At 68.6% G+C, this 55,767-nt stretch carries 53 protein-coding genes (2 of these 53 running past the window's edge); 17 read left to right on the forward strand and 36 right to left on the reverse strand.

What is annotated here, in order from left to right; translation table 11 throughout:
* Together ACSQ3D_RS10120 and ACSQ3D_RS10125 are read right to left on the reverse strand one after the other, a co-directional pair.
* Positions 1-123 carry the beginning of a response regulator transcription factor gene (locus ACSQ3D_RS10120; RefSeq protein ID WP_436126799.1) on the reverse strand. The gene continues 552 nt to the left of window position 1, outside the view, so 123 of the gene's 675 nt are visible here — the first part of the coding sequence; the start codon lies at positions 121-123; its stop codon lies off the left edge, out of view.
* Complete coding sequence (locus ACSQ3D_RS10125; protein ID WP_436126800.1) at positions 123-857, reverse strand: PepSY domain-containing protein; 735 nt, start codon at positions 855-857, stop codon at positions 123-125. Before ACSQ3D_RS10125 ends, ACSQ3D_RS10120 begins: the two co-directional genes overlap by 1 nt.
* Positions 858-980: 123 nt before the next feature.
* Between ACSQ3D_RS10125 and ACSQ3D_RS10130 the strand changes: the two genes are divergently transcribed.
* Positions 981-1,628, forward strand: a complete 648-nt coding sequence (locus ACSQ3D_RS10130; protein ID WP_056423052.1) for a PepSY domain-containing protein — start codon at positions 981-983, stop codon at positions 1,626-1,628.
* Positions 1,629-1,811: 183 nt separating this feature from the next.
* Here the strand turns inward: ACSQ3D_RS10130 and ACSQ3D_RS10135 are convergent, their stop codons facing one another.
* The 26 genes from ACSQ3D_RS10135 to apbC all read right to left on the reverse strand — a co-directional run bounded on the left by ACSQ3D_RS10135 (position 1,812) and on the right by apbC (position 31,925).
* Positions 1,812-3,887, reverse strand: a complete 2,076-nt coding sequence (locus ACSQ3D_RS10135; protein ID WP_436126801.1) for a bifunctional 2',3'-cyclic-nucleotide 2'-phosphodiesterase/3'-nucleotidase — start codon at positions 3,885-3,887, stop codon at positions 1,812-1,814.
* Positions 3,888-3,982: 95 nt separating this feature from the next.
* Positions 3,983-4,210, reverse strand: coding sequence for a DUF7661 family protein (locus tag ACSQ3D_RS10140; RefSeq protein WP_056418182.1), 228 nt, complete (start codon positions 4,208-4,210; stop codon positions 3,983-3,985).
* 13 nt (positions 4,211-4,223) lie between these two features.
* Positions 4,224-4,712: a RidA family protein gene (locus ACSQ3D_RS10145; RefSeq protein ID WP_396503769.1), complete on the reverse strand. Its 489-nt coding sequence runs from the start codon at positions 4,710-4,712 to the stop codon at positions 4,224-4,226.
* Positions 4,713-4,888: 176 nt separating this feature from the next.
* Positions 4,889-5,980, reverse strand: a complete 1,092-nt coding sequence (locus ACSQ3D_RS10150) for a M48 family metalloprotease (RefSeq protein ID WP_056423043.1) — start codon at positions 5,978-5,980, stop codon at positions 4,889-4,891.
* 150 nt (positions 5,981-6,130) lie between these two features.
* Positions 6,131-6,727 carry a LemA family protein gene (locus ACSQ3D_RS10155; protein WP_436126802.1) on the reverse strand — a complete coding sequence of 199 codons (597 nt, stop codon included), beginning with the start codon at positions 6,725-6,727 and terminating at the stop codon, positions 6,131-6,133.
* Positions 6,728-7,064: 337 nt separating this feature from the next.
* On the reverse strand, positions 7,065-7,526 hold the full coding sequence (locus tag ACSQ3D_RS10160) for a group II truncated hemoglobin (protein ID WP_436126803.1): 462 nt from the start codon (positions 7,524-7,526) through the stop codon (positions 7,065-7,067).
* A gap of 109 nt (positions 7,527-7,635) precedes the next feature.
* Entirely contained in the window at positions 7,636-10,155 is a 2,520-nt protein-coding gene (locus ACSQ3D_RS10165) for an ABC transporter permease (protein ID WP_436126804.1), read from the reverse strand.
* A 96-nt stretch (positions 10,156-10,251) separates the two neighbouring features.
* Positions 10,252-11,856, reverse strand: a complete 1,605-nt coding sequence (locus ACSQ3D_RS10170; protein WP_436126805.1) for a C13 family peptidase — start codon at positions 11,854-11,856, stop codon at positions 10,252-10,254.
* A gap of 138 nt (positions 11,857-11,994) precedes the next feature.
* Positions 11,995-12,951, reverse strand: coding sequence for a formate dehydrogenase accessory sulfurtransferase FdhD (locus ACSQ3D_RS10175; protein ID WP_436126806.1), 957 nt, complete (start codon positions 12,949-12,951; stop codon positions 11,995-11,997).
* Between the two features lie 168 nt (positions 12,952-13,119).
* The gene (locus ACSQ3D_RS10180) at positions 13,120-13,512 is read right to left on the reverse strand and encodes a hypothetical protein (protein ID WP_436126807.1); all 393 of its coding nucleotides are present in this window, start codon (positions 13,510-13,512) and stop codon (positions 13,120-13,122) included.
* 20 nt (positions 13,513-13,532) lie between these two features.
* Positions 13,533-14,750 carry a formate dehydrogenase subunit gamma gene (locus ACSQ3D_RS10185; RefSeq protein WP_436126808.1) on the reverse strand — a complete coding sequence of 406 codons (1,218 nt, stop codon included), beginning with the start codon at positions 14,748-14,750 and terminating at the stop codon, positions 13,533-13,535.
* Between the two features lie 8 nt (positions 14,751-14,758).
* Positions 14,759-15,004 carry a hypothetical protein gene (locus ACSQ3D_RS10190; protein ID WP_369817096.1) on the reverse strand — a complete coding sequence of 82 codons (246 nt, stop codon included), beginning with the start codon at positions 15,002-15,004 and terminating at the stop codon, positions 14,759-14,761.
* Positions 15,001-15,618, reverse strand: coding sequence for a formate dehydrogenase FDH3 subunit beta (fdh3B, locus tag ACSQ3D_RS10195; protein ID WP_056161698.1), 618 nt, complete (start codon positions 15,616-15,618; stop codon positions 15,001-15,003). The genes ACSQ3D_RS10190 and fdh3B overlap by 4 nt, the downstream gene beginning before the upstream one ends.
* A gap of 25 nt (positions 15,619-15,643) precedes the next feature.
* Positions 15,644-18,610, reverse strand: coding sequence for a formate dehydrogenase subunit alpha (locus tag ACSQ3D_RS10200; RefSeq protein WP_436126809.1), 2,967 nt, complete (start codon positions 18,608-18,610; stop codon positions 15,644-15,646).
* A 12-nt stretch (positions 18,611-18,622) separates the two neighbouring features.
* Positions 18,623-18,835, reverse strand: a complete 213-nt coding sequence (locus ACSQ3D_RS10205; protein ID WP_056161694.1) for a hypothetical protein — start codon at positions 18,833-18,835, stop codon at positions 18,623-18,625.
* Between the two features lie 148 nt (positions 18,836-18,983).
* Positions 18,984-19,598 carry a TorD/DmsD family molecular chaperone gene (locus tag ACSQ3D_RS10210; protein ID WP_056418152.1) on the reverse strand — a complete coding sequence of 205 codons (615 nt, stop codon included), beginning with the start codon at positions 19,596-19,598 and terminating at the stop codon, positions 18,984-18,986.
* A 14-nt stretch (positions 19,599-19,612) separates the two neighbouring features.
* Positions 19,613-21,688 carry a 4Fe-4S binding protein gene (locus tag ACSQ3D_RS10215; protein ID WP_436127198.1) on the reverse strand — a complete coding sequence of 692 codons (2,076 nt, stop codon included), beginning with the start codon at positions 21,686-21,688 and terminating at the stop codon, positions 19,613-19,615.
* Positions 21,648-22,352, reverse strand: a complete 705-nt coding sequence (locus ACSQ3D_RS10220) for a DUF3306 domain-containing protein (RefSeq protein WP_436127199.1) — start codon at positions 22,350-22,352, stop codon at positions 21,648-21,650. The genes ACSQ3D_RS10215 and ACSQ3D_RS10220 overlap by 41 nt, the downstream gene beginning before the upstream one ends.
* Complete coding sequence (locus tag ACSQ3D_RS10225) at positions 22,345-22,893, reverse strand: DUF3305 domain-containing protein (RefSeq protein ID WP_436126810.1); 549 nt, start codon at positions 22,891-22,893, stop codon at positions 22,345-22,347. Before ACSQ3D_RS10225 ends, ACSQ3D_RS10220 begins: the two co-directional genes overlap by 8 nt.
* Before the next feature lie 51 nt (positions 22,894-22,944).
* Entirely contained in the window at positions 22,945-23,874 is a 930-nt protein-coding gene (gene fdhD, locus ACSQ3D_RS10230) for a formate dehydrogenase accessory sulfurtransferase FdhD (RefSeq protein WP_436127200.1), read from the reverse strand.
* An 11-nt stretch (positions 23,875-23,885) separates the two neighbouring features.
* On the reverse strand, positions 23,886-24,182 hold the full coding sequence (locus tag ACSQ3D_RS10235) for a hypothetical protein (RefSeq protein ID WP_056418140.1): 297 nt from the start codon (positions 24,180-24,182) through the stop codon (positions 23,886-23,888).
* A gap of 16 nt (positions 24,183-24,198) precedes the next feature.
* The gene (locus ACSQ3D_RS10240; RefSeq protein ID WP_436126811.1) at positions 24,199-26,535 is read right to left on the reverse strand and encodes an FdhF/YdeP family oxidoreductase; all 2,337 of its coding nucleotides are present in this window, start codon (positions 26,533-26,535) and stop codon (positions 24,199-24,201) included.
* Between the two features lie 142 nt (positions 26,536-26,677).
* A complete protein-coding gene (locus ACSQ3D_RS10245) occupies positions 26,678-28,354 on the reverse strand; it encodes an OFA family MFS transporter (protein WP_056418137.1) in 1,677 nt (558 codons plus the stop codon).
* Positions 28,355-28,661: 307 nt separating this feature from the next.
* Complete coding sequence (locus ACSQ3D_RS10250; RefSeq protein WP_056423033.1) at positions 28,662-29,612, reverse strand: LysR family transcriptional regulator; 951 nt, start codon at positions 29,610-29,612, stop codon at positions 28,662-28,664.
* 76 nt (positions 29,613-29,688) lie between these two features.
* Positions 29,689-30,747 (reverse strand): PDDEXK nuclease domain-containing protein, encoded by a 1,059-nt coding sequence (locus ACSQ3D_RS10255; protein ID WP_436126812.1) that lies wholly within the window; start codon positions 30,745-30,747, stop codon positions 29,689-29,691.
* Positions 30,748-30,833: 86 nt separating this feature from the next.
* Entirely contained in the window at positions 30,834-31,925 is a 1,092-nt protein-coding gene (apbC, locus tag ACSQ3D_RS10260; RefSeq protein ID WP_396503790.1) for an iron-sulfur cluster carrier protein ApbC, read from the reverse strand.
* 125 nt (positions 31,926-32,050) lie between these two features.
* Between apbC and ACSQ3D_RS10265 the strand changes: the two genes are divergently transcribed.
* The gene (locus tag ACSQ3D_RS10265) at positions 32,051-32,629 is read left to right on the forward strand and encodes a restriction endonuclease (protein ID WP_436126813.1); all 579 of its coding nucleotides are present in this window, start codon (positions 32,051-32,053) and stop codon (positions 32,627-32,629) included.
* 154 nt (positions 32,630-32,783) lie between these two features.
* Positions 32,784-34,064 (forward strand): patatin-like phospholipase family protein, encoded by a 1,281-nt coding sequence (locus ACSQ3D_RS10270; protein WP_436126814.1) that lies wholly within the window; start codon positions 32,784-32,786, stop codon positions 34,062-34,064.
* A 205-nt stretch (positions 34,065-34,269) separates the two neighbouring features.
* On the opposite strand, the gene ACSQ3D_RS10275 is transcribed toward ACSQ3D_RS10270, so the two are convergent.
* Positions 34,270-35,439 (reverse strand): SMP-30/gluconolactonase/LRE family protein, encoded by a 1,170-nt coding sequence (locus ACSQ3D_RS10275; protein ID WP_436126815.1) that lies wholly within the window; start codon positions 35,437-35,439, stop codon positions 34,270-34,272.
* 121 nt (positions 35,440-35,560) lie between these two features.
* On the opposite strand from ACSQ3D_RS10275, the gene metG reads away from it, so the two are divergent.
* Together metG and ACSQ3D_RS10285 are read left to right on the forward strand one after the other, a co-directional pair.
* The gene (gene metG, locus ACSQ3D_RS10280; RefSeq protein WP_436126816.1) at positions 35,561-37,654 is read left to right on the forward strand and encodes a methionine--tRNA ligase; all 2,094 of its coding nucleotides are present in this window, start codon (positions 35,561-35,563) and stop codon (positions 37,652-37,654) included.
* A gap of 104 nt (positions 37,655-37,758) precedes the next feature.
* A complete protein-coding gene (locus tag ACSQ3D_RS10285) occupies positions 37,759-38,184 on the forward strand; it encodes a hypothetical protein (RefSeq protein ID WP_436126817.1) in 426 nt (141 codons plus the stop codon).
* Between the two features lie 48 nt (positions 38,185-38,232).
* Here the strand turns inward: ACSQ3D_RS10285 and ACSQ3D_RS10290 are convergent, their stop codons facing one another.
* Both ACSQ3D_RS10290 and ACSQ3D_RS10295 read right to left on the reverse strand, forming a co-directional pair.
* Positions 38,233-38,898, reverse strand: a complete 666-nt coding sequence (locus ACSQ3D_RS10290; protein WP_056418113.1) for a YitT family protein — start codon at positions 38,896-38,898, stop codon at positions 38,233-38,235.
* Positions 38,899-39,010: 112 nt separating this feature from the next.
* On the reverse strand, positions 39,011-39,523 hold the full coding sequence (locus tag ACSQ3D_RS10295; protein ID WP_436126818.1) for an outer membrane protein assembly factor BamE: 513 nt from the start codon (positions 39,521-39,523) through the stop codon (positions 39,011-39,013).
* 92 nt (positions 39,524-39,615) lie between these two features.
* Here ACSQ3D_RS10295 and ACSQ3D_RS10300 point away from each other — a divergent pair, with 92 nt between their 5' ends.
* From ACSQ3D_RS10300 to bioF, 9 genes are all read left to right on the forward strand, one after another.
* Complete coding sequence (locus ACSQ3D_RS10300; protein WP_056418107.1) at positions 39,616-39,822, forward strand: DUF3460 family protein; 207 nt, start codon at positions 39,616-39,618, stop codon at positions 39,820-39,822.
* Positions 39,823-39,908: 86 nt separating this feature from the next.
* Positions 39,909-40,751: a segregation and condensation protein A gene (locus tag ACSQ3D_RS10305; protein ID WP_056418102.1), complete on the forward strand. Its 843-nt coding sequence runs from the start codon at positions 39,909-39,911 to the stop codon at positions 40,749-40,751.
* 137 nt (positions 40,752-40,888) lie between these two features.
* The gene (gene nadB, locus ACSQ3D_RS10310) at positions 40,889-42,499 is read left to right on the forward strand and encodes an L-aspartate oxidase (protein WP_436126819.1); all 1,611 of its coding nucleotides are present in this window, start codon (positions 40,889-40,891) and stop codon (positions 42,497-42,499) included.
* Positions 42,496-43,131: a 7-carboxy-7-deazaguanine synthase gene (gene queE / locus ACSQ3D_RS10315; RefSeq protein ID WP_436126820.1), complete on the forward strand. Its 636-nt coding sequence runs from the start codon at positions 42,496-42,498 to the stop codon at positions 43,129-43,131. Before nadB ends, queE begins: the two co-directional genes overlap by 4 nt.
* 22 nt (positions 43,132-43,153) lie before the next feature.
* Positions 43,154-43,528 carry a 6-carboxytetrahydropterin synthase gene (locus ACSQ3D_RS10320; protein WP_056418092.1) on the forward strand — a complete coding sequence of 125 codons (375 nt, stop codon included), beginning with the start codon at positions 43,154-43,156 and terminating at the stop codon, positions 43,526-43,528.
* A gap of 51 nt (positions 43,529-43,579) precedes the next feature.
* Positions 43,580-43,960 carry an aspartate 1-decarboxylase gene (gene panD / locus ACSQ3D_RS10325; RefSeq protein WP_436126821.1) on the forward strand — a complete coding sequence of 127 codons (381 nt, stop codon included), beginning with the start codon at positions 43,580-43,582 and terminating at the stop codon, positions 43,958-43,960.
* 120 nt (positions 43,961-44,080) lie between these two features.
* Entirely contained in the window at positions 44,081-45,418 is a 1,338-nt protein-coding gene (bioA, locus tag ACSQ3D_RS10330) for an adenosylmethionine--8-amino-7-oxononanoate transaminase (RefSeq protein ID WP_436126822.1), read from the forward strand.
* Positions 45,419-46,090, forward strand: coding sequence for a dethiobiotin synthase (gene bioD / locus ACSQ3D_RS10335; RefSeq protein ID WP_396503797.1), 672 nt, complete (start codon positions 45,419-45,421; stop codon positions 46,088-46,090). It begins immediately after the preceding gene.
* Positions 46,081-47,313: an 8-amino-7-oxononanoate synthase gene (gene bioF / locus ACSQ3D_RS10340; protein ID WP_436126823.1), complete on the forward strand. Its 1,233-nt coding sequence runs from the start codon at positions 46,081-46,083 to the stop codon at positions 47,311-47,313. The genes bioD and bioF overlap by 10 nt, the downstream gene beginning before the upstream one ends.
* A gap of 43 nt (positions 47,314-47,356) precedes the next feature.
* On the opposite strand, the gene ACSQ3D_RS10345 is transcribed toward bioF, so the two are convergent.
* Entirely contained in the window at positions 47,357-48,115 is a 759-nt protein-coding gene (locus tag ACSQ3D_RS10345) for a carbonic anhydrase (RefSeq protein ID WP_056418084.1), read from the reverse strand.
* A gap of 380 nt (positions 48,116-48,495) precedes the next feature.
* Here ACSQ3D_RS10345 and ACSQ3D_RS10350 point away from each other — a divergent pair, with 380 nt between their 5' ends.
* Positions 48,496-48,855: a 5-carboxymethyl-2-hydroxymuconate Delta-isomerase gene (locus ACSQ3D_RS10350; RefSeq protein ID WP_056418377.1), complete on the forward strand. Its 360-nt coding sequence runs from the start codon at positions 48,496-48,498 to the stop codon at positions 48,853-48,855.
* Between the two features lie 46 nt (positions 48,856-48,901).
* Here ACSQ3D_RS10350 and ACSQ3D_RS10355 read toward each other — a convergent pair whose 3' ends face one another.
* From ACSQ3D_RS10355 to nadC, 3 genes are all read right to left on the reverse strand, one after another.
* Complete coding sequence (locus ACSQ3D_RS10355) at positions 48,902-50,773, reverse strand: chorismate-binding protein (protein WP_436126824.1); 1,872 nt, start codon at positions 50,771-50,773, stop codon at positions 48,902-48,904.
* A gap of 72 nt (positions 50,774-50,845) precedes the next feature.
* Positions 50,846-51,970, reverse strand: coding sequence for a quinolinate synthase NadA (gene nadA, locus ACSQ3D_RS10360; protein WP_436126825.1), 1,125 nt, complete (start codon positions 51,968-51,970; stop codon positions 50,846-50,848).
* A gap of 121 nt (positions 51,971-52,091) precedes the next feature.
* On the reverse strand, positions 52,092-52,952 hold the full coding sequence (gene nadC / locus ACSQ3D_RS10365) for a carboxylating nicotinate-nucleotide diphosphorylase (RefSeq protein ID WP_436126826.1): 861 nt from the start codon (positions 52,950-52,952) through the stop codon (positions 52,092-52,094).
* Positions 52,953-53,116: 164 nt separating this feature from the next.
* Here nadC and panB point away from each other — a divergent pair, with 164 nt between their 5' ends.
* Both panB and panC read left to right on the forward strand, forming a co-directional pair.
* Positions 53,117-53,998, forward strand: coding sequence for a 3-methyl-2-oxobutanoate hydroxymethyltransferase (gene panB, locus ACSQ3D_RS10370; protein WP_396503805.1), 882 nt, complete (start codon positions 53,117-53,119; stop codon positions 53,996-53,998).
* A gap of 115 nt (positions 53,999-54,113) precedes the next feature.
* Positions 54,114-54,968, forward strand: coding sequence for a pantoate--beta-alanine ligase (gene panC, locus ACSQ3D_RS10375; RefSeq protein WP_436126827.1), 855 nt, complete (start codon positions 54,114-54,116; stop codon positions 54,966-54,968).
* 65 nt (positions 54,969-55,033) lie between these two features.
* Here the strand turns inward: panC and ACSQ3D_RS10380 are convergent, their stop codons facing one another.
* On the reverse strand, positions 55,034-55,767 hold the 3' portion of the coding sequence (locus ACSQ3D_RS10380; protein WP_436126828.1) for an alpha/beta fold hydrolase. 13 nt of this gene lie beyond the right edge of the window; 734 of the gene's 747 nt are visible here — the last part of the coding sequence; its start codon lies beyond the right edge, outside the window — the gene reads right to left on this strand; the stop codon is at positions 55,034-55,036.

Here is a 55,767-nt window from a genome sequence, read left to right on the forward strand (position 1 = left end):
ACTGCCGGCAAAGGACGCGGCCTCGCCGTCGTGTTCCACATCCACCGCAAAGCCCGCTGCCTCCAGCGCCACGCGCAGTTGCTGCGCCAGCGCCACATCGTCTTCCACCACCAGGATGCGCATCAGTCGTCCACCTTCTGCCGCGTGACTTCCAGGCTCACGGCGTCCACTTCGAGCTCCAGCTTGAAGCCGTTGGGTTGCTGCAGCTCCACGCTGTAGTAGGGGCGGCGGCGGTGGTCCGTCTCCAGCTCCACCTCCAGCACCAGGCCCGAAAAGCGCGGCCGCAAGGATTCGAGCATCACGGCCATGGACTTGGGCGCCGCGGGCGTGCCCGCCGTTTGCGGCGGGGTCAGCACCTCGCCCGTGTTCACGTCCACCAGCAGCTTCATCTCCCCGGCGGGCCGGTCCGAGAGCTTGACCTCGTACACCGCCTTGCCCTGCGCGTCGCGCTCGAACTCGGCATTCACCACGCGCGAGCCGTAGCGCTGCTCCAGCTGCTTGATGTAGCGGGCCATCTGCGCCAGGCCCACAGGCTGCGTGGGCCAGTCGCTCTCCTGCGCGACGACGGTGCCCGTGGCCGCATCCACCAGCACCTCGTGCTTGGTGCCGCGGGCGTCGATGATCTTGACCTCGTAGCGCAGCTCGCCCTTGCGGCCGTGCTTGGTCTCCACGTCGATGACGCGCCCGCCGTACTGGCGGCTCATGTCCGCAATGATGCTGTTGAGCGGCTTGAGCTGCCCGCTCTGCACGCCCCGCCGCGCCACATCCTGCTCGGCGGCAGGGGCCTGCGCACAGGCCAGCGCTACCGTGGCAAAAGCGGCGGCCTGCACGATGGTTCGCAAGCTGATATTTGTCATCGCGCGATTATTGCGGAGGCCATTAAACGGTCCATGAACGGACGCTTCACGGTGGGTTTAGGAACGGTTGCGCACACTGCCTCCCAGTTCTTCACAACCACTGCCACACCGAAAGGAAGCACCATGAAAAAGACCGTTCTGACCCTGGCCTTCGCAGCCGCCGCCGCGGCCTCCGCCCTGCCCTCCATGGCCTGGGCCATGGGCGCCCAGGAGGCCGTCAACGTGATGGCCAAGAACCACTACGTGGCGCCGCACGACCTGCAAAAGCAATACGGCTACTGGACCGCCGAGGCGGTCTCCAACGACGGGGTGCGTGCCACCGTGCTGGTCAACGATGCCAACGGCAGCTTCACCGCCGTGCGCAAGGGCGACATCGGCACCGCCCTGCCCAGCGTGGAGCGGGTGGCGCAGCAGGTGCGCGCCGCCGGCTACAGCTTCGTGTACGACGTGGAGTTGGACGACGGCTTCTGGCAGGCCAAGGCCCGCCAGTCCGTGACCAACCGGGAGAAGGTCGAATTCGTGCTGCACCCGGTGACGCTGGAGGTGTTGAGCCAGGTGGGCCGCAGCGGCGGCACCGTGAACGGCCAGCCCGTGCTCAGCGCCGACCAGATCGTGGCGGCCCTGCAGCAGGCGGGCTACACCCGCGTGCGCGGTGTCGAGTATGAAGACGGCTACTGGGAGGCCGAGGCCACCAACACGGCCAACCTGGCGGTGGAGCTGCGGGTGGACGCCGTGACCGGGGCCGTGCTGCGCGAACAGCTGGACGATTGAGCGGCCCGCGCCTGCGGTGGAGGCAGGTGCGGCAACCAGCGCACGCAAAAAATAACACCTGGCCCGGCATGCCAACGCAGCCGGGCCAGGTGTTGGAGTGACTGTTGTAGCGGGTCGGGGCAGGCACGCCGAACGTGCCCGTCGCCCGCGCTACACGCCTGCATGCCTACATGCCCTACATACCTACTTGGACAGATCGACCGCGTACTTCGACGTGCCCTTGCCCGAGCCGTCGTCCGCCGCCAGCAGCGACACGTTGGCCAGGCCCGCGGCCTGCGCCACGGCCAGCGCGTTGGCGCCCGAGCTGAACACCACCGGCCCCGCCACGGTGGCCTTGGCAAAGCGCCAGCTCTTGGCCGCACCGTTGGCACTGCGCGTCACCGCGGGGTTCTTGCGGATGTAGTCGATCACGACGTCCCGGTTGGCATCGGGCGATGCCCAGATGGTGCCCGAGCCGTCGAGCTTGTCGATGAAGCTCTTGCCGCTGGTGGCGCGGTAGTTGTTGGTGGCGATCACGAACTCCTGCGCCACGTCGATGGGCTTGCCCAGGTAAGTCAGGTTCTTGATGCGGCTGCCCACGGGCTGGGTCACGTCGATCTGGTACTGCACGTCGGCGGTGGTGAACATGTCGAAGTTGTAGCCCGGGAAGGTGCTGATGAGCTGTTGCTCGCCGGTCTTGGAAGGGTCGATCTGGTTGAAGCGCTTGGCAGCGGCCTCCAGCCAGTTCTTGATGTCGCCGCCGTTGACCTTCACCGCATACACCGTGTTGGGGTACAGGTACAGGTCGGCCGCGTTGTTGATGGCCAGCGGGCCCACGGCGACGTCGGTGTAGTCGGCTCCACCCTGGAAGCCGCTCTTGAACGGCGCGCTCACCGACAGCACCGGCAGCTGCGCATACTGCGGCAGGCTGGCCTTGATGTAGGCGGCCACATAGGCCTGCTGCGCCTGGTTCACGATCTGGATCGCGCCGGGGTCGCCCACGTCGGCAAACAGCGTGCTCATGCGGAAGTCGGTCTGGCCGATGGGCGTCTTCACGTACTGGATGGCGGCCTGGTGCTGCGTCTCGACGAGCGGGGCCACGCTGGCGTCCGCATCCACGGTCACCGTGGCGCCGGCGGCGTTCTTGTTCTGGATGTTGCGCAGCTCGGACTTGCTGGCCGACTTGTTGACCACCCACTTGGCGCCGTCCCACTGCAGCGCGAGCTGCACCACGCCCAGGGCCTTGCCCCACGAGCTGGCCATCACGGCGGGCACGCCGTTCACGGTGCCGGCCTTGTGGTCGACACCGGCCATGGTGAAGCCGGGCGTGGCCGCGGTATCGGGGAACACGCCGTGCTGGTGGCCCATCACCATCGCGTCGATGCCGGCCACCTTGGAGAGGTACAGGCCCGGGTTCTCCATGGTGGGCGAATACGCCGCGCTGTCCATGCCGCCGTGCAGCAGCGCGATCACGATGTCGGCGCCCTTGGCGCGCAGCTCGGGCACATACTTGGTCGCAGACTCGACCGCGCCTTGCGTGCTGACCTTGCCTTCGAGGTAGCGCTTGTCCCAGTTCATGATGCCCGGCGTGGTGAAGCCGATCACGCCCACCTTGATGGGCAGCTTCACCTCCTTGCCGTCCGCGCCCTTGGCCACCAGCGTGCGCTCGAGCACGGTGTAGGGCTGCACCAGCGGCTTCTGGGTCTTGTTGCTGGTCACGTTGGCCAGCACCATCGGAAAGCCCGCGCCCGCGCATTTCTTGGCGGCGTCCACGCCATCCACCTCCAGCCCGCCGCCCAGCACCTGGTTCAGGAACGGCAGGCCGTAGTTGAACTCGTGGTTGCCCAGCGTGCCGGCGTCAAAGCCTAACGCGCCCATGGCCTTGTACATGGACAGCTGCTGCGTGCAAGGGATGGGGTTGATGGTGGCTTCGTAGTCGGCCAGCGCCGTGCCCTGGATGGTGTCGCCGTTGTCCACCAGCAGCGTGTTGGCAAACTCCTTGCGCGCCGCGCGCACCAGCGTGGCGGTGCGCTCGAAGCCGTAGCTCTTGTCCTCGGCCAGCTTGAAGTAGTCGTAGCTGCGCACATTGAAGTGCAGGTCGGTGGTCTCCAGCACGGCCAGCGTGGCGGTGGCGCCAGCGTTGTTGTTGACGCTGCCGCCATCACCGCCGCCGCAGGCGGACAGCGACGCGGCCAGCGCCAGCACGCTCAGCGTGGCGGTGCGGCGTGAGCCATGAAACGACGAAAGCAAAAGAAGTCGGCTGCGAGTGCGTTCAGACATGAACAAGGCCCTTGTTGGAACAAGGGTCCGAGTGTCTGGCCGGGGTTTGACAGCGGTGTGACGTGGTGCAAAAGCACACGCCTGCCCGCCCCCCATCAGGCGATGCGGTGCACGTCGCCGTTGTGCGGCGAAGCGCTTTCGTGGAACAGGTCCTCCAGGAATTGCGCCAGCTCGTGCTCTTGCACGAAGTCGGGAATCACGAAACCCGAGGGAGTCCGCTTGCCATCGGACCCCACGCGGTAGGCCTGCCACAGCGCGCCCTCGCGCCGCACCTCGACGATGCGGCCGAAGACGTTGAAACGGGGGTGCGTGGGCGCTGCCATACGAAGCTCTCCTTCAGGCGGATGCGTGCGGATCTGCGGTCGTGGCGATCAGATCCACCTCGACCGTCGCGTTCTTGGGCAACTGCAGCACGCCCACCGACGTGCGCGTGTGGGCGCCCGCGTCTCCCAGCACGGCGAACAAAAGGTCCGACGCCCCATCGGCCACCTCGCTTTGCTGCGTGAACGTCGGCGCCGACTGCACGTACACGGTGATCCGCAGGATGGCCTGCACTGCATCGAGTGAGCCGAGTGCACGCTGCAGCAGTGCCAGCGATCGCATCACGCACACCTTGGCGGCCTTCTGCGCATCGGCCAGCGACGCACCGGCACCGGCTGCGCCCGTGACCACCACGGTGTCGCCCACGCGCGGTATCTGGCCGCTCAGGTAGATGTGGTGACCGTCGCGCACCAGCGGCACGTAGTTGCCACCGATCTTGATCTCGCCATCGAAGCTGTAGCCCAGGGCCTGGGCCTGTTCCTGGAAACGCGTGTCACGGGACATAAGAAATCTCGGCATTTAAGAGGGCCACCACTATGCCATTGAGCGCGGCATGGAGCGCGCAGGCAGCCATTGGCTCGGCCCACGCCAGTGCACCCGCGGAACTGGCTCGGCCAGACCACCGGATGCGTCCCCCTGGGGCGGGAAGGCGCCGAAGACGAAACAAGGGGGGGAGGGGTTCAAAGATACCGCGCGAACGGATCCACCAGCGACGCCAGCGTCACGCCGGCGGGCTGCCCTGCATTCTCGGGGCGCCAGGCTGGCTCCGGCCCTGCGGCCACCGGCATGACCTTGATCGGCTGCATTTTGCGGCCATAGAGACGCTGCACGCGCTCATCGAGCGTGGGGTGCGAGTCGAGCCAGCGCTCCATGCGGCCACCGCCGCCCAGGTCCACCAGGAGCATGTGCTGTACCGAGGGGTGGTTCAGTCCCTTGTGGCTGTGCTCTTCATAGCCGCGCGGCAGGTCGCGGCGCTGGGCCATGACCTTGCGCAGCACGCCGCCCAGGCCGTCGCGGCTGCGCGTCCATTGCACGGCGCGGGCGTCGGCCAGGTACTCGCGCTGGCGCGACACCGCGGCCTTGAGCATGCGTCCGGTCAACCAGCCTGCAAGGCCCGCCAGCATGATGGCCGAGCCGAACCACCACGACAGGCCCCGGCGCTCGCGCAGCGTGTCGCCGAAGTTGTAGACCAGCTCCAGCCCGAACACCATGCCCGCCAGCTGCATCTTCAGACGGGTGTCGCCTTCGTGCAGGTGCGAGAGCTCGTGGGCGACCATGCCCTGCATCTCCTCGCGGTTCAGGTAGTCGAGCGCGCCCTGCGTCACGGCGATCACGGCATCGCTCTGGTCCCAGCCGGCGGCAAAGGCATTGATCGCGTCGGTGCGCGGCATCACCATGATCTCGGGCCGGGGCATGTGGGCCGCGATGCACAGCTCGTCCACGATGTTGGAAAGCCGCTGCTCGGCATGCGAGAGCGACGGCCTCAGCTCGCGCGCGCCTACCCGCCGGGCCAGCTTGACGCCGCCCGCGCGCAGGTTCGAGGTTTCCACCCACCAGCCGCCCAGCACCAGCATCAGCGACACGCCCACGTTGGCCGCCAGAAAGCCCTGCGGAAACGGCAACCGCCCCGGCAGCACCGCAGCCATCAATACCCAGGCCAGCGCCAGGGCCGCGTGCACCGCGACGACCAGCACGGCCACAGCGAGTGCAAAGCCCAGCAGCAGGCGCCGCGTCTCGCTGCGCGCGCTGTCCTGATGGTCCCAGAACTTCATGGCACCCTCTCCAGTCGGTGAGATATCCACTGCGGGCAGAACTGGCCGCAGCCCTGCCGGCGCATGCGTGGATGCGGACGGGCCGTGCCGCCACGTGCGTCCCGCGGAGGGAACAGCGCCGCCAGCGGCCCAGAGGCCCATCGATATGGCTTACGAGAACCGCACCTGCGGCGCGGCGCGCTCTTCGTCGCTGCGTGTGGATTCGAGCATCGGCACGGTGGGAAAGCCCAGCAGGCGCGCCACGACCAGGTCAGGAAACTGCGCTGCCGCGTCGTTGAATTCCAGCGCCTGGTCGTTGTACGCCTGGCGCGCGAAGCCCAGGCGGTTTTCGGTGCTGGTCAGCTCTTCGGACAGCGACTGCATGGTGGCGTCGGCCTTGAGTTCGGGATACGCCTCGGCCACCACCATCAGGCGGCCCAGGCTGCTGCCCAGCACGCCCTCGGCGGCAGCCAGCGCGCCCATGGCGTTGGCGCTGCCAGGCTCTGCCCGTACAGCGGCGGCAGCGCCCTGGGCCTGGCCGCGGGCCTGGATGACGGCTTCGAGCGTGGCGGCCTCGTGGCTGAGGTAGCCCTTGGCGACTTCGACCAGGTTGGGCACCAGGTCGTGGCGGCGCTTGAGCTGCACGTCGATCTGGCCGAACGCGTTGGCAATGCGGTTGCGCAGCTGCACCAGCCGGTTGTAGACACTAACGGCCCACACCGCCAGCACGGCGACCAGGCCCAGAACGATCCAAGCAGTAGCTGACATGTCCCACCCTCCTTGTTGTGAATTGAATGAATGGATGCTGGGCGCATCTTAGTGGCGCTCCTTTCCCAAAGGGGCCATACATTTCAGCGGGTAGGGATTTAAGCACCAAAACAGCCTGCAGCGCCTCACCAATAAGCGCTAGCAGCTATCAAAAGCAGAGCAATCGATACTATGAGCACACACCGGGCCCATCCACAGGCTGCGAGGGCAGCGGCCCAGCCGCTCTGGGTTGACACCCCGCACCCTCCACCGACCGCAGCCCCGCCAGTGCACCCGTGGAACCGGCTTTGCCGGGCCACCGGGTGCGTCCCCCTTCAGGGGGAAGCGGCGCAGCCGCTCAGGGGGTGCCCTTATTCCGCATCCAGTCCGCCGTGCCCATGAAGCTTTCCTTCAAGCGGGCGCGCAAAGCGTCGGGCACGCCCGTCTCGCCCATGGCCTGGTCCATGCAGGCGACCCACTGGTCGCGCTCCTTGATGCCGATGGAAAAAGGCATGTGCCGCATGCGCAGGCGCGGGTGGCCGAAGCGGCTTTGGTAGTGGTCGGGGCCGCCCAGCCAGCCGCACAAGAACCAGAAGAGCTTTTGCCGCGCCTGCACCAGGTCGCTGCCGTGGGCCGCACGCAACTCGGCATACGCGGGCTCCAGGTCCATCAGGTCGTAGAAGCGCTCGGTGAGTGCCAGCACGCGCGCTTCGCCGCCGATCCATTCGAAGGGTGTGACAGCCGCCGCCGCAGCCTCCTGGCCGGGTTCGGTGTCTGCGTCGGGGTCTGCGTCGGGGTCTTTGGAAACGTCTGAATTCATGTCAAAAATGGCGCTACCGCTTGACCATCAAGCGGCAACAGCTATCGAATATATAGCAACCGGCTGATGCAGCACTGGTGGTACCCCACAGAGGGCACACGCCAGCCGCTCACTCCGCCGCGCGGCGCAGCGTGTCCACCACCGGCCGCAGCAGCACCTCGCGCAGGCCCCACCAGCCAGCGGCCAAGGCCAGCACGGCGCCCGCCACCGCACCCGCCAGCGGCACCCAGGGCGACGCGGTCCAGGCGAAGTCGAACACGAAGCGCGCCAGCGCCCAGCCCACGCCCACGGCCACGGTGCTGGCCAAAAAGCCCGCGAGCAGGCCCACGCCCACCAGCTCGGCGCGCTGCACCTGCCGCAGCAGGCTGGCGCGCGCCCCCACGGCGCGCATGATGGCGTATTCGCGCGCACGCTCTTCGCGCGTGGCGGTGACGGCCGCGAACAGCACCACCAGGCCGGCGGCCAGCGTGAAGGCGAACAAGAACTCCACCGCGCGGATCACCTGGTCCAGCACGCGCTGCACCTGGTTGATGGTGGCGGCCATGTCCACATTGGTGATGTTGGGGAATTGGCGCACCAGCGCGTTGTCGAAGCCGTGCACCTCGGGCGCGCGGTAGGCGGCAAGGTACGTGACGGGCACGTCCTTCACGCTCGCCACCGGGTACATCACGAAGAAGTTGGCGCGCATCGAGCCCCAATCCACCTTGCGCAGGCTGGTGATGCGGGCTTCGTTCAGCACGCCGCCCATGTCGAACTGCAGGCGGTCGCCCATCTTCAGGCCCAGGGTCTCGGCAATGCCTTCTTCGACGCTGATCGCGCCCTCCTCGCCCGCCGTCCACCGGCCGGCCACGATCTGGTTGTGGGCCGGTGCCTCGGTGGCGTTGGAGAGGTTGAACTCGCGGTCCACCAGGCGCTTGGCGCGGTCGTCGGTGTAGTCGGCCGGGCCCACGGCCTTGCCGTTCACCGCCACCAGCCGCCCGCGGATCATGGGGTACCAGTCGTACTTGGCGACGTTGTTGTCCTTGAGCGCCTGCTGAAACGCATCGGCCTGGTCGGGCATGACGTTGATCACGAAGCGGTTGGGCGCATCCGGCGGCGTGGCCTTGCGCCAGCTGTCCACCAGGTCGGTGCGCAGCAGCACCAGCAGCACCAGGGCCAGCAGGCCCACGGCCAGGCTGCTGACCTGCACCACGGCGTAGGCCGGGCGTGCCGATATCTGCCGCGTGGCCAGCACCAGCCAGCGCGGGGCGGTGGCCTCGTTCACGCTCCTGCGCAGCAGCTTGACCGCCACCCAGGCCAGGCCCGCGAACAGGAGCACCGCGCCCGCAAAACCGCCCACGGCGATCAGGCCCAGCTTGATGTCGCTGCTCACCGTCAGCAGCAGCGCCGCAAAGCCCGCGATGCCGATGCCCAGCACCGCCATGGATGCCGGCTTGAGCCCGCCCACGTCGCGCCGGATCACCCGCAGCGGTGGCACCTGGGCCAGCTGCAGCACCGGCGGCAGGCCGAAGGCGAACAGCAGCGTGAGCCCCATGCCCAGGCCGAAGGCCACGGGCCACAGGCTGGGCGCGGGCAAGGCGGATTCCACCAGCCCCGCCAGCAGCAGCACGAAGGCGTGGTGCACCGCATACCCCAGCAGCACGCCCAGGGCGCTGGCAAACAGGCCCACCAGCGCGAACTCGGTGGTGTAGGCGCCCGCAATGGTGCGCTGGCTTTGCCCCAGCACGCGCAGCATGGCCGATGCGTCCAGGTGCTCCGCGGCAAAGCCGCGGGCCGCCAGGGCCACGGCCACGGCCGACAGCAGCGCGGCCAGCAGGGCCACCAGGCTCAGGAATTTCTGGGCGCGGTCCAGCGTCTGGCGCATTTCGGGGCGGCCGCTCTCCAGCGACTCCACACGCACGCCGTGCACCTCGGGCTTTTTGAGCTCTGCGGCAGACCATTCGTTGAAGGCCTTGACCGCAGGCGCCGGGCCGGTGACGGCAAACCGGTAGGTCAGGCGGCTGGCGGGCTGCACCAGGCCGGTAGCGGCCAGGTCGGCTTCGTTGACCATCACGCGCGGCGCAAAGCTCATGAAGCCCGCGCCCCGGTCCGGCTCGATGACGATGATGCGGGCGATGCGCAACTGCGCATCACCCAGCAGCAGGAAGTCGCCCATGGCCAGGTTCAGCGATTCGAGCAAAGGAGCATCGACCCACACCTCGCCCTTGGCCGGGATGTCCCGCGTGGGCTGGTCGATGGCGCCGGGCGCGTCGGCCACCCGCAGGCTGCCGCGCAGCGGGTAGCCCGGCTGCACGCTCTTCAAGGCCACAAGCTTGCTGGCGCCGCCCTGGGCGTCGCTGGCGCGGCCCATGGTGGGAAAGCCGAGCGTGGTGACCGACTGGAGGCCCAGCGCCTTGGCCTGGTCCACAAAGGCCTGGGGGGTGGGGTTGTCGCTGGCCACCACCGCGTCGCCGCCCAGTAGCTGCAGGGCATCGCGCTGCAGGCCGCCCTGCAATCGGTCGGCAAAGAAGCCCACCGAAGTGAGCGCGGCCACCGCCAGGGTGACGGCAACGATCAACAGGCGCAGCTCGCCCGCGCGCAGGTCGCGGGCCAGGGTGCGCCAGCCCAGGCGCAGAAAAGACAGGTTCATGGCGCGGACCTTAGCGCAAAGCGAACGGGCCGTCAGCCCGTGGGGTGTTTGGGGCGGTGCCGGGCGCTGCGCGGGCAGCGGGCCCGCCCCTCGCGGTCAGGGCCGCACCGTTGCGGTGGCCTCGCTGCCTTCGCCCGCGCCCAGCCGCTGCTCCAGCGCCTTGAGCACCGGGGCAATGTCCGCCCCCACCCTTATCTGCGGGTTGGAGAAGCCGTCGGCCTTGCCGGCCTCGACCTCGCGCTGCTGGATCAGCGGCACGGCCTTGGCGAAGGCGTCGGTGAACGAATGGGTCTGGCGCAGTTGCTCGTTGAACACCGCACGGCCGAAGAACGTGAGCTCGGACAGCCTGCCGCAGCCGTACGAGGTGTGCGTGGCATCGGCCGCGGTCATGATGAGCGTGCCGTCAGTGGCCAGCGGGTCGATCCAGCCGCCCGAAAAGCAGGCCGACACGGCGATCACGCGGTGGCGGATGCCGGCGTCGTCCAGCGCGGCGCGCAGCATCTCGGGCGTGACGGGCGGCACCTCCAGAGGCCAGTGCGACGCGGCCAGCTCGTGGTTGCGCGCGCCGTGGGATGTCATGTAGACCATGAGCACGTCGTTGTCGCGGTCCATGCGGTCGGCCAGCGCCTCGATGGCACGCTGCAGGTTCTGCGGCGTGGCCCACAGGTGGGTGCCTGCGGTTTCCGCATGGTTGAGCAGGTGCAGCACGCGGCCGTCGGCGTCGAAGCGCTCCTTCAGCAGCGTGCTGACCATGGTGCTTTCTCGGCGGAAGACTTCCTCGCTGGCGTAGGGGGCGAACACCAGGCCGTAGACATCCACCACGCCGGGGCGCTCGGGCGCCAGCGCCTGTACCTGCTGCGGCCACAGTGCCTGCTGGGCTTCGAAGACCGTTTGCGACAGGTGCAGGCGTGCCGGCTCCGGGGCAGCCTCCTGGGCTGCGGCAACGGCTTCGGTGTCCAGCTCCCAGGGCCGGTCGGGAAACTGCCACGTGGCCAGGGCCGCCAGGCCCACCAACCCGGCGGCAAAGACCGCCGTGCGCAGGCGCGAGCGGATGAAACGCGCACTGACCACGACCACCGCCGCCAGCAGCCACACGAACAGCGGGATGTACAGCGCCCACATCACCCATCCGGCGATCTGCCCCTGCCAGGTCTGCGGCCTTTGCGCCGCCCAGCCCAACAGCCCGTACGTGAGCAGCGTGGGAACCATGGGCGCCCAGGTGGAGAGTGCGAACCACGCCGCCAGCCCGCCCGAAGGCTCGGGGCTGGCGGCCCCTGGTGCCGCGGCCTGTTGCCGCAGCGCCGGGGCCATGGCCCACCACGCAAACCACAGCAGCGCCAGCGTCGTCCAGTACGGAATCAGCCAGCCGCGCAGGTTGAACTGCGCGGGGCCCACGATCTCCAGGCGCGCGACGGCCGCCAGCAGCGCACCGCTGGCGAGCGCCAGCACCACCAGTTGCCAGGGCGTGGGCGCCGCCGCGCCGGTACGGGGCGCCAGGAAAAATCCGGCGCGCAAGCCTTCGCGGACCCAGTCCCAGAGCGACAGTCGGGCAGCGCCCGCAGGCCCGCCATTTGTGTTGCCAACAAGCGCCCCCGGCGCGGTGGGCGTTCCGCTCAACGGGACTTCGATCTCTCCGGGCACAGGGCCCCATTGGCTGGGCAGGGTGTTGTCCCAGGTGCCATGGATGTGACGGTCTTTCATGCGCGCATCATGCCATCTGCGCATGACGTGCCTGCACGGCGGGCGGCCCCTCGACGGTGGCCGCTGCGTGCTCTTGGGGGCTCCCGGTGGCCGCCGCAGCCGCAGCCGTTGCCGTCGCGGTGGCCCGGCATCCGACCGCTATCGCCGTGTCTGCGGCACAGCCGCTGCCCCAGGCAGCACCGCGGGCGCCTGCGCCAACTCCGGCTGCAGCACCAGCCGGTCCGCCCCGCTGTAGCAGACAAAACGCCGGTTGGTCGCCCGTCCGATGGCGCACAGGCCCAGCTGTTGCGCCACCGCATGGCCCATCTGCGTCATGCCGCTGCGCGACACCACGATGGGCACACCCATCTGGGCCGACTTGATGACCATCTCGCTGGTAAGGCGCCCGGTGGTGTAGAAGACCTTGTCGGCGCCCGACATGGGCTCGGGCGCGGGCCCTCCTCCCCCCGTGGCTGCATCCGTCGGCCTTGGCGGCTGCGCGTTCATCCACATCCAGCCCGCAATCGTGTCGATGGCGTTGTGGCGCCCCACGTCTTCCACGAAAGTGAGCAGTTCCTCACCCCGAAACAGCGCGCAGCCGTGGACCGAACCGGCAGACTTGTACGTGGTCTCCTTCAGGCGGATCGCGTTGACGATGCCGTACAGCTGGGCTTGCGTGAGGCGCGCCTCGGGCAGCACGATACGGTCCACCTCGTCCATCAAGCCACCGAACACGCTGCCCTGCCCGCAGCCGGTGGTCACCACCTTGCTGGCCGTGCGCTCTTCGATGCGCTCGATGCCGTGGCGCGTGCGCACGGCGGCGGCGTGCACGTCCCAGTCGACGGTGATGGACTCGATGTCGAACACCGACTCGACCAGGCGCTGGTTGCGCAGGTAACCGAGCACCAGCAGCTCAGGGTGCGCGCCCAGGGTCATCAGCGTGACCAGCTCGCGCCTGTCCACATACACGGTGAGCGGCCGCTCCGCGGGGATGGAGACCTGCTCGCGCTCGCCCAGTTCGTTGACCACATCGACACTGTGTGTGAGCGGGGCCGTGGCCTGCGTCAGGCGCGGCAAGGGCTGGGCGGTGGAATCCGTTGCGGTGCGGGAGGTCATGGAGGGACTATACGCAGGCGTGCTGGATGCAGACGTCTGCTCAGCCTGGCCCTGCGCCGGGCGGGGCCAAGGGCGAAAAGGAGGTGCGCCGAGAGATTCGCAGGGGTGCGGTCTCTGTGCGGCCCATCGCAGAAGTGGCACGCACCCCGCGCACCCGGCCGGTGGCGGTCAGGGCTTGGGTGCCGATGCCGCGGCGGCGGGCGTGGCCGTGTTGGGCGGGCTGCTGGCCGTGCCCGGTGGCGAATGCGCACCTGCGGCCTCCAGGGGCTTGGCCTCTGGCGGCGTGTAGGCGAACGGGCCGGGGTCAGCGCACGCGGTGCCGGTGGCCACCGCAGGCTTGGCATCCGGCGTGGTCTTGCGGTAGTGGGCCGCCACCTTGTCCTGCGACAGGCACAGCTTGTAGTTGTCGACCTTGCCGGCCCAGGCGGCCTTGGCAGCGGCTTCTGCAGCCTTGGCGGCGGCCTCGGGCGACGGCGGGGGCAGCTTGGCCACGGCCAGGCTGCACGCACCAGCGGCACACAAAGCCAGCGCCAGGGTACGGAGGGGGTGTGGAGTCTTCATGGTGGGGTGTGCCTCACATGTCATACCTGGACGGGCTTGCCTGCGGCGGCGGCCGCCTCGACAGGTCCGTCCACGGCGCTGCGCTGGCGGGGAATCTTGCCGGCCTCGATGTCGTCGTACCAGAGCTCGTGGTGCTCCCTGGCCCAGGTGTCGTCCACATAGCCGGTCTTCATGGCCTTGTAGGCGCCCTGCATGCCGATGGTGCCCATGTAGATGTGGCCCATGAACATCATCATCATCACCACCGTGGCCACGGCATGCACCATGTGCGCGATCTGCATGGTGCCGCGCTCGTAGATGAGCCCGGGGATCAGCTTGTCCAGCACCAGGCCCGAGGCCACCACGATCACGCCCAGGCCCAGCACGCCGGCCCAGAACACGATCTTCTCGCCCGCGTTGAAGCGGTGCGAAGGCACCTCTTGCCCCGAGAGCATGCCGCCGCCCTTGGCGATCCAGGTGATGTCCTCGCGGCGCGGCAGGTTGTCCTTGAGGAACGTGAAGAACACGATGACCAGCGACACCGCGAACAGCGGGCCGGCGAAGTTGTGGATGTTCTTCAATGCATACGCCAGCCAGCCGAACAGCGTGGCGCCCATGATGGGCAGCAGGAAGAACTTGCCGAACGCCATCACGATGCCCGACACCGCCAGGGCGACGAAGGCAATCGCGTTGGCCCAGTGGGCCGAGCGCTCGAACGGGGTGAAGCGCTCGATCTTGCGGCCGGTCTCGGCGCCGTGCAGCGTGATCGCGCCCTTGCCCCAGTAGAACAGCGCAATCGCACCGGCTACGATGAGCAGCAGCGAGCCGCCGTACGGGATGATCCACTGGTTGCGCACCTGCCGCCAGGCCTCGCCGGCGTTGGTCACGCGCGAGCCGGGGTACTGCACGAAGGGCTGGATCAGGTTGCCGGCCTCGGGCGCCTGGCTCTTGGGCAGGCTGCTGGTGCCGGTCACGCCCTGCCCCACCTGGCGCCACATGGGCGCGTTGTTGCCGGGCTGCACCTTGGCGCGTTCGCCGTTGGTCTGCTCCAGGTATTTGGGGTCGGCGCTCGCGTCCGGCTTGACCTCGAAGATGTTCTGGCTCTGGATGCCGCCCGCGGCCGGGGCCGCGGTGGCAGGCGCAGGCGCTACTGCTGCCGCAGGCGCAGAGGCTGCATCGCCAGCGGCCGGGGCCTGCGCCAGCGCGGGGCCGCAGACCACACCAACCACCAACGCCAATGACCACAGGATGTGTTGCATGGCGGGCCTCACTTCGCGGTGATGCGCGTGTACTCGTTCTGGCCGTACTGCTGGCGCGTCTTCAGTTGCGCCTCCCAGCTGGCCTTGTCACCGGCCGTCCAGCCCGGCTGCGTGAAGGCGCTGCCGGTGCCGGCGTAGGGTGTGGCATCGCTGCGGATGCCGGCGCCGGTCTGCGGCTTCTCGCCGCACGCGCTCAGGGCCGCCAGGGCCAGGGCTGCGGAGGCGACCAGCAAGGTGCGTTGCATCGTGATCATGACTTGCCCCCTGCAGGCTGGCCGGCCTGCTGCGAGCCGTAGGCCGTGCCCCAGCCCCACACTTCGGCGCCCTTGCCGCGCTGCACCACGCGGTTGCGGAAGATGTCCGCCACCACGTCGCCATCGCCAGCCAGCAGGGCCTTGGTGGAGCACATTTCGGCGCAGGCGGGCAGCTTGCCCTCGGCCAGGCGGTTGCGGCCGTACTTGTCGAACTCGGCCTGGCTGCCATGCTCTTCAGGGCCGCCGGCGCAGAAGGTGCACTTGTCCATCTTGCCGCGCACGCCGAAGGTGCCGGTCGAAGGGAACTGCGGTGCGCCAAAGGGGCAGGCATAGCTGCAGTAGCCGCAGCCGATGCACACGTCCTTGTCATGCAGCACCACGCCTTCGTCCGTGCGGTAGAAGCAGTTGACGGGGCACACGGCCATGCAGGGCGCATCGCTGCAGTGCATGCAGGCCACCGAGATGGATTTCTCGCCGGGCACGCCGTCATTGAGCGTGACCACGCGGCGGCGGTTCACGCCCCACGGCACCTCGTGCTCGTTCTTGCAGGCCGTGACGCAGCCGTTGCATTCGATGCAGCGCTCTGAGTCGCAGATGAATTTCATTCGTGCCATGGGTAGGTCTCCTTGCGCGGCGCGATCAGGCGCGTTCCACGTTGCAGATCGTGGTCTTGGTTTCTTGCATCATGGTCACGCTGTCGTAGCCATAGGTGGTGGCGGTGTTCACCGCTTCGCCGCGCACGATGGGCGCTGCGCCCTTGGGGTAGTACGCCAGCATGTCCGTGCCTTGCCAGCGCCCCGAGAAGTGGAACGGCATCCACACCGTGTCGGGTGCCACGCGCTCGGTGACAAGCGCCTGCACGTTCAGGCGTGCGCCGGTGGGCGAGCTCAGCCACACGCGCTCGCCGTTGCGGATGCCGCGGTCGGCCGCCGTCTTCGGGTTGATCTCGACGAACGACTCCTGCTGCAGCTCGGCCAGCCAGGGGTTGGAGCGGGTTTCCTCGCCGCCGCCTTCGTACTCGACCAGGCGGCCCGAGCTCAGGATGAGCGGGAACTTCTCGTGCACCTTGTCGGCGATGTTCTTGTCCTGCACGCTCTTGTACAGCGTGGGCATGCGCCAGAAGGCCTTCTTGTCGTCGTGCGTGGGGTACTTGGCCATCAGCTCCGGCTTGGTGCCGTACAGCGGCTCGCGGTGCTGCGGTATCGCATCCGGGAAGTTCCACACCACGGCACGCGCCTTGGCGTTGCCGAACGGGTGGCAGCCGTGCTTCATGGCCACGCGGATGATCGCGCCGGTGGGATCGGTCTTCCAGTTCTTGCCTTCGGCCTTGGCCTTTTCGGCGTCCGACAGGTCGTCCCACCAGCCGAGCTTCTTGAGCAGCACGTGGTCGAACTCGGGGTAGCCGGTGGTGATCTCGCTGCCCAGCGAGAACGATCCGTCCTCGGCCAGCAGGTTCACGCCGTCCTTCTCGACACCGAAGTTGGCGCGGAAGTTGCCGCCGCCGTCCATCACGTGCTTGGAGGTGTCGTACAGGTTGGACGAGCCGGGGTGCTTGAGCTCGGGTGTGCCGTAGCAGGGCCAGGGCAGGCCGAAGTAGTCGCCGGTGAAGTCGTAGCCCGTGTCCTTGTCCTTGCCGCCCTTGGCCTTGAGGGTCTTCACGTCGAACAGGTGCATGTTCTTCATGTGGGCCTTCAGCCGCTCGGGGCTCTGGCCGGTGTAGCCGATGGTCCACACGCTGCGATTGATCTCGCGCAGGATGTCCTCGGGCACGGGCTCGTCCATGCCCTTGACCTTCTGCATCTTGTAGTTCTTGGACAGCTCGGCGGCAAAGCCCAGCTTCTCGGCGAACTGGTGCATGATCATGTGGTCCGAGCGGCTCTCCCACAGGGGCTCGATGACCTTCTCGCGCCACTGCAGCGACCGGTTGGACGCGGTGCACGAGCCGCTGGTCTCGAACTGCGTGGCCGCAGGCAGCAGGTACACCGCGCGGTTGGCGTTCAAATCTTCGGCCTTGCCGGGCATGGCGGCCATCGCGGCGGTGGCGGAGGGGTAAGGGTCCACCACCACCAGCAAATCCAGCTTGTCCATCGCGCGCTTCATTTCCAGACCGCGCGTCTGCGAGTTGGGCGCATGGCCCCAGAAGAACACGCCGCGCAGGTTGGAGTCCTGGTCGATGAGCTCGTTCTTCTCCAGCACGCCGTCGATCCAGCGCGAGACGGTGATGCCGCTCTTGGTCATCATCGCGGGCGATGCGTACTTGGCCTTGATCCACTCGTAGTCCACGCCCCACACGGCCGCGAAGTGCTTCCAGGAGCCTTCGGCCAGGCCGTAGTAGCCGGGCAGCGAGTCGGGGTTGGGGCCCACGTCGGTGGCGCCCTGCACGTTGTCGTGGCCGCGGAAGATGTTGGTGCCGCCGCCCGTCTTGCCCACGTTGCCCAGCGCCAGCTGCAGGATGCACGATGCCCGCACGATGGCGTTGCCGATGGTGTGCTGCGTCTGGCCCATGCACCACACCACGGTGCCGGGGCGGTGGGCGTTGAGCATGCTCGCCACCTTGAAGACCTGCGCCTCCTTCACGCCGCAGGCCTCTTCCACCTTGTCGGGCGTCCACTTGGCGAGGATCTCCTCGCGCACCTTGTCCATGCCGTAGACGCGGTCGTTGATGTACTGCTTGTCTTCCCAGCCGTTCTTGAAGATGTGGTACAGCAGGCCGAAGAGGAAGGGAATGTCGGTGCCGGAGCGGATGCGCACGTATTCGTCGGCCTTGGCCGCCGTGCGGGTGAAGCGCGGGTCCACCACGATCATCTTGCAGCCGGTTTCCTTGGCGTGCAGCATGTGCAGCATGCTCACCGGGTGGGCCTCTGCCGCGTTGGAGCCGATGTACATCGCGACCTTGCTGTTTTGCATGTCGTTGTACGAATTGGTCATGGCCCCATAACCCCAGGTGTTGGCCACGCCGGCCACCGTGGTGGAGTGGCAGATGCGCGCCTGGTGGTCGCAGTTGTTGGTGCCCCAGAAGCTCACGAACTTGCGCAGCAGGTAAGCCTGCTCGTTGTTGTGCTTGGACGAGCCGACGAAATACACGCTGTCAGGGCCGCTGGCCTTGCGCAGCTCCTGCATCTTGGCGGTGATCTCGTTGAGCGCCGTGTCCCAGCTGATGCGCTCGTACTTGCCGTTCACGAGCTTCATGGGGTAGCGCAGGCGGTACTCGCCGTGGCCGTGCTCGCGCAGCGCAGCGCCCTTGGCACAGTGCGCGCCCAGGTTGATGGGCGAGTCGAACACCGGCTCCTGGCGCACCCACACGCCGTTCTCGACCACGGCATCGACCGCACAGCCCACCGAACAGTGGGTGCACACGGTGCGGCGCACTTCGATCTTGCTGTCGCCCAGGCCCACCTTGGCGCCTTCGGCGGCGTGGGACTTCTTGACCAGCGTGAGCTGCGACGCGGCAATGCCGACGCCGACACCCAGGCCCGAGCGACGCAGGAACGAGCGCCGGTCCATGGTGGGCAGGGCCTGCGACAAACCGCGGCGCAGGCTGTGAACAAAAGGAGAGGCAGGCGCGGCGCCCGGCGCGGCGTGCGGCGACTTCTTGGTGAGCAACATGGGGCGCCCCGGTCAGAGTTGGGTGGTCTTGTAGTACTGCTTCACATGGGCGGACAGGTGGTACCCGCCGCCCTTCTCCGGCGCCACGCGGGGGGGCTCGGACACGGCCGCTTCGGGAGACGTCGCCAGCTGCGGAAGGGCCACCACGGCAGCCGCTGCGGCGCCGACGGTGGCGGCGCCGGCAAAGAAGCTGCGGCGCGAAGGTGGGGTTTGGCTGTTCTGCATGCTTGTCTCCAGAATGGCTGCAGCTATGAAATGCTGTTCATACAGTCTATGTCACTGAGTGCAACACTGCAATTGAGGCGAATACCACCCACCAACTTACTCATCTTTTGTAGCGCCCCGCGCAGATGGTGTCAGCGGCGGCGCCAGTTCAATCGAGCATGTCGAAGCCCTGCGCCTCCACGCTGACGAAGGCGCGGGTGAAATGTGCTGTTGCAGCATAGAACCGTGCTTGCGGATGCGCCGCCAGCGCATCGCACAGCGCCCCCACCCAGGGCTGCAGGTGCGTGGCAAAAAAGTCGCGCTGCGACGCCAGGTTGCACACCGCCACATCGTCGCCGGCGATCAGGTAGCGCATGACCTCGCACAGGTAGGCGATGTGGTCTTCGGTCTCGGGCATGGCCGCCTCGTCACGCGCCAGGCCCAGGCGGGCCAGGTCGGTGCGCAGGCGGGCCAGGGGCTTCTCGTTCAAGAAGCCGCTCACGTAGTGCGATGCGTACAGGTAGACCTCGGGCTTGCCCACACCGCCGAACAGGCGGTCGAACTCCAGCGCAATGGCCGCATCGTCCAGCGCACGCGCCGCGCCCACCAGTTGCTGCCAGGGCTCTTGCAAAAAACCACCCGCGGCCGGTGCCTCGGTCACCGCCACGCGCAATGCCGACAGCAGCTCTGGGCCGGGCGCTGCGTAGTACAGCTGCGACAGCAGGCCATACAGCTCGGCGCGCGCGGTTTCTTCGTCCAGCGCCGAGCTGCCGGCAGGGGTCATTGAAGGTTGGGCGCTCACAGGTCCGTCACTTTCGCTTCGCTTTGGGAGGAATACAGGTCGATCACGCGGCAGTCGCTGCACATCTTCAGGCGCTCCAGCGCCTCGCCCTGGAACATGGGGTGGCCCGAGAGCTTGCCCAGCATGGCCTCGATGGCCTTGACCGTGCCAAACGGCTTGCTGCAGCGCACACAGGCCCAGGGCTTGGCTTCGTTGAGCACGCGCAGTTGCGCACGCTCGGGCGTGAGCAGCAGGCGCGGCTGCAGGGTGATCGCGTCTTCGGGGCAGGTGGTGGCGCACAGGCCGCACTGCACGCAGTTCTTCTCGATGAAGCGCAGTTGCGGCATCTGCGGGTTGTCCTGCAGGGCGCTGGCGGGGCAGGCGCTCACGCAGCTCAGGCAGAGCGTGCAGCGGTCCTTGACCACGTTGATGCTGCCCAGCGGCGAGCCCGCGGCCGGCAACGCAATGGCGTCGGGCCGCACCGCGGCCGGGGCTGGCGCGTATTCGATGAGATGGTCCAGCGCCATTTCCAGCGTGCTGCGCTTTTCCTGCGCCACCGCAAACCGTGCGGGCACGGCGGGCGTGGCCTGGCGGGTCTGCCCCAGGGCCTGCAGCGCGGCATCGAGCGCCGTGGGGTGCGTGGCACGCACCAACTGCAGGTGGCTGCCCGTGTAGCCCAGCCCGAGCAGGATGGCCTGCGCCACGTCCATCTGCGCCTGCAGGCCTTCCAGGTACTGCGGGGCTTCTTCATCAGTCACCAGCACCGCCACCTGCGATGCGCCGTAAGCCACGGCGCTCAGCCACAGGTCCACGCCCACGCTGGCCGTGTGCCACACCGCCACCGGAATCACCCGCGCCGGCACGCCGTGCGCCACCTTGAGTTGCGCCGCGCGGCCCAATTCCTCCACCAGCGCCTGCCCGCGCTCCTGGCTGTGCAGCAGCAGCACGGCGTCCTTGCCACCCGCTGCGGCGTAGGTGGACAGCAGCGTCTTGAGCTTCAGGCCCTGGTCCGTGGCGCTGGGGTAGGCATAGGTCAGCGCCCCCGTGGGGCACACCGTGGTGCAGGCACCGCAGCCCACGCACAGATGCGGGTTCACCTTGATTTGCTGGCGGCTCTTGTCGCTGGCAATGGCCTCGGCCGAGCAGATGTCCACGCAGGCATTGCAGCCCACGGTTTCATTGCGGCTGTGGGCGCACAGCTTTTGTTTGTAGGCAAAGAACTTGGGCTTTTCAAACTCGCCCACGAGCTCGCGCAGGCGCAGCAGCGTGGCGATGTCGCGGCCGTCCCAGCGAAAGTACCCCTGCGGCAGCGCGTGCTGCACAAAGGTGGGCGTGGCCGTGGCGGCGCGCAGGTCGAGCACCATGTCGAAGCGCTCGGTGTGCGGGGCCGCCTCGCGGCTGAAGTCGATGGCGCCCGCCACCTGGCAGACCTTCACGCAGGCGCGGTGCGACTGGCAGGCGGTCAGGTCGACTTGGTAGTCGAGGCCGATGGCATCTTCGGGGCATGCGGCCACGCAGGCATTGCAGCGGGTGCACAGGTCCAGGTCGATGGGGTTGTCGGCCGCCCATTGCAGATCGAACGCGCCCAGCCAGCCCGTGAGACCCGTGATGCGCCCGCCCAGCACCGGAAAGCGCCGGGCCTGCGCGCCACCTGCGGTGCCCGGGCCCTGGGTGAAGATCGTCACCTCCAGCACGTCGGACACCATGGCCGCAGCGCGTTCGGCCACATCGAGCGCGCCGATGATCAACAGCCGACCGGTGCTCTTGAACGTGACCGTGGGCACCGGGGCGGGCTCGGGCAACTGCGCGGCGGCCAGCAGCGCCGCGATCTTGGGGGTGGCGCGGTCCGCATCGCGGCTCCAGCCGCCGGTCTCGCGGATGTTGACGAAGCGGATGGGGGAGATGGCGCCCTCGGTCTGCTGGCCCAGCTCGGCGAACAGGCGCTGCTCTTGCGTGCAGGCCACCACCACGTCCTGGCCGGTCTTGATGGCCTGCTGGAATGCGCCGGCTTCGCGCCGGCACAGCGTGGAGTGAAGGGTCAGGCCCTGGTCTTCATGCAATGCCGCGCCCAACGCTTTCGCGTCGAGGGGCATCGTCTGGTTGCAGTCGCAGATGAGCGTCGTGGTCATGGTCGGGTTGGCTGGCTGGCGCGTCGGCTGTCCCGGTGGGGGACAGCGCGGGCACGCCCGGCTCGCTGGTGGACTCGCTAGGAACAGCGGTGCATACCCCCGACTGTGCCACGTCTGACGGCATTTCCTGCTCCGCATCATCCCGAGGCTGAGCGTGCGCCGGGGGCTTTGCCGCCACGCCCTCCCCGTCCGCGGCCTGTGTTTCATGGTCGAAGAAGCCCATGGCATGGGCGCTGGCCATCTGCCGCAACATGCCCTCGGGCAAGGGGTCGGGCTGCGTGTAGTCGCCGACGTAGATGTCGAGGCCGTCCATCACGTTGAAGTGCGGGTCGGCAAACAGCTTCTTCATCGCCAGGTTGCGCACCTCGGGCGAGACCGCGCGCTGCACGAAGGGCTTGAAGTCGGACTCGGGCGTGAGCGCCTGCGCATCGGCCAGCGTGGGCGCGGGGGGCTGCTGCGGGGTCGCTGGTTCGGTCGGTGCCTGGGGTACGCCAGCCGGTGCCTTCGCGCCAGGCTCGGCCTGCGCCGCAGCCGGCGTCGGCGCCTGCGGTGCGGGCTCCTCCACGGGCTTGCCCGCCGCCACATCCTGCTTGCGGCGCGACCAGCGCGTGAGGAAGCCGTCAGCCACCGTGACCCCCACCGCCACGGCGCTTGTCGGTGGACACGGAGGCAGGCTTGCCGAAGCGGTCGGTCAGCGGCTGGAAGCTGTCGGGCCTGCGTCGGCGCTTGGGCTCGGGCACGTAGTGCTCGTCCACGAAGGCCTGCAGCGCCTGCAGCACGGCGGGCGGTGCGGGCACCTGCTCGACCGCCTCCTGTGCATCGAGCCAGCGGCCGGCGTCGTGGTAGCTCAGGCTCACCGCCACCGGGCGTGCCAGCCGGCCTTCCTCGGCGCCGCTTTCGTCCATGCGCCACAGCACGAACCAGCACGGTGCCGGGCTGGTAAGGTTCAGGTGGTAGCCCTCGCCGTCGTCCTTGAAAAGTTCGACGGCAAAGCCCGGGAACAGCCAGCGGGTCTCGTCGGCATCCTCGCGCAGCAGGCGCGGCACATCGCCAAAGGCCGCTTCGCCGGGCACCACGTCGTCCAGCGTCCAGCGCCAGGGCTGCCAGCGGTTGTCCAGGCGCTCACGGCGCATGATGACGGCGACTTCGAGGGTGGGGCGCAAAGACATGGCCCGACTGTACTGCCAGCCCGCAGACACGGCGAGCAATGCCCCTGCGTTTCAGCCCCCGGGGGAGGCGTGCGAGGCCTGCGCTCCCGGTGCATACAGCACCGCGCGCGGCGCGCGGCACAGCCCCCACAGGCGCAGCCCGGCCAGCTCGGCCACCTGCACGCCGGTCGCGGTGGGGGCCGAGATGGTGGCCAGCGCCGCCAGTCCCACGCGCGCGCACTTGCGCACCAGTTCGTGGCTGCCCCGGCTGCTGAGCACCACGAAGCCCGGCTCCGCAAGCCGCCCGCTGCGCGCCATCCAGCCGATGAGCTTGTCCAGCGCGTTGTGCCGGCCCACGTCTTCGCAGACACGGGCCAGCTGCCCGTCCAGCGTGGCCCAGCCGGCAGCATGCAGCGAGCCCGAATGCGCGTTGTGCGGCTGCTGCGCCTTCAACCCGGCAAAGGCCGTGAGCACCGTGTGCAGATCCACGCGCTCCACCCAGTCGCGGGCGGGCAGCCGTGCGGGCTCCAGGTCCAGGGCGGCAAAGCTTTCCACGCCGCAGACGCCGCAGCCCGTGCGCCCCGCCATGCTGCGGCGCCGCTGCTTGAGGCGCTCGAAACTGCGCGCAGAAATTTCCATGTGCACCTCGACCCCTGGCACGCCCGCCGGCAGGTGCGCGGCGCTCTGGTCGGCCAGGCGCAGCGCGGTGCTGCGGCCGTCGTGCGCGTGGTCGACGATGCCTTCGCTGAGCGCAAAGCCCAGTGCGAAGTCGTCGAGCTGCTCGGGCGTGGCCATCATGACCGCGTGCGATACGCCGTTGAACACCAGCGCCACCGGAATCTCCTCGGCCAGCGTGTCCAGGCGCAGCGTGCCTTCGCCGGGCGCACCCGCCTCGCCATACACCCGCACCGGGCGCGAGGCCAGGGCATGCAGGCCCCGGGCCAGGGCCTCCTCGTCGGCGTCCTCTTCGTTGTTGTCGCCGTGCACCGCAAGCCCCTGCATCGCCTGTCCGTTCATGGTGCATCTCCAGCCGCCGCCAGCTCACGGGCCACGGCCCGGCCCTCGTCGGTCAGGAAGGCCACCCAGCGCTCGCCGACCCGGTCCACGCGCACCCACCCGGGGCCGCGCTGCCCGCCCACGGGCGCATCGCTCATGAGGCTCAGCTCGCGCAGCAGCACGCTCGCGCCCTGGCCCAGGCGCTTGCCCAGGCGGGGCAGCGACATGCCCGAGGGTGCGTCGGCACCGCCGTGCGAATCCTCCTGCAGCGCCCGCAGGATGGAGGCTGCCAGGGTATCGTGTGCGGCCGTCATGGCAGGGCCGGCGCGCTCATGGGGCAACGGCCTGCGCACCGGCCTCGTCCACCGCCACGGCACCACCGGCGGGCTTGTGCGGCACCAGCAGCACGGGGATGGACTTGGAGGTGGGCGTGCCCGCCGCGTCCGCCACTGCGGACAGCGGCACCAGGGGGTTGGTCTCGGGGTAGTAGGCCGCGAGGTTGCCGCGCGGGATGTCGTAGGCCACCAACTTGAAGCGGTCGGCCCGGCGCTCCTGGCCGTCGCTCCACACGGTCTGGATGTCGACCCAGTCGCCGTCCTGCATGCCCAGCGCGCGGATGTCCTTGTCGTTGATGAACACCACGCGGCGCTGGCCGTAGACGCCGCGGTAGCGGTCGTCCATGCCGTAGATGGTGGTGTTGTACTGGTCGTGCGAGCGCGTGGTCAGCAGCGTGAAGACCACCGCATCCTTGTAGCGTTCGCGCGCGATGTGCGTGGGCGTATCGCGCGGCACGGCATGGGCATGGAAGCTGGCCTTGCCCGAGGCCGTGGCCCACACGCGCTCGCTGGCCGTGTTGCGCAGGCGGAACCCGCCGGGCACGGCCACGCGCTGGTTGAAGTCCTTGAAGTCGGGGAACACCTTCTCGATCTGGTCGCGGATGCGTGCATAGTCCTCCACCAGCCACAGCCAGGGCACGTTGCTGCGCGCGCCCAGCGTGGCGGCGGCAAGCCGCGCGACGATGGCCGGCTCTGACAGCAGGTGCTCGGACGCGGGCGGGTTGATGCCCACCGAGATGTGCACCATGCTCATCGAGTCTTCCACCGTCACGCCCTGCGGGCCGGTGGCCTGCATGTCGATCTCGGTGCGGCCCAGGCATGGCAGGATCAGCGCCTCCTTGCCATGCACGATGTGGCTGCGGTTGAGCTTGGTGGTCACGTGCACCGTGAGGTCGCAGCGCTGCAGGGCCTTCCAGGTCTCGTAGGTGTCCGGCGTGGCGGATGCGAAGTTGCCGCCCAGGGCGAAGAACACCTTGCCCTTGCCGTCCAGCATGTGGCGGATGGCCTCCACCGTGTCCACGCCGTTTTCGCGTGGCGGCTCGAAGCCGAACACGTCGCGCAGCTTGTCGAGCAAGGCGGCCGGGGGCTTTTCCCAGATGCCCATGGTGCGGTCGCCCTGCACGTTGCTGTGGCCGCGCACCGGGCACGGGCCCGCGCCCTCGCGGCCGATGTTGCCGCGCATCATGAGCAGGCTGACGATGGCCTGGATGGTGGCCACCGCGTACTTGTGCTGCGTGATGCCCATGCCCCAGCAGGCGATCACGCTCTTGGCGCCGATGTAGATGTCGGCCGCGGAGCGCATCTGCGCCTCGGTCAGGCCCGACTCCTGCTCCAGCAGCTCCCAGGATTCGGTGCGCAGGTCGTCCGCCATGGCCGCAAAGCCGGTGGTGTGTTCGGCGATGAAGGCGTGGTCGAGCACGCCGCCGCGTGCGTCCTCCTGCTCCAGCACATGCTTCATCATGCCCTTGACCGCCGGCAGGTCGCCGCCCACGCGCAGCTGGAAGTAGTGGGTGCTGATGGGCGTGGAGCCCATCGTGGCCATCTCCAGCTTGTCCTGAGGGTCGGCAAAGCGCTCCAGCCCGCGCTCGCGCAGGGGGTTGAAGCTCACGATGCGTGCGCCGCGCTTGTGCGCCTCGCGCAACTCGCCGAGCATGCGCGGGTGGTTGGTGCCGGGGTTCTGGCCGAAGATGAAGATCGCCTCGGCGCACTCGAAGTCGTGCAGGGTCACCGTGCCCTTGCCCACGCCGATCTGCGGGCGCATGCCGCTGCCGCTGGGCTCGTGGCACATGTTCGAGCAGTCGGGAAAGTTGTTGGTGCCGAACTGGCGCACGAACAGCTGGTACAGGAAGGCGGCCTCGTTGCTGGCCCGGCCCGAGGTATAGAAGATGGCCTGGTTGGGGTCGGGCAGCGCGTTCAGGTGGCGCGCGATCAGCGCGAACGCATCGTCCCACGCGATGGGGCGGTACTGGTCGCTGGGCGCGTGGTAGGCCATGGGCTGCGTGAGCCGGCCCTGGTCTTCGAGCCAGAAATCGCTCTGCTCGGCCAGCTCGGCCACGGTGTACTGGGCGAACAGGCCGGGGCCGGCGCGGCGGGCGGTGGCCTCGGCCGCGACGGCCTTGACGCCGTTCTCGCAGAACTCGAAGGTGGAGGCATGGTTGCGGTCGGGCCAGGCGCAGCCCGGGCAGTCGAAGCCGTCGGGCTGGTTGGCCGAGAGCAGCGTCTTGGCGCCCTTCAAGGGAATGTCCTGGCGCAGCAGCGCGTTCTTGACGCTGTTGAGCGCGCCCCATCCGCCGGCGGGGCCTTTGTAGAACTCGATTTTTTCTTGCTTCATCATGGTCTCCTGGACGGTGCGCCACGGCTTGGACTGTGCCACGCCCGCGGCGTTCCCGGCCCCTGCCCCGCAAGGGGCGCGCACAGGGCGGCTGCGGCCCCGTGCATCGGCGAAGGCGCCATGGCGGCGGCCTGCGCCTTCGTCACTGGAAGAACTTGGCGGCGCTCACCAGCGTCTTGTAGATGCCCCAGACGAGCGGCACACCCACTGCCAGCCACGCGAAGGCCACCAGCGCAGGACTGGTCGTGCCGCCGCTGCCGGGGCCGCCGCCCACTTCGGCCGCCACGCTCTTTTCGTGGGCCAGCTTCTTCTCGTGCGCCAGTTCCTCGTCGCTCATGAACCACTTGTCGGCCAGCGGGCGCACCATCAGGTTGGCGATGAGGCCGATGACCAGCATGCCCACCAGGATGTACATGGTCTGGTTGTACACCTGTTCGCGCGGCAGGCCCAGGCCTAGTTGGTATTCGCGCATGTAGTTGACCACCACGGGGCCGAGAATGCCGGCCGTGGCCCAGGCCGTGAGCAGGCGGCCGTGGATGGCGCCCACGAACTGCGTGCCGAACAGGTCGGCCAGGTAGGCCGGCACCGTGGCGAAGCCGCCGCCGTACATCGACAGGATCACGCAGAATGCGCCCACGAACAGGAGCTTGCTGCCCGCGCCCGCAGAGCTGGGGATGCTCGCGTACATCAGGCCGCCGAGCACGAAGAAGATCACGTAGGTCATCTTGCGGCCGAACTTGTCGGACAGGCTGGCCCAGAAGAAGCGGCCGCCGATGTTGAACAGCGACAGCAAGGCGGTGAAGCCGCCGGCCACGGCCGCGATGGCGGCCAGCTGGGCCTTGTCGAGTTCGCCGAACTTCTGCTGCACACCGATCAGGCCGCCGCCGAAGACTTCCTGCAGCATGGGCGAGGCCATGCCGATCACGCCGATGCCGGCGCTCACGTTCATGCACAGCACGACCCAGATGAGCCAGAACTGCGGGATGCCCCAGACGCGCTTCACGTGCACGTGGCGCTGGGTGATCATGGCGTTGGCCGAGGGGGGTGGCGGGGTCCAGCCGGCGGGCTTCCAGCCCGTGGGCGGCACGCGGTAGCCCAGGGCACCGGCCATCATGAACACGAAGTACACCAGCGCCATGACCACAAAGGTCTGCATCACGCCCACGTCGGTGGGGCTCGAGAAGTGCTTCATCAGGTCCACGGCCAGGGGCGAGCCGATCATCGCGCCGCCGCCAAAGCCCATGATGGCCATGCCGGTGGCCATGCCGCGCCGGTCAGGGAACCACTTGATCAGGGTGGACACGGGGGAGATGTAGCCAAGCCCCAGCCCGATACCCCCGATCACGCCCGAGCCCAGGATCATGAGCCAGAACTGGTGCAGGTGAATGCCCAGCGCCGACAGCAGCATGCCGCCGCACCAGCACACGGCCGAGACCACGCCGGCCTTGCGCGGGCCGGCACGTTCCAGCCATCCGCCCCAGATGGCGGCAGAGCAGCCCAGGAAGACGAAGAACAGGGTGTACATCCACCCCAGCGTGGCCACGCGCCAGTCGCAGCCCGACGCGAACAGCTCGGCGAAGAAGCTCATGTCCTTGGCGCAGGCCGCGCCCGTACCGGCCGTGGAGAGGGCCTTGGACAGCGGCAGCCAGAACACCGAGAAGCCATAGGCCATGCCGATGCACAGGTGGATCGCAAGCGCTGCCGGCGGCACCAGCCACCGGTTGAAGCCGGGCGCGGCGATGATGCGCTCCTTGTCCAGGAAGCCGGGAGACGCGTGGGCCCCGGGCAAGGCGGCCGAGCCCGCTGTGGATGCGTTCATAGGTGCTCTCTCCTGTGATGTCGTGCAGGCGCTGCAGGGCGTGCACCAGTTTTTCTTGACGCAAGTCAATTGCGCGGGGCGGAGTGTCCGGACAGGAGCGCCCTAGCGTCAAATTGAATCGGCACATGCTGCGATTCAACAATTGAATGACGCGAATGGAAATTGATTGCAGATGGCTTGCAATCAGCCAAAGTCAGTCACGCTAAAGCCGACGAAACTGGCGCGCTGCCAAGCCAGTGCACCCGTGGAACTGGCTTTGCCAGGCCACGGGGTGCGTCCCCCCTTGGTGGAAGGCGCCGAAGGCGACTCAGGGGGAGTCCCTCAGCTCTCCGCAGTGCAGCGCCACATGGTCCCGCCAGGCAGGCTGGTCCAGCAGCTCGAGCGCGGCTTCGAGGGCCCGGGAAACGCGGGGCCCGCGCTGGGTCATGAAGCCGATGGGCGTGCGCACATCGGGCGCCACCAGGGGCAGGGCCTCCAGGCCGCGTTCGCTGCGCGCGGCGGCCACCATGGCGCCCGGCAGCACGCTGCAGACCTCGCCCGACAGCACGGACAGCACCAGGGTCAGCACCGAGTTGGTCTCGATGGCCGGCGGCACGGGCTCGCCCGCCTCGCGGAACGCCTCGTCGATGATGAAGCGGTTGTGCATGTCGGGGGTGAGCAGGCACAGCGGAAGCCGCGCCGCGTCCTTCCAGCGCATGGGCGCGCCGATGCACAGGCGGTCCGGGCCGGGCGTGCGGGCACGGCGCAGCAGGTAGTAGTGTTCGTTGCACTGCGGCCACGAGCGCAGGTTCACGCGCTTGGCCTGCATGCGCTCGCTGTAGCCCACGGCCAGGTCCAGCGACAGGTCTTCGAGCCGCTGTTCGAGCTCCTGCGAACTCATCGACAGCACCACGGGCAGTATGCCCGGGTGCCGCGCCTGCAGCATGGCCGCAAAGCGCGAGAGGATGGGCACCGCCGTGGGCGTGGACGCCATGCGCAGGCGGCCCTGCGGCTCGGCCTCCGTGCTGCGCAGTTCCTGGCGCAGCACCTCGTTGTCGCGCAGCATGCGCTGCGCCGTGGCCAGCACGGCCTCGCCCTCGTGGGTCAGGCCCACATAGGTGCGCGCGCGCTGCACGATGACGACCCCGAACTCCTCCTCCAGCGAGCGCAGCGCGTTCGACAGCGCCGGTTGCGTGATGTGGCAGGCCTGCGCCGCCCGGCCGAAGTGCCGGTGCTCGTGCAGGGCAACCAGGTAGCGCAGGGAGGCGAGCAGGTTCATGGGCGGTGGTTTGCAGGCATTTTTTTGGCTGTAGCGCTTATGTAGAAAGCGCTAGAAGCTCACATTTCAGGAGCAATCAAGTATCTCCGGCATCGGGCATCGGGCTGTCCGCCAGTTCACGCTCGATCTGCTCGATGCTGGGAAGGCTGGTCTGCAATTCTGCGGGCAGGGACTCCAGCAACTTGTACTCGGCAATGCCCATCGGTTGCGACTTGTCTCCGAGAGCGTACTCAGCCACCACCTTGTTCTTGGTTTTGCACAGCAGCAGTCCAATCGTGGGGTTGTCGTACTCGCCCTTGACCTGGCGGTCCACTGCCGTGAGGTAGAAGCCCAATTGGCCGAGATGCTCGGGTTTGAATTTGCCCGCCTTCAATTCGATCACCACATAGCAGCGCAGTTTGAGGTGATAGAACAACAGGTCGATGAAAAACTCGTCGCCACCCACATCCAGCAGCACCTGCCTGCCCACGAAGGCAAACCCTGCGCCGAGTTCCAGCAGGAATTCAGTCACATGCTTGACCAGGGCACCTTCGATTTCGCGCTCTTGAGCCTCGTCGGACAAGCCCAGGAAGTCAAAACGGTAGGGGTCTTTCAGAGATTCTCGGGCCAAGTCCGACTGCGGCTTGGGCAAGCAGCCCTCGAAATTCGTCACCGCCTGGCCGCTGCGTTCCAGGCGACGGGTTTCGATATGGATGTTCAGGATATTGCGCGACCATCCATGCGCAATGGCACTTTGTGCATAGGCCAGCCGTTGCGCGGGATCTTTCAACTGCGACAGAAGCACCAGGTTGTGGCCCCAAGGCAATTGTCCAACAGCCTGTTGGACAATTGCCGCATCAGGCCACGCCTGCGCAAACGCGCGCATGTACATGAGGTTAGCCCGAGAAAAGCCCTTCATCTCAGGAAAGGCTGCGCGCAAGTCCTGCGCCAGCCGATCGATCACCTTCGAGCCCCAACCCTGCGCCGCCTGGCGCTGCAGGATGTCCCGGCCGATCTGCCAGTACAGCAGGACCAACTCACGGTTCACAGCGAGCGTGGCGCGCTGCTGGGAGCCGTGGATGCGCCCCTTCAACTCGGCCAGCCAATCGGCGTAGCCTGCGGGCGGGTCGATCAGGCCGACGGGCTTTTCGCTCATGGGGTTAGTCCTCTGCGCAGCCTTTTGGTGCGCTACCGCTTGTCCATCAAGCGCCAACAGCTATCCATTCAATAGCAAACCCGACCTCAGGTGTTCTTGCTGATCGAAATCGTCGGAAACTTGTTCGAGAAGTCCTTGGCCTGCTGCGCGATCTTCACCGCCACGTCGCGCGCCACCTTCTTGTAGATCTGGGCGATCTCGCCATCGGGGTCGGCCACCACCGTGGGCTTGCCGCTGTCGGCCTGCAGGCGGATGCTCATGTCCAGGGGCAGCGCACCCAGGTAGTCCATGTGGTAGTCGGCCGCCATCTTCTTGCCGCCGTCGGCGCCGAAGATGTGCTCCACATGGCCGCAGTTGCTGCACACGTGGGCGGCCATGTTCTCGACGATGCCCAGGATGGGCACGCCCACCTTCTCGAACATCTTGATGCCCTTCTTGGCGTCCAGCAGGGCGATGTCCTGCGGGGTGGTGACGATCACCGCGCCGGTCATGGGCACGCGCTGGGACAGCGTGAGCTGGATGTCGCCGGTGCCCGGCGGCATGTCGATGATGAGGTAGTCCAGGTCCTTCCAGTTGGTCTGGCGCAATAACTGCTCCAGCGCCTGGGTGGCCATGGGGCCGCGCCAGATCATGGCTTCGTCCTGGTCCACCAGGAAGCCGATGGACATGACCTGCACGCCGTAGTTCTCCAGCGGCTCCATGGTCTTGCCGTCGTCGCTTTCGGGGCGGCGGTTGATGCCCAGCATCATGGGCTGGCTGGGGCCGTAGATGTCGGCGTCCAGCACGCCCACGCTGGCGCCCTCGGCGGCCAGGGCCAGGGCCAGGTTGGCAGCCGTGGTGCTCTTGCCCACGCCGCCCTTGCCCGACGCCACGGCGATGATGTTCTTGACCTGGGGCAGCAGTTGCACGCCGCGCTGCACCGCATGGGCGATGACCTTGGTGGTGATGTTGACCGAGACGTTCTCGACGCCCGCCACGCCCTTGGCAGCGGCCACCAGGCTGCGGCGCAGCTCGGGCACCAGGCTCTTGGCGGGGTAGCCCAGTTCCACGTCGAACGCGATGTCGCCACCGGTGATCTGCACGTTGCGCACGGCGCGGGAGCTGACGAAATCCTTGCCCGTGTGGGGGTCCAGAACGCTGGAAAGAGCGGCCAAGAGGCCCTGTTCGGTGACTGCCATTCAATTAACTCCTGTGGGTCCGCTAGTCTATTCCGAAGGACGGTGCCCCTTCGGCTGAAGGACAATGCGCGCCTGTCGCGTCCCTGGCGCATCCGAACCCACCGAGAAGAAGAGAAGGTTTCCCCGTGAAATTCAAGATGGCCGAAAAGTCCCTGTTTGCCATGCTGCTGCGCTCACCCTGGTGGGTCAGCTTCCTGGTGGTCGGCCTCATCGTGATGGCGGCGGGCGCGCTGCTGCCCAAGGAATACTTCGTAGTCGGTGCGCTGGCCGGCTTCCCCATCCTGGTGGTGGGCTGCATCGCGGCCTGGAAGCAGTTGCGCGCCCCCAACCCCGCCCGGGTGGCCGAGATGCTGGACGCGGTGGCCAGCATGCCCTGGCGCAGTTTTGCCGACACGCTGGCCGCCGCCTGGACGCGCGCGGGCTACGCGGTCGAGCGCCTGCCCGCCAACGGCGCGGCCGACCTGTGCCTGACCCAGGACGGGCGCACGACGCTGGTCAGCGCCCGCCGCTGGAAGGCCGCCACCCACGGCGTGGAGCCGCTGCGCGAGCTGCACGCCGCGATTCAGGCCCGGGGGTCGTCGGGCGGCATCTACGTGGCCACGCACGGGCAGTTGAGCGACAACGCACGCCTGTTTGCGCGCGACCACGGCATTGCCGTGCTGCAGGGCGATGCCGTGGCGGTGCTGCTGCTGAGCCAGCGCTGACCCGGCCTGCCGCTGCGGCCCGGCCCGCGGCATCTCGGTGATGCAGCCACCGCCAGGCACGCCGCCCGCCGCCCGCCGCCCGCCATTCGGGTTTTCCCAGATGAGGCCGGCCGTGGCGCACCCCACACTCGGGGCACACCCCGCCCTACAGCCGATGCCATCGACCCGCCCCCACACTGCGCCCGCCGCCACCGCCTCCACCGCGTCCACGCCCCCCACCCGCCCCACGGGCCTGCTGCTGACCGGCGGCGGCGCCCGCGCGGCCTACCAGGTGGGCGTGCTCGAAGCCATCGCCGACATCCGCAACGCCTGCGGCGCGGGCGACGAGCCCAACCCGTTTCCGATCATCACGGGCACCTCGGCGGGCGCCATCAATGCCGCCGCGCTGGCCTGCGGCGCGGACCACTTCGACCGCGCAGTGCGCCGCATTGCGCGGGTGTGGAGCCAGTTCCACGCCAGCCAGGTGTACGGGGCCGACTCGCTGTCGGTGATGCGCAGCGGGGCACGCTGGCTCACGCTGCTGTCCATGGGCTGGGCTCTGGCGCGCTGGCGGCGCATGCGGCCCCGGTCGCTGCTCGACAACTCGCCGCTGGAAAAACTGCTGGTCAAGATGGTGCCGCTGGTGCGCCTGCCCCGGCTCATCCGCAAGGGCCACCTCACGGCGCTGGCGGTGACGGCATCGAGCTACAGCTCGGGCGAGCACGTGACCTTCTTCGAATCCAATGCGCCGGTGCAGCCCTGGGTGCGCTCGCAGCGCAAGGCGGCCCGCGACCGCATCACGCACGAGCACCTGCTCGCGTCCTCGGCCATTCCGTTCATCTTTCCGGCCAAGGGCATCACCATCGGCGACCACACCGAGTTCTTCGGCGACGGCTCGATGCGGCAGTCGGCCCCCATCGCCCCGGCCATCCACCTGGGGGCCGAGCGCATCCTCGTGATCGGCGCGGGCCGCATGCACGAGCCCAAGGGCGACACCGCCGCCAACCCCACGGCCAACTACCCCTCGCTTGCGCAGATCGCGGGGCATGCGCTGTCCAACATCTTTCTCGATGCCCTGGCGGTGGACGTGGAGCGCGTGCAGCGCGTGAACCAGACGCTGTCGCTCATCCCCGAAGACGTGCGCAACAAAAGCGCGCTGCGCCCCATCGAGCTCCTGGTCATCGCGCCGTCGCAGCGGCTGGACGCCGTGGCCGCGCGCCATGTGGGCGAGCTGCCCGGCCCGGTGCGCACCATGCTGGCGGCGCTGGGTGTCACGTCCAACATGGCGGATGTGCGCGGCGCGGCGCTGGCCAGCTACCTGCTGTTCGAGTCCGGCTACACGCAGGAGCTGATGGCCCTGGGCCGCGCCGACACGCTGGCGATGCGCGGCGAGGTGTGCCGGTTCTTCGAGTGGACGGACACTGGCGCCGAAGTGCAGACCAAGCACCACGCCTGACGCTGGGTTGCCGTCAGAAACACACCACCACAACACCGTTCACGCCGAGCCCTTTGACGAGCACAGGACAGGCCTGCCGAAGCGCCGCGCAAGGCGTGGGCAGGCTCAGACCGAACGGTTTCGGGTATTGAGTGATTGAACGCGAACCCGAAGGAGGCGCACGGGGTGCTCGCCTTCCTGCCGCCTGCCTTCCTGCCCTTTCCCTCTACTTTTGCTGCAGCACATCCTTGGGCAACCAGCCCAGGCCGTGGGCGTGCAGGCTTTGCACATACAGCCGGTCGGCCGTCTCGGTGATGGCCGTGGTCTCGGGGTAGGCGCCCGTCGGGTCCTGCAGGTCGGCCACCACCTTGCCGTCGTCGGTGAACGCGATCACATGGCCGTAGGGCTTGGGGATGGGCCACAGCGCGCGCGGCAGTCGCAGCGTCAGGCTGCGCAGCCAGGGCTTGCCGGCCATGTTGTCGATGGCGGCGCCGCGCGGCTTGGCAAAGCCCAGCCAGATGCGGCCGTCCATGCCGCGCATGAGGTTGTCGGGGTAGCCGGGCAGGTTGTCCAGCAGCACGCGGGCCTGGGGCGCCGGCTGGCTGCCGGCGGGGGCCTTGACCTTCGCATCGGCCTCGCTGATGTCCAGGTCGTTCGCGTCCACCGCGATCTTCCACACCCGGTACTTGCCGGTCTCGTTGACGAACAGGCTTTGCCCGTCCTGGCTGAGCGCCAGGCCGTTGGCAAAGCTGATGCCGCGCGCCACCACGCGCGTGGCGCGGGTGGCGGGGTCGTATTCGAGCACGCGGCCGGTGCTGGCCTGTTCCAGGATGTCGAGCACGCTGGCCTCGAAGGTGCCGCCCCAGTCCTTGGGCGCAAAGCGGGTGGAGGCGTCGCTCAGGTACATCTTGCCGCTTTTCGCCACCACCACGCCGTCGGCGTAGCGGATGGGGTCGTTGCCGACCTTGTCGGCCAGCACGGTGACCTTGCCGTCGGGCGCGATCGACAACAGCCCCTTGACCGCGTCGGCCGCAATCAGGTTTCCCGCTGCGTCGAAGTCAAAACCCAGCACCCGCCCGCCGGTGTTGGCAAACACCTCCTGGCCCGATCCGTCGGGGTTCATGCGCAGGATGTTGCCGCTCAGTACCGTGGTGTAGAGCTTGCCGTCCTTGCCCAGCGCGATGTGCTCGGGGCCGACTTCGCCTTTCAGGTCGATCATCCGCAGCCCTGCCAGCCGCTGGTTGGGCGCGTGCACGCCCTGGTAGCCCGGCGCGGCCGGGGCCGTCCACGCCACCGGCCGGATGGGCACGGGCCACCACGCCAGGTAGGCCGCACCCGCCAGCAAGATGCCGCCCACACCCCACCCCAGAGTCTTTGCCAAGGTCCTCTTCGCCATCGATTTGTCCTGTGGTTGTCGATGCCGCGCATTGTGATCCAGCGCCGGGCCGGCCCCGCCGCGGAGCGAAGGGGCTGCGAGCGCCTAAAATCACCGGTTCCGCCTGAGAAAGCCGCTTTTCATGACGTCATCCGCACGCAAACTCTTCGTTACCACCGCCCTGCCGTATGCCAACGGCAACTTCCACATCGGCCACATCATGGAATACATCCAGGCCGACACCTGGGTGCGTGCGCAGCGGATGCAGGGCAACGCGGTCAACTTCGTGGGCGCGGACGACGCCCACGGCGCGCCCATCATGATCGCGGCCGAAAAGGCCGGCAAGACGCCCCAGCAGTTCGTGGCCGACATCGCCGCCGGCCGCAAGCAGTACCTCGACGGCTTTCACATCGCCTTCGACAACTGGAGCAACACCGACAGCCCCGCCAACCATGCGCTATCGAAGCAGATCTACCTGGACCTCAAGAAGGCCGGGTTCATCGAAACCCGCACCATCGAGCAGTTCTTCGACCCCGAGAAGAACATGTTCCTGCCGGACCGCTTCATCAAGGGCGAATGCCCGCGCTGCCACGCCAAGGACCAGTATGGCGACAACTGCGAGGTGTGCAGTTCCGTTTATGCGCCCACCGACCTGATCAACCCCTTCTCGGCCCTGTCAGGCGCCAAGCCGGTGCTCAAGACGTCGGAGCACTTCTTCTTCAAGCTGTCCGACCCGCGCGCGGTGGAGTTCCTGACCACCTGGACGCAGGACGGCGTGCATGTGCAGCCCGAGGTGGCCGCCAAGATCAAGGAATGGTTCGGCGTGCGCACCAACCCCGACGGCAGCACCAGCGAGGGCCTGGACGACTGGGACATCTCGCGCGATGCGCCCTACTTCGGCATCGAGATCCCGGATGCGCCGGGCAAGTACTTCTACGTGTGGCTGGACGCGCCCGTGGGCTACCTGGCCTCACTGAAGGAGCTGCTGGAGCGGCGCGGCGAGGACTTCGACGCCTACATGGCCGACCCGGCCGTCGAGCAGTACCACTTCATCGGCAAGGACATCATCACCTTCCACACGCTGTTCTGGCCAGCCATGCTGAAGTTCAGCGGCCGCAAGACGCCCGCCAAAATCTGCGTGCACGGCTTCATGACCGTGAACGACGGCGAGAAGATGAGCAAGAGCCGCGGCACGGGCCTGGACCCGCTCAAGTACCTGGCACTCAAGATGAACCCCGAGTGGCTGCGCTACTACCTGGGCGCCAAGCTCAACGGCAAGAACGAAGACATCGACTTCAACCCCGAAGACTTCATGGCCCGCGTCAACTCCGACCTGATCGGCAAGTACGTGAACATCGCCAGCCGCGCGGCCGGCTTCATCTTCAAGCGCTTTGGCGGCCAGCTGGGCCCCGTGAGCGACGACGGACAAGCCCTGCTGGCGCAGCTGCGCGACGCCCGGGCCGGCATCGTGGCCGCCTACGAAAACCGCGACAGCGCCCGTGCCGCACGCGACATCATGCTGCTGTGCGACCGGGTGAACAGCTACGTGGACGCCAACAAGCCCTGGGAGCTGGCCAAGCAGGACGGCATGGACGCACGCCTGCAGGACGTGTGCACCACCTGCATCGAAGCCTTCCGCCTGCTCACCATCTACCTCAAACCCATGCTGCCCGCCGTGGCCGCCCAGGTGGAGGCCTTCCTGAACGTGCAGCCGCTGCAGTTTGCCGACGCCGGGCAGCTGCTGGGCGCCGGCCACACCATCGGCCAGTACCAGCACCTGATGCAACGCGTGGTGCCCGAGCAGCTGGAAGCCCTGTTCGAGCCCCCAGCGCCCGCCACACCAGCGCCAGCCGCTACTGAAACCGTAGCAGCCCCCGGCGGCGAGGAACTGGCCCCCACCATCGGCATCGACGACTTCACCAAGATCGATCTGCGCATCGCGCTGATCGTGAACTGCGAGCCGGTGGAGGGCTCCACCAAGCTGCTGCGCCTGACGCTGGACGTGGGCGAAGGCAAGACCCGCAACGTCTTCAGCGGCATCGCCAGCGCCTACAAGCCCGAAGACCTGGTGGGCAAGCACACGGTGATGGTGGCCAACCTGGCACCGCGCAAGATGAAGTTCGGCGTCTCTGAAGGCATGGTGCTGGCTGCCAGCCATGGGGATGAGAAGGCGAATCCGGGTATCTACGTGCTCAACCCCTGGCCGGGTGCTGCGCCGGGCATGCGGGTGCGGTGAGCGGTATTCGCTCGATGACCTCCGATCGGATCTGATGCGACGCCGCCCCGCGCTTGCGCTCGGCGGCTGACCGCAGCACCGAGATGCAGAGCCGAAGCCGCTCCATGCGCACCCTCGTTGTTCTCGGTTTCTCCGCAGTCCTCGGAATTTTTTCTGACTCAACAGGAGCGTCTGAGAAGGCGTTTACCGGAGACTTCGAAGGCACGGGCCGAGCATGCTCAGGGGAGCTGCGTGTGCGGACGAAAACCCTCGAATGGCGTTCAAGTTTCAGCACCTGCACGCCAGCGCATTACGAAGTTCTGGAAAGAAGCGCCCATGGCTCCATGGAACGAATCGTTTTTCGGCTGAAGAAACGCCGCAGCCAATGCCGCTACCCGGTGATAGAAGCGGCGCGTACCAGCGACTACGGCTGGAATGTGACGGGCTACCAGTCCTTGGAAGGGTTCCAGAAAAAAGAGCTGCCGGACTGGAGCAACTCCCCGCTGCCCGACAGGCAAGTACTGTCGTGCCCGATGACCAAGACCCGCTAGCGCCAAGGCCTGCGGCAAGCGCCGTGGCGTCGCCGAACACGGCCGCGATCAACTCCCCGCGTACCGCCCCGGCCGGTGGCTGATCCACAAGAACCCGCTCATCACGAGCACTGCCAGCACCGAGTACGCCACCCGGTCTGCGGGCACCACGAACAGCGCCAGCAGCACCACCGTCCCGTCGATCATCATCTGCACCTTGCCGGCGCGCATGCCGTAGCGGCTTTGCAGGTACAGCGACACCACGGTGGCGCCGCCCAGGCTGGAGCGGTGGCGTGCGAGGAACAGGCAGCCCGTGCCCAGCAGCAGCCCGCCCAGCAGCGATGCGAACAGGGGGTTCAGGTAGTCCACGCGCATCACATGCGGGAACAGTTCGGTCAGCAGCGACAGCAGGGCCACGCAGACAAAGGTCTTGAGGGTGAACTCGCGGCCCATGCGGGTCCAGGCAAACCAGTAGAACGGCAGGTTGACCGCGAAGAACAGCTTGCCGAACGAGATGCCGGTGACGTAGTGCAGCAAGAACGCCGCCCCCGCCGTGCCGCCCACCAGCAGCCCCGCCTGGTTGAACAGCATGAGCGCCATGGCCACGAACAGCGTGCCGGCGAACAGGGCCTGGGCGTCTTCGAAGGCGCCGTGGCGCAGGGAGGGCAGCGGCTGCGGCACGGCGCGCGCTGCGGCCTCGGGCGCTGTGTGGGGTGGCGGGGGAGCGTCGTTCATGGGGGCTTCAAAGGGGTGGGCTGTGGTCGCAGCGGCAGCATTGGCAGCGACAGCACCCAGCCAGCATCATCCATGCCAGCCGTGGCCCCGCCATGACAGCCGCGCCGCTCACTTACTTGCCGCCCTTGAACTCGGGGGCGTCCAGGTCGGGGCCCGTCTGCGTGCGCAGCACGACGTGGTCGGGCCCGTGCACCACCGTGAACACCTTGGCCTGGTTGGAGCCCTCCAGGTAGCGCCAGTCGACGTGGGTTTCATTTTTCAGCGTGTAGGGCGTGACCTTGGCGGGCTTGCCCAGCAGGCGGCGGACTTCGTCCATGCGCTGGCCGGGTTGCACACGGGCGAAGTTCTCGGGCGTGAGCACCTGGCGCAGGGCCGTCATGCGGCCATCGGGGCCCAGGGTGATCATGTAGTTGACCTGGCCCGCGGGCTGGCGGTTGTACTCGAAGGTGCGGGCGCCGCCGGGCTCGTCCCACACGTTGTCGGGGGCGCCGAAGCGGTCGCGCACGTCGGCTTCGGTCGACACGCCCTCCTTCAGTTCACTGATGCGCTGGGGGTCGCAGGCGGTGAGCGCCAGCAGCGAAAAAGCGGCGATGGCCAGCGTGGCCGCGCGATATATCAAAGGCATAAGTCGGTCCCGGTAAAATCAGCAGGCTTGCGATGCACTCCTGCGTGCTCACGGCAGTGCAGAACACGCCCACTGAAAGAGGTTAACAGTCCATGTCCATTTTCCGCCGCCCCGACTACCAGTCCGACGCTACCCAGTTCATCAACCAGCTCAAGACCAGCCATCCGGCGCTGGACCAGCAGCAACAGGCGGGCCGCGCCCTCCTGTGGGACAAGCAGGTAGACCGCAAGATCTGGGTGGAATACCGTGACGGCCAGGTCGCCCAGAAGCCCTACGTGTACCAGACCAACGCGGACTGACCCGCATTGGCGCTCCCATCGGGCCTCCAGATAGCCTCCACCGCTTTGTGCACAAGCGCTGGCAGCTATATTTTCAATAGCAATCCATGACCCCATCGCGCGAAGCCGATGCCGCAGGCGGCGTGGGCAGCATGCCCGACGTGGTCGACCAGGTAGCGCTCGCGCGCCTGTACGGCGAGCCGCTGTTCGCGCTGCCCACCGACCTGTACATCCCGCCCGACGCGCTGGAGGTCTTCCTCGAGGCCTTCGAAGGCCCGCTGGACCTGCTGCTGTACCTGATCAGAAAGCAGAACTTCAACATCCTCGACATCCCCATGGTGGGGGTCACCAAGCAATACCTGGCGTATGTGGACGAGATCCGCAGCCGCAACCTGGAGCTGGCGGCCGAATACCTGCTGATGGCGGCGATGCTGATCGAGATCAAGTCGCGCATGCTGCTGCCGCCCAAGAAGCAGGAAGGCAGCGAGGAGCCCGAGGACCCGCGCGCCGAGCTGGTGCGCCGCCTGCTCGAGTACGAGCAGATGAAAATGGCCGCCGCCCGCCTGGGGCAGCTGCCGCAGTACGGCCGCGACTTCCTGAAGGCGCAGGTCTACATCGAACAAAGCCTGCAGCCGCGCTTTCCGGACGTGCACGTGGTGGAGCTGCAGGACGCGTGGCGCGACATCTTGAAGCGCGCCAAGCTCGTGCAGCACCACAAGATCACGCGCGAGGAGCTGTCGGTGCGCGAGTACATGAGCATGGTGCTCAAGACCCTGCAGGGCCGCCGGTTCGTCGAGTTCGAAGAACTCTTCGAGCCCGAGAACGGCAGCACCGTGCTGGTCGTGACCTTCATCGCGCTGCTGGAGCTGGCCAAGGAGACGCTGATCGAGATCACGCAGGCCGAAGCCTTCGCGCCGATCTACGTGCGCCTGGCCTATGTACCGGCATGACACCCCCTGAGCGGCTGCGCCGCTTCCCCCTTTCTCGCTGCGCGGGAGGGGGACGCCACCGGCGGCCTGGCGAAGCCAGTTCCACGGTGGCACTGGCCTGAAGCAGCGCCGGTTCCAACGGCAACTACGGACCCCATATGGCATCCCACGACTTCGACGTCCTCATCGTAGGCAGCGGCCTGGCCGGCCTTTCTGCCGCGCTGCACCTGGCGCCTACGCACCGCGTGGCGGTGATCACCAAGCGCGCGCTGCAGGATGGCTCCAGCGGCTGGGCGCAGGGCGGCATTGCCGCCGTGCTGGCCGATGACGACAGCTTTGCGGCGCACATCGAGGACACGCTGGTCGCAGGCGCTGGCCTGTGCGACCTGGCCACGACGCGCTTCGTGGTGGAGAACGCGCCCGCATCGATCGCCTGGCTGCGCGAGCTGGGCGTGCCCTTCACGCTCGAAGGCGACCAGCTGCACCTGACCCGCGAAGGCGGCCACAGCGCCCGGCGCATCGCCCACGTGACCGACGCCACCGGCGCGGCCGTGCAGCGCACGCTGATGGACGTGGTGCGCGCCACGCCCGGTATCACCGTGTTCGAGCACCACACGCTGGTGGACCTGATCACCACGCACAAGCTGGGATTGCCCGGCCACCGGTGCCTGGGCCTGTATGCGCTGGACGACGCCACCGACTCCGTCGTGACCTTCCGCGCGCCGCAGACCATCCTGGCCACGGGCGGCGCGGGCAAGGTGTACCTGTACACCACCAACCCCGACACCGCCACGGGCGACGGCATTGCCGCCGCGTGGCGCGCCGGCTGCCGCGTGGCCAACATGGAGTTCATCCAGTTCCACCCCACGGGGCTGTACCACCCGCACGAAAAGTCCTTCCTCATCAGCGAGGCCGTGCGCGGCGAGGGCGGCCAGCTCAAACTCCCCGATGGCACCCGCTTCATGCCCGACCACGACCCGCGCGCCGAGCTGGCCCCGCGCGACGTGGTGGCCCGCGCCATCGACTTCGAGATGAAGAAACACGGCCTGGACTGCGTGCACCTCGATATCTCGCACCAGAGCCCGGCGTTTTTGCAGGAGCACTTTCCGAACATCCTCGCGCACTGCGCGGCGCTGGGCATCGACATCACCAAAGAGCCCATTCCCGTGGTGCCCACCGCGCACTTCACCTGCGGCGGCGTGCTGACCGACCTGGCGGGCCGCACCGACCTGCCGGGCCTCCTTGCGGTGGGCGAGGTGGCCTGCACCGGCCTGCACGGCGCCAACCGGCTGGCCAGCAACTCGCTGCTCGAATGCATGGTGTTCGCGCGCGCCGCTGCCCAGGCCATTGCCGCAGCGCCCGCGGCAGACCTGCCCGCCCTGCCCGCCTGGGACGACAGCCGCGTGACCGACGCCGACGAGTGCGTGGTCATCTCGCACAACTGGGACGAGCTGCGCCGCTTCATGTGGGACTACGTGGGCATCGTGCGCACCAACAAGCGCCTGGAGCGCGCGGCGCACCGCATCGCCACGCTGCAGGGCGAGATCAACGAGTTCTACGCGAACTTCCACGTCACGCGCGACCTGCTGGAGCTGCGCAATTTGGTGCAGGTGGCCGACCTCATCGTGCAGAGCGCGCAGATGCGCCGCGAAAGCCGGGGCCTGCACTTCAGCCGCGACTACCCCGAGCTGGCCGCTCCCGCTGCGCCCACCATTCTCGTTCCCCCCGTGGTCAAACGCACCGCCGAAAAACCGAGCCTGCGGCCATGACCTACAGCGTCAAGGAAATCTTCTACACCCTGCAGGGCGAAGGCGGCCAGGCGGGCACGCCCGCCGTGTTCTGCCGCTTTGCGGGCTGCAACCTCTGGACCGGCCGCGAGCAGGACCGCGCGCAGGCCGTCTGCCAGTTCTGCGACACCGACTTCGTGGGCACCGACGGCACGCTGGGCGGCAAGTTCGACACCGCCGAGCGGCTGGCCGAGACCATCGCCGCGCAGTGGCCTGCGGGCGCGGGCCACCGCCTGGTGGTGCTGACCGGCGGCGAGCCCCTGCTGCAGGTGGACGCCGCCCTCATCGACGCGCTGCATGCGCAGCAGTTCCGCATCGCCGTGGAGAGCAACGGCACGGTGAAGGCGCCGGACGGCATCGACTGGCTGTGCATCAGCCCCAAGGCGGGCGCGCCCTTCGTGCAGCGCAGCGGGCAGGAGCTCAAGCTCGTGTGGCCCCAGCCCGGGTTCGACCTGCAGGCGCTGGAGCGTGACACCCAGTTCAGCCATCGCTTCTTGCAGCCCATGGATGGCCTGCTGCAGCGCCAGAACATCGCCGCCTGCATCGACGCCTGCATGGCCCACCCCGCATGGCGCCTGAGCCTGCAGACCCACAAGCTCACCGGCATCCGGTGAACCGAATCTCTCCGTCAGTCCTATGTTGTTCACCATTTCCCAGCGCTTCTTCTTCGACGCCGCCCACACCCTGCGCCGCGAGATCGAGGCCGAAGGCAGCCGCCGCGTGCACGGCCACACCTACCATGCCGAGGTTTCGCTGAGCGGCCCGCGCGACCCCGCCACCGGCATGGTGCTGGACCTGGGCCTGCTGCGCCAGGGCCTGGCCGTGGTGCGCGAGCAGCTGGACCACCACCTGCTGGACGACGTGCCCGGCCTGGGCACCCCCACGCTGGAGAACCTGTGCGTGTTCATCGCAGCGGCCCTGCCCGCAGACCTGCAGCCACGCGTGAGCCGGGTGCGCGTCTGGCGCGACGCGCTGGGCGACAGCTGCACGCTGGACCTGCCCGTGGCCTGACGCAGACTGCCCGCACCGCCACAATTTTCAGACGCCAACCCAGGACGCCCGATGTTCCGCACCCTGCTCAAATCCAAGATCCACCGCGTGGCCGTGACCCAGTGCGAGCTGCACTACGAGGGCTCCTGCGCCATCGACGAAGACCTGCTCGATGCGGCCGACATCGCCGAGAACGAGCAGGTGCACCTCTGGAACATCAACAACGGCGAACGCTTCATCACCTATGCCATCAAGGGCCAGCGCGGCAGCGGGATGATCTCGGTCAACGGCTCGGCCGCACGCCGCGCGTCGGTGGGCGACCTGATCATCATCGCGGCCTTCGCCCAGGTGCATGAAGACCAAGTCGCCACGCACCAGCCACAGCTGGTGTTCGTGGACGAGAACAACCGCCAGACGGACCTGCGCCACGCGGTGCCCACCCAGGCGCTGTGATTTCACTTTGTCTGCAAACTTACCCGACCCCGTTCACGCTGAGCCTGTCCAAGCGCCGCGCGAGGCTTCGACAAGCTCAGCCGGAACGGCTGTGAATGCAATGAACCGGCGCAAATCCGCATGAGTGCGACCCCACAACCTCCACCCGACACCCTGGCCGCCCGCAGCCTCGCCAGCGTCTGGCACCCCTGCACGCAGATGAAGCGGCACGAGGCCCAGCCGCCCGTGGCCATCGCCCGCGCGCAGGGCCCGTGGCTGTACGGCACCGACGGCCGGCGCTACCTGGATGGCATCAGCTCCTGGTGGGTCAACCTGTTCGGCCACAGCCACCCGCACATAAAGGCTGCGCTGGTGGACCAACTGGGCCGGCTCGACCACGTGATGCTCGCGGGCTTCACGCACGCGCCGGTGGTGGAGCTGTCGGAGCGCCTGGCTGCACTCACCGGCCTGGGCCACGCGTTCTACGGCAGCGACGGCGCAGCCGCCACCGAGATCGCACTGAAGATGAGCGCGCACTGCTGGCGCAACCGGGGCCGGCCCGCCAAGAGCCGCTTCGTGGGCCTGGCCGGCGGCTACCACGGCGAGACGGTGGGCGCGCTGGCCGTGACGGACATCGCGATCTTCCGCGAGGCCTACGCGCCGCTGGTGCGCCTGGCCGACACCGTGCCCAGCCCCGATGCGCGCGGCGCCGCCGCTGGCGAGACCGCTGACGATGTGGCGCAGCGCGCCGCAGCGGGCCTGGAAGGCTGGCTGGCAGAACACCACGCAACCACCGCGGCCTTCATCGTCGAGCCGCTGGTGCAGTGCGCCGCCGGCATGGCGATGCACAGCCCCGACTACCTGCGCCGGGCGCGCGAGCTGTGCGACCGCTATGAGGTGCACCTGGTGGTGGACGAAATCGCCGTGGGCTTTGGCCGCACGGGCACGATGTTCGCGCACCAGCAGGCGGGCATCCGGCCGGACTTCATCTGCCTGTCCAAGGGCCTCACGGGCGGCACGCTGCCGCTGTCGGCCGTGCTGACCACCGATGCGGTGTACGCCGCGTTCTACGACGACGACGTGGCGCGCGGCTTTTTGCATTCGCACTCGTACACCGGCAATCCGCTGGCCTGCCGCGCGGCGCTGGCCACGCTGGAATTGTTCGGCCAGCTCAACGCACTGAAAGCCAACGCCGCGCTGGCGCAACGCCTTGACGCGGCCTGCGCACCCATCACCCACCACCCACGCGTGCACCATGCGCGGCGCCAGGGGATGATCTGGGCGTGGGACGTGGACACTTCGCTGCCCGACTTTGCCCGCCGCTACCACCAGCACGCCATGGCGCGCGGGCTGGTGCTGCGCCCCATCGGCAAGACCCTGTACGCCATGCCGCCCTATCTGCTCGACGACGAGGCCGTGCAATGCCTGGCCCGCGGCGCGCTCGACGCGCTCGACGCCACCCTGCAAGAGGAAATTTAAATGATTGGATGTTTTGTGACCGGCACCGACACCGGCGTCGGCAAGACGCTGGTGTCCGCCGGCCTGCTGCACGCGCTGGCGCCGCACCACCGCCACGTGGTGGGCATGAAGCCCGTGGCCGCGGGCCTGGTGCCCTGGGGCGAGGACTGGGCCAGCGAGGATGCCATCGCACTGCGCTCGGCCTCCACCCTGGCCGTGGCGCCCGAGCTGGACAACCCCGTGCTGCTGCCCGACCCGCTCTCGCCCCACATCGCGGCGGCGCGGGCCGGCGTGGAGATCGACATCGCGGCCATCGTGCGCAGCTACCAGGCGCTGGCGGCGCAGGCGGACGCCGTGGTGGTGGAAGGCGCAGGCGGCTTTCTGGTGCCGCTGTCCGACACGCTCACCGGCGCCGACCTGGCCCAGGCCCTGGCACTGCCTGTGGTGCTGGTGGTGGGCCTGCGCCTGGGCTGCCTGAACCACGCGCTGCTGACGGCCGAGGCCATCCGCGCGCGCGGCCTCACGCTCATCGGCTGGGTGGCCAACCGCATGGACCCCGGCATGGAAGCGGCCGGCGACAACATCGCCTACCTGCGCGCCCGCCTGGGCGCCCCGCTGCTGGCCGAGGTGCCCTACCAGGACCTGCCCGAGGCACGCAGCATGCAGCTGGAGCTGCCGCCGGCATGGCTGTGACCGGCACGTCCGCTGCGGGCTCGACCGCAACATCGTGGCTCGATGAGATCCCGGGCCGCCTGGCCGACATCGAGCGCGCCCACCTGCTGCGCCGCCGCCGCGTGGTGGAGCCGGCAGGCGGCGCACGCCTGCTGGTGGACGGCCAGCCCATGCTGGCGTTCTGCAGCAACGACTACCTGGGCCTGGCCAGCCATCCCGCGCTGGCGCAGGCCGCGCGCGAGGCCACGCACACCTTCGGCGTGGGCTCGGGCGGCTCGCCCCTGGTCAGCGGCCACAGCGCCGCCAACGCCGCGCTGGAGCACGACCTGGCCGCCTTCGTGCAACTGCCCCGTGCGCTGTACTTCTACGCGGGCTACGCCACCAACGCGGGCATCATCCCGGCGCTGGTGGGCGATGGCGATGCGGTGTTCTCCGATGCGCTCAACCACGCCTGCCTGATCGACGGCGCCCGCCTGTCGCGCGCCACCATCCACCGCTACCCGCACGCCGACCTGCCCGCGCTGGAGGCCGCCCTGGCCGCCAGCCCCGCCCGGCGCAAGCTGGTGATCAGCGATGCGGTGTTCAGCATGGACGGCGACCTGATCGACATCCCTGCCCTGCTGGCGCTGTGCGAGCGCTACGACGCCTTGCTGCTGCTGGACGACGCGCACGGCTTCGGCGTGCTGGGGCCCCAGGGGCGCGGCAGCCTGGCGCAGGCGGGTTTGACGGGTGCGAATGCCGCGCGCCGCGTGCTCTACATGGCCACGCTGGGCAAGGCCGCGGGCGTGGCCGGCGCCTTCGTCGCGGGCGATGCAGCGCTGATTGAATGGCTGCTGCAGAAAACGCGCACCTACATCTTTGCCACCGCGGCCCCGGCGCTGCTGGCCAGCGCGCTGCGCGAAAGCCTGGTGCTGATTGCCGCGGCCGACGACCGCCGCGCGCACCTGCAGGCCCGCATCGCACAGTTGCGCGGTGGCCTGGCGGCGCTGCCGCCACCGCTGGCCTGGCACCTGCTGCCGTCGCACACGCCTGTGCAGGCACTGGTGGTGGGCAGCAACGAAGCCGCGCTGGCCGCCATGGACAGCCTGCGCGCGCAGGGCCTGTGGGTGCCGGCCATTCGGCCACCCACGGTGCCGGCGGGTACGGCACGGCTGCGCATCGCACTGTCTGCTGCGCACACCGAGGCCGATGTGGAAGACCTGCTGGCCGCGTTGCGCCAGCATGCGGCAGAGCGTTTGGGCTAGCCGCTCGAAGGATCGGGGTGGGTCCCCGGTCCTTCGGCAGTCCTCAGATGCTTTCCTTGATCACCCGGCTGTTGATGGGCTGCAGCGGCCGTGCGTTGGCGCTGTACATGTGGCGGAACGCATTGATCTGCTGCGGGCTGAGCTTGACGGGCTCCTTGAGCACCATCCACTGCACGCCTTCGGAGCATGGCGGCGTGGTCAGCGACCCGGCAAAGCTGTAGTAGCCCTTGCTGGCAGGCAGCAGGCTGCTGGCGTCGAGGGAGAGTCCGTTCACCGTGACCTGCTCGCCCGCACGGGGCAGGTGGGCAAAGATCGGGGCCCAGGCGGCATTGGCCTTGCCGGGCTGGATCAGCACGGCCACCACGCCCAGCGTGCCGTCTTCGGCCTTGTGCACGAAGTGCGCCACCATGGCCGCGCGTTTGCCGCCAATGGCTTCTTCGCTGGGCGTGTGGAAGTGAAACTGCAGCAGCTCCATCGGCTTGCCGTCCACCACCAGCTTGCTGCCGGCGGGCATGTTGACCTGCACCGTGTGGCCGTTGTTGAGCAGCGTGGGGGCGGCGGGCGTGTACTGGAAGTCGAGCGCGGGCAGCGCTTCCTTCACGGTCTTGCGGATGTTCACCGGGCTTTGCGCCGCGCCGCGCGCGCAGGCTTCGAAGCCCGCCTCCAGCTCGCCCCAGTGGGTGGCGCCGTGTTTGCCTTTGTATTCCCAGTGCGGGTTGGCGCCTTGTGCGTTGGCCGCGGCAGCGGTGCACAGTGCGATGGCGGCCAGGGCGATGTGTCGGACGAATGCAGGGTGGGTCATGGCATGGAGGGGGATGGTGAACAGGCAATCATCGATCTGCGCGCGTTCAATCCCTTGCCGAACACACGACGCCCGGCCAGGGCCTGCTCTGCGGCCGAACGCGCCATATTCTGCGCACCTGCCTGCTGAGTTGCAACACAAATGATACGAATGGCCACCACCGTCGGTACCGGGCCACGACAGCGCCCGAACTGGGCGAGCTTAAGGAAGCGATAAGAAATCTGTGGTTTGTGGCGCGCTTGCTGCGCTTGGGCCACACCCCCACGAGGGCACGCCGCCCCGCCGGCACCATCCAGCCCCTTAAACTGGCGCCGGGTGCGCAACCTTTGTGCCCTGTGTGCCTGCCGATGCGGCACATGCCCCTGAACGGACCCTTCACCATGCCCCATCTCGTCGTCGAATACACCAGCAACCTGCCGCACTTCCCCGAAGCCGAGGCGCTCAAGGCCCTGAACGCCCAGCTGTGCGCCCACCCCGAAATCCAGGACGAAGCCGACCTGAAGACCCGCTTCGTGGTGGCCGACAGCTTCGAGATCGGCACTGCACCAGCCAACCGCGCCTTTGTGCATGCACAACTGCGCCTGCTGGCTGGACGCTCGCCCGAGGCCAAGAAGGACCTCTCCGGCCGCGTGGCCGCGGTGCTGCGCGAACTCTCGCCCCGGCCTGCCGGCGTGCTGGTGCAATTGAGCGTGGAGGTGGTGGACATGGACCGCGGCTCCTACGCCAAGGAACGGCTCTGACCCTCCGACAGCCGCCGCGTGCCAGCGGCAGCAGCGGGCCCCGCGTTCAGCGGGCTTCGCGGTCCGCGGGTCCGGCCACCTGCGGCAGTGCGCCGGGCGCGTCCATCTGCGCCTGCAGCCAGCCGCGCAGGCTGTTGATGAAGGCCCAGCCCTGCACGCGCGGCAAGTCGGCCAGGCGCACCACGGCTTCGGCCACCTGCCCTTCGCGCAGCGCCACGGCCCGCCCCACGCCAGGCAGCAGGCCGCAGGCCAGGGGCGGGGTGACCCACTGGCCGTCCAGCAGCACGGCGATGTTGCCGAAGGTGCTCTCGGTGATCTCGCCCGCCTCGTTCCACAGCACGGTGTCGAACACGCCCGGCGTGGTGGGCGCATACGCCGCGTAGTGCGCGCGGCGGGTGGTCTTGTGCCGCACGAACTCGCCGTGGGCCGCTTCGAAGGCGGTGGCGGCCAACTGCAGGCGCACGGGCTCCGCGGTGGGCTGCAGGGCAAAGGCTTCGGCGCGCGCACTGCCGTCGGCGGCCAGCAGCAGCCGCACGCGCCAGGCGCCGTTGAAGTTCTGCAGCGCCGCGATCTGCAGCTCTTGCCGCACGGCATGGGCGTTCCACGGATAGCCGAAGTGCACCGCCGCCTGGCCCATGCGCGCCACGTGCAGGTCGGCATGGCGGAACTTGCCGTCGTTCAGGGCCAGTGTTTCCAGGATCTCGAAAGGCATGCTCGCGCGCTCCACGAATGCGCGCTTGTGGCGCCACTCCTGCCATTCTGCGGCAGCTTCCGCGCCCGAGGTGATGCCGCTGCCGATGCCGCAGGTGGCGCTCCACCCATCTTCCGGTCCGCGCCCCCCGTGGAGCACCACGGTGCGGATCGGCACGTTGAAGGTGGCGGCCACGGCGTGGGTGGCGCCGCCCGGCCCCGCCTTTCTCAGTCGCCCCGCGGGCCGCACCACGCCCACGGCGCCGCAGTACACGCCCCGGGGCTGGCCTTCGAGCGCATGGATCATCTGCATGGCCCGCACCTTGGGCGCGCCGGTGACGGAGCCGCACGGGAACAGCGCCGCGAACACGTCGGTGAGCGTGGTGCCGGGCCGCGTGCGCGCCACCACGTCGGACGTCATCTGCCACACGGTGGGCAAGGCCTGGGTGGCGAACAGTGCGGGCACCTGCACGCTGTGCGGCAGCGCGATGCGCGACAGGTCGTTGCGCAGCAGGTCCACGATCATCACGTTCTCGGCGCGCTCCTTGGGGGCCGTGCGCAGGTGGTCGGCACGGGCCGCATCCTGCTCGGGCGTGGCGCCGCGCGGGGCGGTGCCCTTCATGGGGCGCGCCAGGATGCTGCCGCCCTCGGGCGCGTCCTGCCAGTCGAAGAAGAGTTCGGGCGACACCGACAGCACCTGCTCGCCGCCCGCGTCGATGTGCGCGGCGTAGCCGCCGGGCTGCGCCCGCAGCAGCGCTGCAAACAGCCCGGCGGGGCTGCCCTGCAGCGTGCCCGTCAGCGGCGCCGTGTGGTTGACCTGGTACAGCTCGCCCGCGCCGATGGCATGCTGGATGCGCGCCATGGCGTCATCGAAGGCGGCGCGGCCCGGGGCGCCGGTCCAGGCCACTTCGGCAGGGTCTTGGGGGGCTGCACCCGCCGCGTCGGCAGGCCACGGCAGGGGTGCGTCGTGCACCGCAAACCACGCCAGCGGGCCATCGGCCGCATGGGTCTGCAGCGCCGCATCGAACGCGGCAGCAGCCTCGTAGCGCACATACCCCACGCACCAACGCCCTGTCGCGGCCGCCGCATGCACGGCGTCGAGCACACCGCGCACACCGGCCAGGTCGCGCGCCACCAGCACCTCGCGCGGCACACCGAACGCGTGGCGCAGGCGCGGCCTGTCGGCATCCTGAGGCTGGGTGAAGTCGATGCGGGAAATACCAGTCAAAACCGCCCCTACCGCTTGATGGATGAGCGCAAGCAGCTATCAAATAAATAGCGCATCATTGCCACCGCGCCCTCAGGCAGCGCCCAGGTGCGGCACCAGCGCTGGGGTGGGCTGCCCGTTCTTGAGTGCCGCAGTGAAGGCCAGCATGCGATCGATGGGCTGGCGGGCGCGCGGGATGAGGGCCGGGTCCACCGTGATGGCGTTGGCGCCGGTCTCCAGCACGCGGGCCACGTCGGCCAGACCGTTCATCGCCATCCAGGGGCAGTGCGCGCAGCTCTTGCAGGTGGCGCTGTTGCCGGCCGTGGGGGCTTCGTAGAAGGTCTTGCCGGGATTGAGGGTGCGCAGCTTGTGCATCATGCCGTTGTCGGTGGCCACGATGAACTCGGTGGCATCCAGCTCCCGCGCAGCCTTGAGGATGGCGCTGGTGGAGCCCACGGCGTCGGCCAGCGCCACCACGTCGGCGGGGCTCTCGGGGTGCACCAGCACCTTGGCGCGGGGGTGTTCCTTTTTGAGCGCTTCCAGCTCGAAGGCCTTGAACTCGTCGTGCACGATGCAGGCGCCGTTCCAGAACACCATGTCGGCGCCGGTCTCACGCTGGATGTAGGCCCCAAGATGCCGGTCGGGTGCCCACAGGATCTTTTGCCCCGCGGCCTTCAGGGCGCCCACGATGTCGAGGGCGCAGCTGGAGGTGACGAGCCAGTCGGCGCGTGCCTTCACCGCGGCGCTGGTGTTGGCGTAGACCACCACGGTGCGGTCGGGGTGCGCGTCGCAGAAGGCGCTGAACTCGTCGATCGGGCAGCCCAGGTCCAGCGAGCAGGTCGCGTCCAGATCAGGCATCAGGATGGTTTTTTCGGGGCTCAGGATCTTGGCCGTCTCGCCCATGAAGCGCACGCCGCTCACCACCAGCGTCTGCGCCGCGTGGTCGCGGCCAAAGCGCGCCATCTCCAGCGAGTCGCTCACGAGGCCGCCGGTTTCTTCGGCCAGGTCCTGCAGGTCGGGGTGCACGTAATAGTGCGACACCATGACCGCGTTCTTTTCCTGGAGCAGGCGGCGGATGCGGTCCTTGAGCGCCGCGCGCTCGGCCGGCGCGGGCTCGGGCGGCACGCGCGCCCAGGCGTGCTTTGTGGAACAGACGTCGCCGTCCGCGCCCGGGGCGGGCTGCTCGTACTCGACGTCCTTGATGGCAATGGTGGTCATGGGGTACTTGCTACCAGCGGCTGGGGCTGGTTTCGTGGAGGGGTAAGCATATCGGCCCGGCCCGCCCTGCGCTGGCAACCCTGCGCAGCGCAGGGTCGGCCGGGCGGGTGCGGCCAGGGGCTCAGGCCAGGTCCTGCAGGCGCATCGAAAAGTCGGTGGCCTGCACGTCCTTGGTCAGCGTGCCGATGGAAATGCGGTCCACGCCGGTGTCGGCCAGTGCGCGCAGCCCTTCGAGCGTGACGCCGCCCGAGATCTCGAGGATGGCACCGCCGCCAGGGTGCGCGGCGTTGATGCGCACGGCCTCCTGCAGCGTGGGCAGGGGCATGTTGTCCAGCAGGACCATCTTCGCGCCGGCCTGCAGGGCCTCGGCCAGCTGGTCCAGCGTTTCCACCTCGATCTCGATGAATCGGGCCTGGCCCGCCACCGCCTGCGCAGCCCGCAGCACGGCCGTCACGCCGCCGGCCGCGGCGATGTGGTTTTCCTTGATCAGCACCGCGTCGTGCAGGCCGATGCGGTGGTTGGTGCCGCCGCCCACGCGCACCGCGTACTTCTGCGCCAGGCGCAGGCCCGGCAGGGTCTTGCGGGTGTCGACGATCTGCGCGCGGGTGCCGGCCACCACGTCCACGTAGTGCCGCGTCTTGGTGGCCACGGCCGAGAGCAGTTGCAGGAAGTTGAGCGCGGTGCGCTCGGCGCTGAGCAGCGCGCGGGCCTGGCCTTCGATCTCCAGCACGATCTGGTCGGCCACGCAGCGCTGGCCCTCCTGCACGCGCCAGGTGAGCTGCACGCCGGGGTCCAGCGCGCGCAGCGCGGCCTCGGCCCAGGGGGCCCCGCAGATCACGGCGGGCTCACGCGCCAGGATGCGGGCACGGGCGCGGCTGCTGGGGTCGATGAGCACGGCCGTGAGGTCGCCGGTGCCCACGTCTTCGGCCAGGGCGCGGGCCACATCGGCCTGGGCCAGGGCCTTCACATCGTTGTCGCTCATGGTGGTGTCGGCGGGGTGTAACGCTGCTGTCATGGGCCGCGAGCATACCGGGAACGCAAAGGCCACTGCACCCGAAAGGGCCCCTGCCGCCCTGCGCCCCAACCCATAAGTACACCCATGATTGGTCGCATAGACTCGCGGCAATTTTTGCCACTGCGAGCCCCATGACTGCCACCAGCACCGCGTCTGCCACGCCCTACGGCACCCTGCCGCCTGCGTCGCCCCTGCCTCAGCGCAGGCCCGTAAGCCTGCCGCGACTGGCGCAGATGCGGGACGCTGGCGAGAAGATCACGATGCTGACGGCCTACGACGCCACGTTCGCCGCCGTGGCCGATGCGGCGGGCGTGGAGTGCATCCTGGTGGGCGACTCGCTGGGCATGGTCTGCCAGGGGCTGCCTAGCACCGTGGGCGTGGCGCTGGACACCATGGTCTACCACACGGCCAGCGTGGCGCGGGGGCTGCACCGCGTGCAGGCCACGGCCTGGCTGATAGCGGACCTGCCCTACGGCACCTACGCCGAAAGCCGCGAGCAAGCCCTGCGCAGCGCCTGCGCGCTGATGCAGGCCGGCGCGCACATGGTCAAGCTGGAAGGCGGTGGCTGGACCGCACCCACGGTGGAGTTTCTGGTGCAGCGCGGCATCCCCGTGTGCGCCCACCTGGGCCTGACGCCGCAGACCGTGCACGCCCTGGGCGGCTACCGCGTGCAGGGCAGGACGGACGGTGCGGCGCGCACGCTGCGCCAGGAAGCGCACGAACTGGAGGACGCCGGTGCGGCCATGCTGGTGCTGGAGATGGTGCCCGCCGCGCTGGCGGCCGACATCACGGCGGAGCTGCCGCACTGCCACACCATCGGCATCGGTGCGGGCAACGGCACCGCGGGCCAGGTGCTGGTGCTGCACGACATGCTGGGCATGAACCTGGGAAAGATGCCCCGGTTCGTGCACGACTTCATGCAGGACGCAGGCAGCGTGCGCGGCGCCATGGAGGCGTACGTGCAGGCCGTCAAGCAGGGGCGGTTTCCGGACAACGCACTGCACGCGTGGTAGCGCCAGGCGTCGATCCACACCCAGCGCCGATTGCCGATTGCCCCCGTTGCCCACGCACGCAAGCGCGTTCGCCAATCCCTGCCTTTTTTCTTCATCGCCGCACGGCCTCTTCACCATGCTCATCGCCCGCTCCGTTGCCGACCTGCGCCAGGCCCTGGCCCCGTACCGTCGCCCCGCCTTCGTGCCCACCATGGGCAATCTGCACGACGGACACATCGCCCTGGTGCACCAGGCCAAACCCCTGGGCGACGTGACGGTGGCCAGCATCTTCGTGAACCGCCTGCAATTCTTGCCGCACGAGGATTTCGACAGCTACCCGCGCACCTGGGAGGCCGACTGCGCGCAGCTGCAGGCCGCCGGCTGCGATGTGCTGTTTGCACCGCGCGAGGCCGACCTGTACCCCGAGCCCCAGGTCTTCAAGGTGCACCCCGACCCGCTGCTGGCCGACATGCTGGAGGGGCACTTTCGACCCGGCTTCTTCGTGGGCGTGAGCACGGTGGTGATGAAGCTGTTTGCCTGCGTGCTGGGCGCCACGGGCGGCACGGCCGTGTTCGGCAAGAAGGACTACCAGCAGCTCATGGTCATCCGCCACATGGTGCGGCAGTTCGCGCTGCCCATCGAGGTCGTGGCGGGCGAGACATTCCGCGCCGCCGACGGGCTGGCCCTGAGCTCGCGCAATGGCTACCTGGGACTGCAGGAGCGCCAGGAAGCCGTGGCGCTGTCGCAGGCGCTGCAGCAACTGGCACAGCGCTGGCGCGGCGCCGCGGCCCCTGACCCGCAGCACGCCGCAGCGTGGGAGCAGCAGGCCCTGGACGCCCTGCGCGCACGCGGCTGGCAGCCCGACTACCTGACGGTGCGCCGCCGGGTGGATCTGCTGGCACCCACGGCCGAGGACGCGCCGGGCACACTGGTGGCGCTGGGTGCGGCGCGCCTGGGCACCACGCGGCTCATCGACAACCTGGAGTTCTGATGCTCTGCTATTGATAGCAGCTAGCGCTTGCCAGATGAGCGGCAGAGGCTGTTTTGATTCAATGTCTACCGAGCCCACCCGCCCCGCGCCAGCCACCCCAGCAACGCGCGGTTGACGGCGTCGGGCTGCTCCATGGTCAGCATGTGACCACACTCGGCCAGCACCTCATGCTCAGCGCCCGGGACCAGGGCAGCGATCTCGGCCGAGCATTCGGGCGGCGTGAGCTGGTCCGCATCGCCGCACACCACCAGCGTGGGGCAGGCGATGCGGGGCAGGTGCAGCCGGGCGTCGGGCCGGTGGATGACGGCGCGGTTTTGTCGCACCAGCTGCTCGGCGCCGGCGCGCAGGACGAAGTCGAGGTAGGCCTGCACCAAGTGGGGCTTGGCGGCGCTGGCGGGGTGGAAGGCGAACGCGACATTGGGCTCGATCACCTCGCGCACCCGGCCCTGCGCGAACAGCTCCATCGCGGCCTCGCGCAGGGCGCGCATCTCGGGGGCTTCAGGCCGGGCCGAAGTGCCCAGCAAGGCCAGGCCAGCCACGCGCCCGGGCGCCTGGCGCGCCGCTTCCATCGCGACCATGCCGCCCATCGAGGCGCCGCACAGCAGCAAGGGGCCGACATGGAACGCCAGCACCTGCGCAGCCATGTCCTCGATGCGCAGCGCTGAAGGCTGGGCATGGGCGGTGGTCACCACCGGGTGCAGGTCGGCAGGCATGGCGGCCAGTTGGGCCTGCCACATGGCGGCATCGGCCGCGAGGCCCGGGATGAAGACCAATCGGGGGAGCGTGGTGGCGTGGGATG

The organism is Acidovorax sp. LjRoot117 (assembly GCF_964252695.1).
Taxonomy (GTDB): Bacteria; Pseudomonadota; Gammaproteobacteria; order Burkholderiales; family Burkholderiaceae_C; genus Acidovorax.

Excerpts from the sequence above, each read along its gene's own strand:
- ACSQ3D_RS10125 (WP_436126800.1), bottom strand. The coding sequence starts at position 857 with ATGACAAATATCAGCTTGCGAACCATCGTGCAGGCCGCCGCTTTTGCC.
- ACSQ3D_RS10130 (WP_056423052.1), top strand. The coding sequence starts at position 981 with ATGAAAAAGACCGTTCTGACCCTGGCCTTCGCAGCCGCCGCCGCGGCC.
- ACSQ3D_RS10135 (WP_436126801.1), bottom strand. The coding sequence starts at position 3,887 with ATGTCTGAACGCACTCGCAGCCGACTTCTTTTGCTTTCGTCGTTTCAT.
- ACSQ3D_RS10140 (WP_056418182.1), bottom strand. The coding sequence starts at position 4,210 with ATGGCAGCGCCCACGCACCCCCGTTTCAACGTCTTCGGCCGCATCGTC.
- ACSQ3D_RS10145 (WP_396503769.1), bottom strand. The coding sequence starts at position 4,712 with ATGTCCCGTGACACGCGTTTCCAGGAACAGGCCCAGGCCCTGGGCTAC.
- ACSQ3D_RS10150 (WP_056423043.1), bottom strand. The coding sequence starts at position 5,980 with ATGAAGTTCTGGGACCATCAGGACAGCGCGCGCAGCGAGACGCGGCGC.
- ACSQ3D_RS10155 (WP_436126802.1), bottom strand. The coding sequence starts at position 6,727 with ATGTCAGCTACTGCTTGGATCGTTCTGGGCCTGGTCGCCGTGCTGGCG.
- ACSQ3D_RS10160 (WP_436126803.1), bottom strand. The coding sequence starts at position 7,526 with ATGAATTCAGACGTTTCCAAAGACCCCGACGCAGACCCCGACGCAGAC.
- ACSQ3D_RS10165 (WP_436126804.1), bottom strand. The coding sequence starts at position 10,155 with ATGAACCTGTCTTTTCTGCGCCTGGGCTGGCGCACCCTGGCCCGCGAC.
- ACSQ3D_RS10170 (WP_436126805.1), bottom strand. The coding sequence starts at position 11,856 with ATGAAAGACCGTCACATCCATGGCACCTGGGACAACACCCTGCCCAGC.
- ACSQ3D_RS10175 (WP_436126806.1), bottom strand. The coding sequence starts at position 12,951 with ATGACCTCCCGCACCGCAACGGATTCCACCGCCCAGCCCTTGCCGCGC.
- ACSQ3D_RS10180 (WP_436126807.1), bottom strand. The coding sequence starts at position 13,512 with ATGAAGACTCCACACCCCCTCCGTACCCTGGCGCTGGCTTTGTGTGCC.
- ACSQ3D_RS10185 (WP_436126808.1), bottom strand. The coding sequence starts at position 14,750 with ATGCAACACATCCTGTGGTCATTGGCGTTGGTGGTTGGTGTGGTCTGC.
- ACSQ3D_RS10190 (WP_369817096.1), bottom strand. The coding sequence starts at position 15,004 with ATGATCACGATGCAACGCACCTTGCTGGTCGCCTCCGCAGCCCTGGCC.
- fdh3B (WP_056161698.1), bottom strand. The coding sequence starts at position 15,618 with ATGGCACGAATGAAATTCATCTGCGACTCAGAGCGCTGCATCGAATGC.
- ACSQ3D_RS10200 (WP_436126809.1), bottom strand. The coding sequence starts at position 18,610 with ATGTTGCTCACCAAGAAGTCGCCGCACGCCGCGCCGGGCGCCGCGCCT.
- ACSQ3D_RS10205 (WP_056161694.1), bottom strand. The coding sequence starts at position 18,835 with ATGCAGAACAGCCAAACCCCACCTTCGCGCCGCAGCTTCTTTGCCGGC.
- ACSQ3D_RS10210 (WP_056418152.1), bottom strand. The coding sequence starts at position 19,598 with ATGACCCCTGCCGGCAGCTCGGCGCTGGACGAAGAAACCGCGCGCGCC.
- ACSQ3D_RS10215 (WP_436127198.1), bottom strand. The coding sequence starts at position 21,688 with ATGCCCCTCGACGCGAAAGCGTTGGGCGCGGCATTGCATGAAGACCAG.
- ACSQ3D_RS10225 (WP_436126810.1), bottom strand. The coding sequence starts at position 22,893 with ATGTCTTTGCGCCCCACCCTCGAAGTCGCCGTCATCATGCGCCGTGAG.
- fdhD (WP_436127200.1), bottom strand. The coding sequence starts at position 23,874 with ATGCAGGGGCTTGCGGTGCACGGCGACAACAACGAAGAGGACGCCGAC.
- ACSQ3D_RS10235 (WP_056418140.1), bottom strand. The coding sequence starts at position 24,182 with ATGACGGCCGCACACGATACCCTGGCAGCCTCCATCCTGCGGGCGCTG.
- ACSQ3D_RS10240 (WP_436126811.1), bottom strand. The coding sequence starts at position 26,535 with ATGAAGCAAGAAAAAATCGAGTTCTACAAAGGCCCCGCCGGCGGATGG.
- ACSQ3D_RS10245 (WP_056418137.1), bottom strand. The coding sequence starts at position 28,354 with ATGAACGCATCCACAGCGGGCTCGGCCGCCTTGCCCGGGGCCCACGCG.
- ACSQ3D_RS10250 (WP_056423033.1), bottom strand. The coding sequence starts at position 29,612 with ATGAACCTGCTCGCCTCCCTGCGCTACCTGGTTGCCCTGCACGAGCAC.
- ACSQ3D_RS10255 (WP_436126812.1), bottom strand. The coding sequence starts at position 30,747 with ATGAGCGAAAAGCCCGTCGGCCTGATCGACCCGCCCGCAGGCTACGCC.
- apbC (WP_396503790.1), bottom strand. The coding sequence starts at position 31,925 with ATGGCAGTCACCGAACAGGGCCTCTTGGCCGCTCTTTCCAGCGTTCTG.
- ACSQ3D_RS10270 (WP_436126814.1), top strand. The coding sequence starts at position 32,784 with ATGCCATCGACCCGCCCCCACACTGCGCCCGCCGCCACCGCCTCCACC.
- ACSQ3D_RS10275 (WP_436126815.1), bottom strand. The coding sequence starts at position 35,439 with ATGGCGAAGAGGACCTTGGCAAAGACTCTGGGGTGGGGTGTGGGCGGC.
- metG (WP_436126816.1), top strand. The coding sequence starts at position 35,561 with ATGACGTCATCCGCACGCAAACTCTTCGTTACCACCGCCCTGCCGTAT.
- ACSQ3D_RS10285 (WP_436126817.1), top strand. The coding sequence starts at position 37,759 with ATGCGCACCCTCGTTGTTCTCGGTTTCTCCGCAGTCCTCGGAATTTTT.
- ACSQ3D_RS10290 (WP_056418113.1), bottom strand. The coding sequence starts at position 38,898 with ATGAACGACGCTCCCCCGCCACCCCACACAGCGCCCGAGGCCGCAGCG.
- ACSQ3D_RS10295 (WP_436126818.1), bottom strand. The coding sequence starts at position 39,523 with ATGCCTTTGATATATCGCGCGGCCACGCTGGCCATCGCCGCTTTTTCG.
- ACSQ3D_RS10300 (WP_056418107.1), top strand. The coding sequence starts at position 39,616 with ATGTCCATTTTCCGCCGCCCCGACTACCAGTCCGACGCTACCCAGTTC.
- ACSQ3D_RS10305 (WP_056418102.1), top strand. The coding sequence starts at position 39,909 with ATGACCCCATCGCGCGAAGCCGATGCCGCAGGCGGCGTGGGCAGCATG.
- nadB (WP_436126819.1), top strand. The coding sequence starts at position 40,889 with ATGGCATCCCACGACTTCGACGTCCTCATCGTAGGCAGCGGCCTGGCC.
- queE (WP_436126820.1), top strand. The coding sequence starts at position 42,496 with ATGACCTACAGCGTCAAGGAAATCTTCTACACCCTGCAGGGCGAAGGC.
- ACSQ3D_RS10320 (WP_056418092.1), top strand. The coding sequence starts at position 43,154 with ATGTTGTTCACCATTTCCCAGCGCTTCTTCTTCGACGCCGCCCACACC.
- panD (WP_436126821.1), top strand. The coding sequence starts at position 43,580 with ATGTTCCGCACCCTGCTCAAATCCAAGATCCACCGCGTGGCCGTGACC.
- bioA (WP_436126822.1), top strand. The coding sequence starts at position 44,081 with ATGAGTGCGACCCCACAACCTCCACCCGACACCCTGGCCGCCCGCAGC.
- bioD (WP_396503797.1), top strand. The coding sequence starts at position 45,419 with ATGATTGGATGTTTTGTGACCGGCACCGACACCGGCGTCGGCAAGACG.
- bioF (WP_436126823.1), top strand. The coding sequence starts at position 46,081 with ATGGCTGTGACCGGCACGTCCGCTGCGGGCTCGACCGCAACATCGTGG.
- ACSQ3D_RS10345 (WP_056418084.1), bottom strand. The coding sequence starts at position 48,115 with ATGACCCACCCTGCATTCGTCCGACACATCGCCCTGGCCGCCATCGCA.
- ACSQ3D_RS10350 (WP_056418377.1), top strand. The coding sequence starts at position 48,496 with ATGCCCCATCTCGTCGTCGAATACACCAGCAACCTGCCGCACTTCCCC.
- nadA (WP_436126825.1), bottom strand. The coding sequence starts at position 51,970 with ATGACCACCATTGCCATCAAGGACGTCGAGTACGAGCAGCCCGCCCCG.
- nadC (WP_436126826.1), bottom strand. The coding sequence starts at position 52,952 with ATGAGCGACAACGATGTGAAGGCCCTGGCCCAGGCCGATGTGGCCCGC.
- panB (WP_396503805.1), top strand. The coding sequence starts at position 53,117 with ATGACTGCCACCAGCACCGCGTCTGCCACGCCCTACGGCACCCTGCCG.
- panC (WP_436126827.1), top strand. The coding sequence starts at position 54,114 with ATGCTCATCGCCCGCTCCGTTGCCGACCTGCGCCAGGCCCTGGCCCCG.